We start from the raw sequence: 57,671 nt of genomic DNA on the forward strand, positions 1-57,671 counted from the left end.
TCCTCACAAACGATTACTTTTCAAATTAACCTTACAACATCACATGTGGAAGGAATATTATTTTTTCTCAAAATGAATTTGTTTCCTTAAAACTGCTATTCCCTTTATATTTTTATTTCCCTTATCAGTATATCTTTCTATCTTCCCAAAGAAAGTTATCTCAATCTCTTCTGATTTTTTTTTAGCTTCATTCAATTGATTTAAGAACCTTTCAAACATCGGCTTAAACAGTTTAATTTGTGCAAAAGTCTCTGAAGTTTTGTTTGTTGATATAGCTGTCTTCCTTAATTTAATTTGAACCCATTCATAACCATCCTTATCTGGATATGATTTTCCTATAGAAGCGAAAATACCTCTTAAACAAACTAATTCTTTTGGTGATCTAGATTGAAATTTTTCAAAAACCCGCTCCCAATCCTCAAAATATATATCTGCCCAACGAGCAGTTATACCAAAAAATCTGAATTCCAAAAAGTTTTGAGTGCCATTTTTCTCAAAATACTTTGCAATTTTTGCAAATGCTCTAGCCGAATTTATATAGTCTGACAACTTCTCTGTATCATTTGCATAAAATCCAGGTGATTTTTTAGCATCTTTCTTCTTAGAATCTTCTTTTGTTGGAATTAAATCTTGGGATAATAAATCCATTAAGGTCTTTTTTAAATCTACAGGAATATTAACTCTAATAACTAAATCCTTATCAATTACCACACCAGCAACTTTGCTTTTAGGAAGGTTTTGAGTTTGAATATTAGTTTTATTATAAGGACATTCTCCGCCTTGATAGTCCAAATGACTCTTTTTACCTCTTTTTAATCTTAGAAAGGGGGCAACATATTTTTCATTTTTTATGTACGTACCTACAAAACTGATTTCAACATTACAAAACTCACATTTAAGTGATGTATTCAGATTATCATCTAACTGTATATCATCTACCGATACTCTACCAGCTGTAGGATGTATAGCCCAACTCATCTTTAATTTTGAACTCATAGTATTCGCCCCCTGTCATTCTTATAATTTATATCGGAATCAAATAGCATAATTTATAGTTACTGGACTAACTGATGTATATCATCCATTCACAAATAAAAAGGCTTCAAGCTTAGAGGCTTGAAACATTCTTGAATTATTAGATGATTAGGTAAATGCAGCTCCAGACACTACTCCCTCACCAACAACACACTCCTACATGTGTAGAGACGGTGGAAAGGACATACAAACGTATTAGCTCTCACTTATAAACAAGCCGTCAATTCAACCTTGTTCCATTCCCGGTTATACACAATCCGCTCCAGCAACTTTTTCAACGCCCATTTATTCTTTCTGATATCAATTTTTATTGATTATTATTCTTCTCCCATTTCTCAACAATATAATTTACAAATCCAGAACAAGACACCAACATATATTTTGCATCTTCTGTAGATGCCCCTGCAAAGTCAATGCCTGCATGACGGATACCGTTTTGATCGGAAGTATATCCATAAAGCTGAGTTAGAGCTGATTTTAGCGCACCATGCAATTTTAATCCACGCTCATCCATTTTTTTTAGAGCATCCCCCAAAGTAGCTTTATTATTATCTGTAATGATGCAGCAAAGTGACTCAATTGCGCTGATTGATTCTTTAATAGAATTCTCGTAATCGGGATTTTTACGCCTCGAATACAAAGAAAGAGCTTTTGACATATGAGTGTTTACAGAATCATATTTTGTGTTAGTTGATTGTTCAATAGATCTTAATTCAGATTTGTTTGTTATTGGAACAACCAATCTTTTTACAATGCGATATCCAGACTTTTCTTCTTCTAACACTCGAATAAATTCCCTTGCGAGATTGTTTGCATTGGATTTACTTTTTTCAGATTCCTTTTCTAAATAAACCTCAATAAAATCATAAACGAAGTGCCACTCCTTTTTCGAAAAGAGACTCTCTAATTTTTTCATATTATTTCCACGTGCGTACCAGTCTTTCGGATACTCATACGTCAGCCCAAAAATATCTAAAATTTCCTCGATGATTTCCAAACTCGAGCTTCTTGTAGAAGGGTTCAATAGATATTGATTTTCAAAAAGAAATATATTCCAAATCCTGTTTCTAAGTGCAGAATCAACATTTTCAAATTGAATTTGTTTACTGGTATATCCATTTCGTTCCGAGAAATTTTGCTTTATCATTTATATAGTCCCCTTAGAAAAATAGATATGCGAACATCCGCTTCTTGTGCTACTTATACACGTTTCTGCAATATGGTTTCAGTACAGAAAAACTCTCCCCCAAACCAGTCCCCACAGCTTCGATATTATTTTCTATATCCTATATTACAAATTTCTTCTTTCATAGAATCCTATGTTTCATGGTGATTCTTCGGTAGCCTCAATCAACTTATTTTAAGTAACTAGTTCGACAAATTTCTTTCAGACTCCTGCTTCGTTTGTCGTAATTAACTCTAAAAAAAGAACTGGCTGTTAACCCAGTCCCCATTCTACTTGTCTCTTATTTATAACAAACCGTCAACTCCACCCGATTTCCTTCCCGATTATACACAATCCGCTCCACCAGCTTTTTCAAAGCCCGATTCTTCTCTTCACTCGTCACCGAAGCGCTCCATAACTCCCTAAACTGCCCTACCCGCTCATATATCTGCTTTACGGTCGGATAATTTCTTTCATCTATTACAACTTTTCGCAAATCCTTCAACTCTTCCTCTAACCTCTGTATCTGCCTTGATCGAACGGCCTTTCGTTCCAAGAATACTTGTTTCGTAATCATGTCCTCTTCATACGATTCATGCAGCTTGTCCAATGCCCTCTTCTGCTTTTTCAATTCCTGCACTTTGACCTCGATAATGATCTGTGGATCATTGTACCTACTTCCATGCAGTTCAATCTCCCGTAAAATATTCGGATCAACATGGATAATCCGATCATACAGAGCATTGAAAAAATCAACATCCATTACCTTGCCACGCTGCTCACATTTGCTGCCATCTTTATACTGGTGATAGCACAATGCACTCCAATACTGCCCTTGCTTCTTATTCTCACCTACTCGGAATCTCATCCGTGAACCACACTTTTCACAATACAACAAGCCTGACAACGGAAAAATGCTCCTCCTGGAATTCGGGTTCAGCATTCTGTTCTTAAGCAGCCGTTCCATAATCGCTTCATGTTCTTCCGGCGTTTTCAGCTTTTCATGTGTTCCCATGACTTTAATCCGCTCTTCTTCGGGTACAAGCTCCACCTGACCACGCTTGGAACGGGTTTTGCCATAAGTGATGTAACCCTGCCAGCAACCGTTGAACCGTAATATTTGACCAGCCCTTGTTCTTTCCATCCGGCTTAATGTTGTATGGCGTGGGTATCTTGTTATCCGTCAACCAAATGGCGATATGACCAAGGTTTGTTCCATTCAAATACTTTTCAACAATCGCTCGATAAATTGAACGCTTTGTTTCATCCACCAATACCGACCTTGTGTTCTTATCGTAGTAGTAAGGAAACGGTGGCTTTCCGTTTGTCCACCTGCCTTTCTTGGCTCCTGCCTCTTTCCCCTGCTTCATTCTTCGCTTAATCGTTTTGTACTCTATTCGGGCAAAAACAGAGGTCACTTCTTCATATAACCTATAGGTCCAATTCCGATTCTCCACCAGAGGCCAGAAGGGTATCCCTATGCTTCGAGAGAACGTCTTCAAATTCACCATCGTCCCGTGATTTTCTTAAATAAACGGCTACGTGTTTAATTGTTTTGCTTTCTATAATAGCTTCTACTCCAAACTTGTTAAATTTTTGCCGCCTTCCAAGTAGAATATTGAGCATTTTTGATGACGCATCATCGAATATGACAACCGTAAAATTTTGGAGGCGTAATTCATGAAGAAATGTGAATATGTAATCCAAGAAGTTAATCAGCCATCCGGCAAAGCATTGCGGCAATTTCATGAGCATGTGGCCGAGATATTGAGCCTAACTATCCAAGCCAAGGCCGAGATAGACATACCTCTCCCCAAAGTGCTTTATTCTACGCAAGACAAGCAGAAAACTAACAAAATAAAAACAAGCCGGAGCGCATGACTCATTCACGCTCCGGCTTGTTCTATTACAGATTATTTTGAATGAATTCCCGTTCGGACTTTTTCAAATACCTTAGTGAATTCTCGAAGGAATACAGGTACATGGAGCGTAGCATCCTCAATTTTTCTATTGAGCCATCTGCAATCACTTACTTAATGGCTCGGATCATTTGGCTGTTGGTTACTTCGAATTTCCCCGGCTTTACGATATTTTCAATGGCAACTGGCTTCTCTTCTTTGCCCTCATTCAGTTCTCCTTGTGAATTTGCTTCATTTAATATCGCTTCCGGCTGTGCCACAACTTCTTGCTCTGTTCGCTATCCCCTTGTCCAGGCACGATCTCTTGTTCTTCTTGAATAATCATGATTATAATGACCTAAGCTCTCATCTTTAACGATTTCTGGGACTACTTACAATTTACAAGATATTAAACATCATAATGAACGCTGAAAATAGATTTGCACTTCCGTGCAATATCCAGCTTGGGATTATCGATCCATCTGATAACTTTTCGTTAATGTAACCCATCACCCAGCCGATTATAGCCGTAAATATAGTTATTATCGTTGCATTTAAGATTCCAGTATTTAAATAGAACATTACCCCGTGCAAGCAGCCAAACAATAATGCTTGAATTGTGTTTCCAACAACAAATCCAAATGCAGAAATAGCTCTTTTCCCAATAAACCCTCTAAATAACATTTCTTCAGATAATCCTGTTTGTACAAAAGCATATAACAAAGCTGCTATTATTCCTGAAATACCAACTCCATAAAATTGGGATGCTGCAATGTCTGACTTATTGGTAAAGTATAATAAAATCATAACTCCAAGTGCTGAAAACAAAATAAATCCCAAAATTAAAAAGGTGAAAAAGCACATTCTATTGTTTATTTTAGGGATTTTTAACCCAATCCACTTCAAAAACGACTGCTTTTTTCTCCCAAATTTTAACCAACATAGAATAGGGATTACGTTAACAAGAACTACTTGCATGATCGAAGAAACTAAAATCGAAACAGTCATCTGCCCCTCCATAAACTTGATTTTATAAGTCATACTTACGGGATTTATCCGTTTACATCTTCTTCCTTTTTATATTCTAAAATATCACCGGGCTGACAATCCAGCACTTCGCAGATCGCATCAAGCGTGGAAAAGCGGATGGCACTTACTTTCCCCGTTTTTATGTTGGATAGATTAACATTAGAAATTCCTACTTTTTCTGCAAGTTCATTTAAAGATATTTTTCGATCTGCCATCATACGATCTAATCTTAAAATAATAGCCATCATACACCATCCTTAAAGAGTTTCATCAGATTGCTGTTGTAACACCCCACCGTAATCAAAAATTTGAGCTAGGCAAAAGAAAACAACTGCAACCAAAATGAAAGACAGTTCAAATGATACATAGACCTTAACAGTAGGTGCTAGTATCTGCATCATCAGTATCTCGACAGATGCGGGAATAATAGCTAGTAGCACCATCAACTTGGAGATTGCCTTTAATCGCTTCGTCTGTTTGGCAGCAAACGGTGTATATTCTCTGCTAATATCCTTAAATATTGCACCAGCTAAAAATAGCATCGCAATGACAATGCTTTGCTTTGTTATATTGACACAGAATTGAGCAATTAGTTCGGATTTGGAGTAATCTGCAGTATTTACAATTGGTGAAAAAATATGAATGCTGCCTATTGTTGTTGAGATAACATCCTCTGACACCGCAGCAAGCCAAATGATTGCTGAAATTTCTACTCCAACAGCTATAAACACTACGATGCGAAGGATTTTGAGACAAATCGCCAATAATTTACTGCTTCTTTGAATTTTATTATTGTTCATATTGTCATACTCCTTTATTAGGATGATTAAAGTATGACATCAAAATAAATGTTTTTCAACAATTATTTAATGTTTATCGATAATTATTTTACGATAAATGAATTTTGAAGCATTTATAACCAAAACCATCTGTCGTATCTTAGAAAGCCACTATTCTCTGCAAATTAAGAAATAATCCCTCAAACTACGCTGCAAATCAGTGGTTATAGTTTAGGCTCTCTTATCTTACTTTTTCTAAATATTCAATTGCGATACTTTTTGTATTAGGATAGCAACTCCATATGTGGTCTTTACTACCTTTTTAACGAACAATTCTTTAGACAAAATGTTGTTTAAGGATTGTTTTTTTCGTTTGAGGAAGATTTCCCATAAAACACCCTTCTTGCTTGTAAGCTGAAACCAAATGGTAAAATATAGCAACAATCAAAAGGAGGAATGAATCATGAAGAAAATGGTTTCTGTAGTCACCTCTGTATTTACTCAAACGACTAAGTACCCTGTTAAAGAAAAGGCAAAGGTATGAGCCTCGAAGCTGGTGTCCGTCAGTCAACTAAAACGGTATGGGAACATAGAAATGGAAAAAACTACTACGCTTTGAATGAAAAGATAACTTCAATCATGTATCTGACCAAAGCGCTTTTGGCCAAAAATATATCCGTTGAGGGAATAAGATTCTTATCGAGTTTACACTGGTATAGTCACAGTCTGGTTGCAAAATCAAAACAGCCCGGTCACTAAATGATCGGGCTGTTCTGATATAGATGGATATAAAATTACAATATCTAGTTTTCGTTTCCTCTAAGGCCCTCTAGGATCCATAAGCTGCACTCTGAAGCTTACTGGACTTGACATGGCATGAAATCTAAGTTGCTGGCTGGGAGTAATGTAATCATATTCATCTTGGTATTTCTTCGTTGGCTCCCCCAAGGTATTCATGCTTTGCTCCATGGCCAACTGATCAAATTCGCCTAAAGCGATATAATGTATGGTATCTATTCCGTATTCTGCAACTAGTTCTAAATTGTGTTCGAAATACCAAACTGCGACTTTCGAGTTAACCTCAAAAGATTCATCAGGATTACCCAGCATCTTAATGACCTGATTTATGTTCATACCAAGTGTAATACCGTGAATATAAAAAATATCATCTTCTCTGGTAATATTCAGTTTATCTGTCGATGCATTATATTCCAGTAGTTTGGTGATTTTCTCTTGATTAACATCAGGATTGAAATTCCCATCAATCAAATCATTCGCTGCCTGTATAAGCACTGCTTGTGTATGTTTTTCAGCAGCATTAGTGCTTTCAGCTTCTCGTTTCTTAATGGACGGTATGAAATAACTTCGATAATATTCTGGATACTCTCTGCTAGCTAAAACCAACTCTTCCTTGGTAATATCAAAATCAAATACATCGTCCCAATACGGCATTTGGGCATTACCAAATTCCGGTAAATATATTCTATAACTAATCACAATCTCTTTCACGCCATTGTTATCAATATCCACAATAAGGGGCTCAATAATATCATTGATCTGTTTATTTTTGACGCTACCGTTTTTACGATACTTAATTGTGAAATCTCCACGCCCATTGCTCCCTCCACCCGACACAAATGAAGTGTCGATAATGCCGTTCACAACTATAGACTTTTCTTCACCGCTATTTTGAAGATCTTTTCCAGCCCCATCCTCTAATAAAAAATCATCTTTCACTAAACTCTCATCTTTTATTGTTTCGCCCACTGGATTATCCTTATCCTTTAACAACTGATGATTTGCCATAGAAAACGTAAACTTCGTTAAAAATCCAAATACAGTTACTCCAACGATTAGTATTATAGCAGCAACAATAGAACTATATTTAGTCACTTTCTTTGCCTTTAGTTTTGTGATTTCTAATTGCCGTTCTCTTTCTTCCTCTGCCTTTCTTTGTCTTTCAGCCTTCCTTTCTTCATTGGCTTTCACATCGTTCCTAATCTTTTCCTCATCGCTATACTCAGTTAAAACATCATCTCTTCCTCTTTTACACCTTTTACAAGTGGATTGATCGTCATGATTTAGTCTTCCGCAAACACATACCCATTTATCGTCATACTTTTTAGCAAAGTACTTGGCATCCGTTCCTGCACGACCCTTAACAAATTCTAAAAGCATTTTATTCTCTATCTTGGTTAATTCGACTTTTTCTAATTCTGATGAGCCCTTATTCCAGATCGATTTATCATTAAATAAGACTTTTATTACATCAATTTCTATTTTTCTAATATTTTGAAAATCGGACAGTGATATCTTGTTGTCAGTTTTTCGTTTTCGATTCTGTACTAAACCCTCTTTAAATTCAATTTCACATTCTAAGCTATTATTTCCTTCCCCAATAGAATCGCCAAATTGGTCATAACAATAGATCGTAGCCTTAAGTCCTTTAACAATTTTGTCTGACACGTTATTAAACGTTAATGAACAGTAAACCCTACCAGTGCTTTTGCTTTTATATAATTCATATTCAAGTAATTCTACAGGACATTCTAAATTCACCAACATTTCAACCCCCGAATTAACCATTTAATAATTCCAAATCATCATCATCCTCTGGTTCTGGTTTTTTTCCAATCTTCAAATTTATTCTATGTAATTGTTCTATAATTTCTGATAATCCGATAATACACATTCCTGATATAAATCCTGTAACCCAATATATGATTGTTAATAACCACACTTGTTCATATTTCTCTCTATAGGTACCGACATCCACTCTCCCTAAAACCACACCTAAAATGATACCCGCTACGATAATAGCAACCCCGATCCATGTAAGTACACTGGCAATCTTATTCCGCCTATCTAACAAGTAAAGCACCACCCATATTAATAGTTATATATTGATTGCCCTAAAAAGGTCTATCTCACAAATGATATGACCTTTTTTGGGACTCAATCATATACTAGCATGTAAAATAGTGTTTAAATCTGATCTTTATGAAACAAATCAAAACTAATATTTGCTGAAATACAATGAAGGATTTATTAACTTTTACGTTGTCCTCTTTATATTCCCGGATAAACAACGCCTACGCTGTTGATACAGTTCATTGCGGGATACAGCATTCACCAGAGACCATCGGATACGCGTTGTCTGAAACCACATTTGGAGAAGATAAAAGCCACGTTAGGCGTCCTACCAAAAACAGTCATTGCTGATGCAGGGTATGGCGGAGAAGAAAACTACGCCTATTTAGAATCTAAAGAAGTTTATACTGTCGTCAATTACAACACGTACCACAAAGAGAAATGCAAAGCATGGAAGATGAATAATGGAAAAATCGACAATTGGACATATGACCATGACAGAACCTGAAAGTGTGTTCGGACAAATATAGAACAACGGGGATTCCGGCGTTTTCTGCTTCGGGGCTTGCAAAAAGTTAGCCTTGAGATCGGGTGGCTTTCGCTCGCTCATAATCTATTAAAGCAATCCACAATGGACCAGAAATTAAAAATAGCAGGTCAAAGATAACCCCTTGACCTGCTATTATTAGTGAATCAGTCTCTTTTTCAGAAAATTAAGTGTCTCATCAGAAGATTAAATATGCAAAAGGAATCTGCACGCGGGAGATTCAAGACCGCCTAAATAATCTGAATGGTATTGAGGTCTCTCCAATCTTCATCTCCAACACCACAAACAAGATTGTTCCCCTCATTGTACACTCCTGGCGAAACAACTGGGATGAACTCGCAACCTTTTTTAAATACCCAGCAGAAATCCATAAAGTATCGGCAATAATGAACACGTTGAAATCATCAAAGGAGTAACAACAAGCTGATCGAAACTAAAGGTAAAATAACTATAAATATTACATTTGTTTCCTTTAATATATATGGTCCATTTGCTGATTAATGATCTAATGTATATTTAGCAGTTCCTAATCAAGAACAAAAAATCCTCATGAATGGAGACCTCTTCTATCTTTGCTAAATAAATCATTTTAATATTAATCCAGCAGCCCAAAAGCTTCTAAGTTGAGCCGACTTTCTGAACTGACACCTGCCTCATCACGCAGAGTAGCCAACGCTTGTTGCAAATCCTCTTTTTTCACGTAAACATAGGGACTTTTCCAACTGGACTCCAACTGTAATGAACGAATATGATTCGGTTTGATTTTCGGGAAATTATAGACCCATTGTTGAAGATCAGATTCAGGAATATCAGACTTCACATTTTCACCGATAATGTCCAATACGTTTCCCCATTGGGAAATCCCTTGAAAATCCCCCAATTTCTCAATGATCTGCTTGATCACTTGCTGCTGTCGATCGTTACGTGCAAAGTCGGAGGACTCTCGAGTTCCTTGATTTGATTTACGATACCTGACAAAGTCGAGCACTTGTTGACCATTAAGAGTCTGCAACCCCTTTTTTAAATCGATATGCGTTCCGTCTGCGGAATCGTTATATTTCATATCCATATCGACATCGATTTCCAGTCCGCCAAGCGCGTCCACGGTCTGCCGTAAGGCATCAAAATTCAACACGACCATATGATCAATCGGAAAACCTAGCAAATCAGAGAAAAAACGTTTTGTATTAGGAATAGCCTCTGACTTATCCTTTATATAGTAATAAGCATAATAATAATTGGATTTACGAGAAGGCAATGATTTAGGTTTTAGCAACAAATCACGCGGCAGGGACAACATACTAGCAGAATGGGTTTGTGGATTGAAACTGACAAGCATAAGAACATCTGTATTCATCACCCCATCAGCACCATCCCGACTATCTACACCCGCCAAAAGAAAGGTCATAGGTTGAATCGATTCCTTCTTTACATTACCGATCGGATCATCAGCCAGCTTTGGAGCTGCCACACGTTGAATCGCAGCATCCGCCTTATAATATATATACCCCACATAGATTCCAACTCCAAGTATCAGGGCAATTATGACAAGGTAAATGATCATCATAACTTTACGAATTGCTTTTTTCTTGGGTTTGATAGACATGATTTCCTCCACTTAATTCTAATAATATTCAATTTTTGAGTTTAGAAGCTTTTTTATAACTTTTCCAAATATTTCTCTCGATTTTTTCATAAAGATCGATGCTAGCGTTCAAACATTTCTGAGATACAGACCATCGATGAACCATTTGATAAATCATAAACGCGCTAATTACACCAATGAATGCTCCCGCGATGACATCAGAAGGATAATGAACACCATTCCAGATTCGGGAAAATGAAATCAAACCTGCCAATACAAGCCAAATTACGCCATCTTTCTTACGAAACAACCATATACCTGTTGCGATTACAAAGGCCCCAATCGAATGATTACTCGGAAATGAAGCGTTAGCGGAATGTTCAATTAATTGGTTAACCGTATGATGGACAAAAGGCCTATCCCTATAAAAAAAGTGAGAAAGTATATTACCAACACCAAATCCAACACAAGCTGACAAGAGAGTTGTTACCACCATTTGCCTGTTCTTATGTATGCGAGTAAACCAATAAACAATAATCCCCAGGTAAAAGAAGTACTCTGCTTTTTCTGATAAAAATCGCATAAATGGATTTAATGCAGAGAATGTTACTGCCATTTGATTGATGAATTGAAATACGAGATCATCCGTTTGAGATATGCCCAATTTCATAACCTGCTTTCTATTTCTGTAATAATAAGGTTGATCTTTAGTTCATTCTATATAGATATCGTCTTTATGAAATTTGACACTTAACACCAAGCCAATCGCAATCATATTACTAAGTAGTGAGCTACCTCCATAACTTATGAACGGTAAGGAAATACCCGTCAGAGGTACCAAACCGATATGCATGCCTATATTAACGAAAATTTGAAAGACTAACATTCCTATAAGCCCGGTAACAAGATATGACCCTGCAAGTTCTCTACTATCCTTGACGATATGAACCATACGATACATGAGAAGGAAATATAGCAACAACAGCACCGCAGAACCCAAAAAACCATATTCCTCGCCTATGACCACATAGATCGAATCGGAATACGCATAAGGAATAAATCCTCTACGTAAAAAAGATACGTCACTTCCAGTCAATCCTCCCAAAGCTATCGCATATTTCGCGTTTTTAACATGCCATGATTTATCGGGATCGCTGGCTGGGTCAAGAAAAGTCTGAATTCTTGACATCTGATGAGGCTCTACAATCTTGGATAACAATTCAAAATTGGCATAGTATAGCCATAATATTATGCCTACCGTAATGATCATAATACTGATGAAAGCAGTGCACCCACAAAGACGAGAGAAGTACCTAAATCGGGCTGTTGCATGATTAAGATGATAGGAATCATGAAAATGATACAAATTGGTAATATATCTTGAAAAATACGTAGCTGGGCTCCCTCTCGCTTACCTAATAAATGAGCAATCAGAAGCACTGTAAATAATTTAGCTAATTCAGAAGGTTGAAGCTGAAAGTTTCCAATACTTAGCCAACGAACAGCACCGTTAATGTTCTCTCCGGTAAACTTGACAAGAACCAGCATCCCTATGCCAATTCCATAGAAAAGGTAGGATATCTTACCTAGCAGAATTCTATAATCTAACAATGCGAGAAGGAGCATCGGAATGCAGAATACACCGAATAGATATAAATTACTAATGTGAAGGCCTTCTAATTTCGTATCCACTGTGGCTCCATAAATAGCAATCGTACCAATGGCAACAAGACACAATATAATGAAAAGCATGAATTTATCCAGTTTTGCAATTATGCGTGTGATAATCATAGGAAAACCTCTATTTTGTATGAATTTCTGTAGGAATCCCCCTAAAAATGAACATCACAAATAATCCGATGAGCGCAAATACGTCTTGTTTCTTGACGTAGTGCCACGGACTATTGTGTTTTATGATGACATCTCCCTCATTTTAACTACATTCCTTGGGAAGGATACTCAAGATCAAACTTACCGTGATACTCCTCCTTGGATAACAGCTTCAATTTATCTTCACTCAAGCCATAAATGTCCAGACCATTTCCTGCAGCCCCTAATGACCAGCCAAGCACGAGCTCGGAACGACCGTCCTGATCGATATCTGGAAATCCAGCATACTCCAAGCCGTAACCAAAGCCTTTGACTTCCGAGACCATTTGCCACTCCTCATTATCTTGCTTAAATAGCGCCGCTTTCAACATTTTACCTGTCGCTTTATTCTCTTCATATACAACGACAGCTTCATCGATACCGTCCCCGTCCATATCTCCGAACGAGATGTCATTACCGTCTTTTCCCTGCGTGGGGACTAACAATTGAACCTCTTCAGGCAGTAATTTGATAAGTTCATGGTTGATTTTGTCTCGCTGAATACTTGTTTCTGATAATGGAGGCTTAATCATATCTACTGGTGTTGCGGGAATCCCACATCCTCCGAGCAACAATAACGTAGTCGATATGAAACCTATTCTAATGAGTTTGTTGAGCATTCTGATTACCAACTCCTCGATTGTCAAGGTTATTTACTATTCTATCTTTGAAAGGGAACGAAGTGGTTATGAAATAGTTAAATTTTATTTTTCTTTTATCGGCAAGTAGATCTGGACTTTCGTACCCTTACCTACCTCACTAATTATGCGTAATTCTCCATGATGTAACTTAATGATCTCATCTGATATGGACAGACCCAGACCACTGCCAGGTGCATGTTGATCTACTTTGTAAAATTTTTGCAGCACATTCTCTAGATCCTCCTCTGCGATTCCTGCGCCAGTGTCCTCAACGGTAATAACGACTTGTCCTAGAGCTGTATGAGCGTGTACAAAAATTCGACCAGAGGCATCTGTAAATTTGAGCGAATTATCAATTAGATTAATCAGTACTTGCTTCAATCGATTCTCGTCTACTTGAATGGTAGGGAGATTCTCCTCTGCTTGTATTTCGAGTGAGACTCCTTGCCGAGCAGCTCTTGGAGCAAGTTGTCTACCCACATGATGCAATAATTCTGATAAATGGACAGGTGCTGAGTGTATGACAATTCTTCCGTTATCCAGTTTTGAGAAATCTAACAGTTCTTCCACCATACGAGACAACCTGTCGCTTTCTGATTCAATAATAGCAAATCCTTCTTTAAGGATTTGCTCGTTGTGATTCCCACTCGATTTCAGCGTTATGGCCCAGCCTTTAATTGACGTTAACGGCGTTCGCAGTTCATGGGACACGGATGAAATGAAATCGTTTTTAAGCTGTTCGCTCTTCAAAATTCTACCTGCCATCATATTTAACGTATCAGCCAGAGAACCCAGTTCATCCTGATATCGTTTATGTACTCTTATGCTGAAGTCTCCTTCTGTCATCTGATCGGCTGCCTGTTTAAGATCCTTAATTGATCTCGTGATGGTCCGAGACAACAATAGTCCAAGAATGGTAACAATCGCAATAACAAGCAGACCCACACAGATCAGTACGACTGCAATACGATTAACCGTATGTAGTGTTTCAGTCAAGGAAGTGACAAATCTGACTTCTCCCACGATGATATCATGGGCTCGTAAGGGAAAAGATACCGCTAATATCGCTTCTTGAGTGGAAGGGTCCTTTCCTCTCCAAGTGCCGGGTTGTCCTTGGAGTGCAGTTCGTACATCTAAATACGTAGTCATGTCATTGCCGCCTGGAAGTCCGGTAGAGTCCTGCAAAAGTCGTCCTGAGGAATTAATAATCTGCACTTGCGCATCCGAGTTATGTGCAAACCCCTTCAATAATCGATACGATTGTTTCTCCAGATCTTCTTCGGCAAAATATTGCTGAAAAAAAGAAGCAGACAGCTCTGCTTGATTCATCAGAATCCGCTCTACATTATGAAGATAATAATATCTCACGTAAACCATGAGAAAAATCTCAAGAATGAGAACAGTGATAAAGATGACCACAAGATAACTTCCTACTAATCTTTTCTGAATACCCACTTCTTAACCGTCCTTCCTGAAGCGGTATCCCACTCCCCATACCGTTTCGATCCAATGTGGGTTGGAGCCATCATCTTCAATCTTTTCCCGTAACTTTCGCACATGAACATCTACTGTTTTAGGATCTCCGATATAATCCTCTCCCCATACGAGATTTAATAATTCATTCCGGGACAGTGCTGTATCGGGATGTTCTAGAAAAGTTCTAACTAGTTGAAATTCCTTCGGCGTTAATTCAATAAAGATGTCATGTTTGAACACTTTATTCGAATTCAGATCCATCCGAATTGGACCGGATTGAATCACGGATCTTTGCGGTTTTAGAGCAGTTTCTGTTCGGCGCAATATCGCTTTAATTCGTGCTACAAGCTCTAACGGATTAAATGGTTTGACAATATAATCATCAGCACCGATTTCTAGTCCTTTGATTTTATCCAGATCTTGTCCGCGTGCAGTTAAAAAGACGATAATGACCGCAGGCTCTATCTCTCTTAACTGTTGGCAGATTTCAAATCCATCAGCATCTGGCAGCATAATGTCCAGGACAACAACATCGGGTCTATTCGCAGTGAAGAGTTGTATCGCTTCTCCTCCAAATGCAGCCTCACTCACCACAAATCCGTTATTTATTAAATTAATCGATACAAAACGTCTAATATGTGCATCATCTTCAACAATAAGTACTTGATTACGATTAGCGGTATCTATAGCTTCCACCCCCATAGCTCGATTTCTAACAAGAAAAATGCAAAAAAGCTCTCTCCGTAAAGAGACAGCCTTGAACTCAGATCCATATTCTTACTTGAGTAATTATTACATGTGGATATTACTCCAAATTGATCAACTTGTCAAAAGCTTCTACCGACCAAGGAAACCTGTCAACTGGGTGCAAGACGGACCTTATGCGACCTCCTACTGATCTTCCTTCGGTTCCAATGTCATTTTCTTCGATAAATATACAGCAACGAAAACCGCCGTAATACCGCCCACTAGCTTACCGACAATCATCGGGAAAATCATTTCTCTAGCTACTCCTGCTGTAAAGCCAAGGTGATCGCCAAACACAAATGCAGCTGATACAGCGAAGGCCACATTTATAACTTTGCCCCGGGCATCCATATCCTTCATCATGTTAAACATCGGGATGACGTTGGCGAGCGTTGCTACCATACCCGCTGCCGCAACCTCGTTCATGCCTAACATTTTACCCATTTTCATTAACGACTTATTGAACACTTTTGTAATAACAAATACCATCGTAAAGGCGCCTGCCAGCACAATCGCAATATCACCTACGATCTCGATACCTTCTCCAATAGGAGCAAGGCCAGGAATGATTGTGATCCCTGTCAGCTGCTGAACAATGGCGGCTGCAAGTCCTAATGTCGCTACAATGACGATGAATGTTCCAAAAACTGTGAAACCCTTAATCATACCATCAGGAATTTTCCAAAGACCAAGTACGATTAATACTGCGAATAGGATGATTGGAACCAGGTTGGATAGAATCATGCCGATGGAGAAACCGGCAACAAGCCCCCCTACCAAGCAGCCAAGCGGAATCGTAACGATACCAGCCAGTACACCGGTAGCCAAGAACTTCTGATCTTCCTTTCTGATTATGCCAAGCGCAACCGGAATGATAAACACGATCGTCGGTCCGAGCATTGCACCCAAAATAGCTCCGGCAAACAGGCCCGCCTGTGGGTCCTGCGCCAGTTCAAGAGCGAGTGAGAAACCGCCCATGTCATTTGCTAACAGCGTAGTCGCAAACATCGAGGGATCTGCGCCGAGCGCGGTATATAGCGGTACGACAATCGGGCTTAACAGTTTGGCCAAAACAGGGGACAGTGATATGATCCCTACCATCGCCAGTGTTAAAGCTCCCATTGCCATAATACCTTCTTCAAATTGCTGACCTAACCCAAACTTACTCCCGATACTTTTGTCTAGCGCACCGAGAACCATGAAAAAAACCATTAAGTAAATAATGATTTCATTAATTTCCATGATTGTTGTCCTCCATTCTTATTAGAACTGTTAAAACAAACCGCATTTCATCTATGAGCAAGCTCCAGCGAATCGACGATGCCTACGATGACCGCATCAACTGGCACGTCTGCGGCAGCTAGCGATTTTCTAGCAGCGCCTCCTCTCGTAACTAGCACGGTGTCGCCGATGCCTGCGCCCGCATTATCTGCTGCTACGAAATAATCGTGCTGAACCGGATTACCATAGGAATTTGGCTTGATTACAAGGAAAGTCAGTCCATTCAGCTTCTTATCTTTTCGGGTAGCCCATAAACTGCCCACAACTTCTCCTACAATCATCGTTTCACCTCACCCATTACCTTCTGCGTACACGCATCTGATGCGTATGCAAATAGTCCTGCGCCAGCGGTGTAATTATACTGTGCCGGCCAACTACGATCTCTTTCACGTTTTGAAGACGGTATTTTTTCACATCAGCTTCGGTAATAACTTTGCTTGTTAATATTTCCGATTGGGGATTTATGTCAACACGGGCATCCTCGCTGTGTACTTCTTCTTGATTCTCTGCCAGTCGTTCATCTTCCAGACAAGCACTCAGCAGGTCCGATTCCCGTGCTATCTTAATACCATAGCTTTGGAGTTTATTTGCAGAGCCGTCATACAGCTTGTACAGCATAACAGGAGATGTTTGCTTATATTTCCTGTAAAGCAGCCCTTCCTCCAGAACAACAACCCTTTTCCCTTTTAGCAGCATAGTCAGTACAAAACGTTCACGTGCACTTGCGCTTATGCCATTAGCTAAATAAGACAGCAGCCCAATGCACATCTTCGGAATAATTAGCAGATCGCAATCTCTGACCGATTCGTCGTAATAGCGCACCTCGTAGTATGGATTCAGAATTCTCTCCAGCACAGGAACAGGCTCTGTAGACAGAAGGATCGCTTTTTTACTGATCGCAATCGGCTCGGTCGTCTGTGCCTGCTGCAGCCTCTTTAACACTTCGGCCGCTACCGCTTCAATGAGTGCTGTCCGATCCAGAGCTTGAATGTCCATTTGTTCACACACTCCTGGTCCTAGTTGCCTTTCTTCAAAATCTGACCCTTCGTGCCTTTCGTGAATCCGCATGCATTCGCTTCGTCGTAGTCAATATGCATATATGTTTCGTAGTTGGAACTCACTCGTATCAGCACGTCGTCAAATATGAGAGGACGTTTGCCATACACTTTAACCTGTACGATTTCGCCGTTTTTCACGTTGTATTTCTCGGCTTCTTCCGCTTTCACGTGAATATGACGCTGAGCTGCAATTAAACCTTGGTGGAGTCTAATTATATTGCTGCCTGAAGCGATTATAATGCCCGGGGTGTCTTCTAATTTCCCGCTTTCTCTAACGGGAACAGACAGGCCCAATACGACAGCATCCGTATGCGATACTTCTACCTGTGATTCTTTACGTTCCGGACCGAGCACAACGACATTGTACAAAGCGCCTTTAGGTCCAATTAGCGTAACACGCTCTTTGCAAGCATATTGTCCAGGTTGGGACAGGTCGCGTGCTTTCGTCAATTGATAGCCTTTTCCGAAAAGCTCATCTATCGCTTCCCGGTTCAAATGAACATGCTTGCCTGATGCTTCGATTTCGATAAAGGTTTGTTCCTGTACTCTCTTGATTACTTCTTTCACAATATCTTCTACCAGTTGATTATTCACCATTCACACCTCATCAGTCGTACTGTCCTACGCGAATTCGGAACATCATGATCCAGAATAACGAAGACAGCCGGTTCAATGTCCGGATGATATCTTCGCGCTCAACGGACCCGTGTTCGTTTTTGAAAGCCTGGTAAGCCTGCAGTTCCGTCTCCCTCGTCAATGTGCGCAACGCATTTATGACAACAACCGCTTCGCCCATATCATAGCTGGGTTGGAAATGTTCTAATCCAAAGTATTTCTTGGGAAAATGGGACTGTTCACGCAATTCCTTGGCTGACATCCCAAGTAAATGAAACTCATCTATACTTTCACTAAGTACTTCACATCGCACAATTTGCCGTACAAATAGTAAGATTTTTTCCAAATCATCGACCAGCTTGGTCATGTTAAGCTTGAAGCAGCTAATTTGGGATTCCAGAATTTTCGTTTCCAACGAATCTAACTTGCCACGGAATACGATCCGAGGATGATCTTTAAATACAAGCATATTTCCATACAGATGAGTCATGTGCTCTGGCTTTGTTTCCAAAAAACCGCCATACAGCGTACGAAAACGTTTTTTTCCTTCTGCCGGGTTTTGCAGACTGTCCAGTTTTTTAGTAATTTGCAGCCTGACTTCCTTCTTGGGTGTCGAGGCTTCGGTCTCAGTGGCTCCGACATAACGAAGTTCAATCTGATGATCTGTCAAAAAACTTTTGGCGGAAGGTGTTAAAATCGTTCCAACTTCAGCCTCGTATACGGCAACATCTTGCAAATTCTGATTTCGAAAGTGCTTGCGCAGTTCGCTTTCTGTAATAACAGCCATATTTTCACATCCTTTTACACTCGGGCATCAGGGGCCGCTTGGCGATAGGATTGCGACAGGCGGGTAGACGGACGCGGAGCATCCGCATCCGTCATTGATCGTCAGGCCTGTCCGAAAATCGTTATTATTCCACTGTTTTCGCCTTAGGCAAGATTGCGTCCACTTCAGAATGTGGTCTTGGAATAACATGTACGGACAACAATTCACCTACACGTTCTGCCGCTGCAGCACCCGCGTCTGTTGCTGCTTTAACAGCACCTACGTCGCCACGAACCATAACTGTCACAAGACCTGCGCCGATTTGCTCTTTACCGATCAATGTTACGTTAGCAGCTTTAACCATTGCATCCGCTGCTTCGATTGCTCCAACCAAACCTTTTGTTTCTACCATTCCCAATGCGTTTGTGCTTGCCATAATAAATTTCCTCCTTGATGTATGTTGTTTTAGGGTTTAACTTCGATTACAAGTGAACAATTTGCACTTTAAACTAAAATTTTTCTGCCAATATCCGTTTTACAATCATGTCAATCAATTGCTCTTTATCGGCAAGATTTATTGTAGAGCCTTCAGGGTACGATTGCGGTACTGGCTCCATCAAATCTTCTAACTCCTTCACCCCGTAAGCCAATCTACGAATGTTGAGTAGATTAAGCGGGCTTATGTTATCAGATGTTGAACTACCCCCTACCGCCCCAGATCCTAGCGTAAGTGCCGGAGAAAGTGCGGTCGTTCCACCAATTCCGCCAAGTGCGCCTGGCGTATTAACTAATAGCCTGGACACTGGCTTCTTCAGAGCAAATTCACGAACGATCTCGTCATTTTCTGAGTGAATCATCATTGTATGTCCAGCGCCTTCCAATTTTAATATCTCGATGCAGCGTTCACATGCCGATTCCCAATCCTCTTCTGTATAGAAGGCTAAGATTGGACCCAACTTTTCTCGGGAATAAGGAACATTTTCTCCAACACGAGTTTCTTCAGCGATAAGTACGCGTATTCCAGCCGGAACTTGCAATTTAGCCAACTTTGCGATATGTTCAACGCTTCTGCCGACAATTTGTGGATTCATTGAACCATTGGGACGCAAAATAATTTTTCCCAGTTTTTCAGCTTCCTCAGTCGAGAGAAAATATGCGCCTTGCTTCTTGAGCTCTGCCATAACCGCTTCTTTACTGCACGTTTCCACAATGATTGATTGTTCAGACGCACATATCGTACCATTGTCGAATGTCTTGGAATCCAAGATACGTTTGACCGCGAGAGGAATATTGGCGCTCTTCTCGATAAAAGCCGGACCATTGCCTGGACCGACACCGATAGCTGGCGTTCCGGATGAATACGCTGCTTTAACCATAGCCGTACCGCCAGTAGCGAGTATCAAGTTGACATCTTTATGCTTCATCAATGCGTCTGTTCCCTGTATCGTTGGAACACTAATAACACTAATGGCTCCGTCTGGGCATCCTGCTGCGATAGCTGCTTCGTTGACTACACGCACCGTCTCCATAATGCACTTTAACGCATTTGGATGAGGTGAGAACACAATGCTATTGGCAGCTTTTATGGCAATCAATGCTTTATAAATGACAGTCGATGTCGGATTAGTGGATGGAATCAATCCTGCAACTACGCCGACCGGCACAGCTACTTCCATCACTTTATTTGTTTTGTCTTCCTTTAGTATGCCCACTGTTTTCATTTTTTTAATCGACTCATACACATGCTTGGCTGCAAAATTGTTCTTTATAATCTTGTCCTGCCAGCGACCAAAGCCCGTTTCTTCACTTGCCATTTTCGCCAGTTTCTCACTTTGATTGTAACCAGCATCGGAAATTGCTTTTACGATGGCGTCAATCTGTACCTGTGTCATTACAGCCAGCTTAGCTTGCGCCTCTTTGGCCTTCTTAATCAGGTTGCGAGCTTCTTGAATGGATCTTAGGTCCTTATCCAATGTTTCCATCAACATTCCTTCTCTCCATTGGTATTATTATTACGAACTGGCCTTCTTCGTATTCTTGCCCCGCTTTACTGCAGGTGCTGATTCTAGTCGTGAATCCTTCGCCTTACCCCGGCTTGCCGGCCGAGTCTCTGCTCGTTCAAGAGCCACAACAATATCAGCCTCAGGCCCGGGCTTGTTGCCTTTACGGCCAGAAGGTTTGCTTGTGTCAGGTACTTGCTTAATCGTACCGGCAGTCGCCTTGCCTTCATCGGCTGCCTGCTTGATCGTATCGGTGATCGCCTTACCTGCATCAGCCACCTGCTTGATCGTACCGTTAGTCGCCTTACCTGCATCAGCATCGGGCTTGATTTCACCAGCTTCCGAGGTAGCCGCAACGGCTGCCAGCTTTATATCAGCGGCTAGTGGGTCCGCTGTACCTTCTGCAAGCTGCGCCTTGCTCGCGCTTGCATTAACCGGACTTGCAACCAAAGCGACTGTTTCCTCATGCAACCTAGGAATGACATGCCTTGTAAAGAGCACATCCAGTTGAGCAGCTATCTCTGCTCCCGCTTCCACCGCAGCCTGCACGGCACCGACCTCGCCGCTCAGCTTGACTGTCACCAAACCGCCCTTGATGACTTCCAAACCGATGCAGTTGACACCTGCTGCTTTCAAAGCTGCATCCGCAGCTGCGACTGCTCCCAAATACCCTTTTACTTCTATTAGGCCTAACGCGTTATATCTCATTGGTAGCTATCCTTAATAACTCGTCGGGTTGTCTGCGACGAATTGTACCGATTCTGCAAAAGCGTCACATGCCGCCTTGCAGGCAGATTGGCTGCCCGTCAGCAGAGCACCACCGAAGTTAGTCTCGGAAGGCGGCCCGAAGAAGGCAGCAATCGACACATCGGCTGCCTTAAGCGCCGCATCGAGCGCAAACATCGCTTCCATCGGGGGCGCGATCAAATACGCCAGCGCTTCACCCTCTTTAATGTTGGCGGTCTGGGACAAATATGTTCCTGTACGGGAGACTAGATGGGCAAAATAAGGGATGCTGTTATCATCATTCGCGCTGACAAAGTGTGCTCCGCTCTTGATAAATTCAACGGCGGCGTTCAAGCCGCTGCGTACTTCTTCCGGGCTCGGACCTGCCAGAATGCCGATGACCTCGCCAACCAGCTTCGTGGAAGCATTCGCCGAGCCGGCATACATGCTTTTTGCATATACAACATCCACGTCAGCTGCTTTAGTTGCTTCGTCTAGCGCTGCATAAGTGACATCGTCAATGTCAGCAGTAATGATCCCTAAACTTTTGTGGTTAGATTTCAGTTCCAGTTTGTCAGCCATGTCAGGACTTACGTTGGAAATGAGCTTCACGCCCAACACTTTTGCATGAATAGGTTCGTTTCTCATACGAGCCTCCTTGCATTGCTATATTTTCAAATCAATACCCGAAGCTTGTCTGTCTATCATCGTCTTAATCAATTCGGCAATATGCGCCCCCGCTTCTACCGCCGGAGTACCTCCCGAGTGAATGTTCGAGATTACAGTGCGTCTCGCTTCTGGCATTCCTATTGTCGGTCTATAAGCGATGTATGCACTCATCGATTCTGCCGTTACAAGCCCCGGCCGCTCGCCGACGAGCAGACAAACTACATCCGCTCCGGTGACTTCTCCGACTACGTCCATAGAAGGAACTCGGCAATGCTTGACGAACAGAATGTCGCCGACTTCGATGCCATACATCTTGAGCCCTTGCGCGATGGCAGGTGTAATGTCGCGCAAGTTCGCTTCAATCGCTGCCGAACTCAGACCGTCGCCGACCATTAACTGTACCTTGGCCTTTTGGGCTGTATTCTGCCTAATATAGGCAAGTGTCTCTGTAGAGAACTGACGGCCCAGATCCGGCCTGGTAATATACTCATCCTTGTCCCGGCACAGTGTTTCAACCGCTATAAGGTTCATTTCCTTCACAAAATCCTCGGACACGTAGGAAAACACAGCGTCTTGGGCAGCGGCATGGTCAGCACGGAATCGTAAAGACGTAAGCGTCATATAGCGCGGGCCTGCTCGCCAAACTCCAAGGCGGGCGGGTGTCTTTTCTTTCATTTTGAGGTATCCGTCCCGATCAGCTGGCTCTGGTACCAGAAGCAGCTTCCGAAGGTTGATTTCCGTAATATCGTCCAGACATTCTCCGCTGTCTACTTGCACTTCTACAGCTGTTTTGTTCTCCAATTGTCCAGAAGAGACTGGGCTGACCGTGGCCTGTTGGGCAGGAGCTTTTGTATTGGCAGACTTGGCGGCTCCCTCCGACTTGTCTCCTACCATTTCCATCAGAATTGATTCAATCATCGACTTCAGATCTTTTTCATTCATAAGAGCTTCCTCCTTTCCTACTTAAGAAACACAGATGCGTCTCCGGCTTTTTTAGTCAGCTTACCGTTCTCGATAAAGCCCATCTTCTCCATCCATTGCTCAAACTCACGGATCGGACGCAGCCCAAGCAGTTCACGTAATGTTGCAGTCTCGTGATAACCGGTTGTCTGATAGTTCAGCATGACATCGTCGCCATGCGGGATACCCATGAAGAAATTGCAGCCAGCCGTTGACAGTAGAACAGCCAGATTTTCCAGATCGTTCTGATCCGCCTTCATATGGTTCGTATAACATGCGTCGCAACCCATCGAAATGCCAGTAAGTTTTCCCATGAAGTGATCTTCCAGACCAGCACGGATGACTTGCTTGGCATCATATAAAAATTCGGGACCAATGAAACCGACCACAGTGTTAACGAGAAAAGGGTTATATCTTTTGGCAAAGCCATAGCATCGCGCTTCCATGGTCACTTGATCGACCCCGTGATGGGCTTCGGAAGACAGCTCAGAACCTTGCCCCGTCTCAAAATACATCACATTCGGACCAGTCACCTGTCCATGTTGCAAAACAAGTTGCTGTGCTTCATCAATCGTTGCTGCATTGAAGCCAAATGCTGTATTGCCCTTCTCCGAGCCTGCAATCGATTGGAAGATGAGGCCTGTTGGCGCGCCGCGCCTTACAGCCTCCATCTGAGTCGTTACGTGTGCCAGTACGCATGATTGCGTAGGAATATCCCACTTTTGCCTGAATTCTTCAAAACGCTTCAAGTTGCGCATGACACTCTCCACGGAGTCATCCACCGGGTTAAGTCCAAGTACCGCATCACCGATCCCAAAGGTCAAACCTTCCATTAAGGAAGCCATAATGCCATCGGTATCATCAGTAGGGTGATTCGGCTGCAGACGAGCAGACAATGTACCAGAACGTCCAATCGTCGTATTGGCGTGAGCCGTAATCCGAATTTTTTTGGCCCCGTATATCAGATCGAGGTTGGACATAATTTTGGTAACTGCTGCTATCATCTCGGCTGTAAGTCCACGAGATACACGCTTGATGTTAGCTTCCGTCGTGTTTTCGTTTAAAATCCATTCCCGAAATTCTTCCACGGTCCAGTTTTGAATTTCGCTGTAAATGCGTTCATTGACTTGATCTTGATCAATTCGTGTAACCTCATCCTGTTCATAGGGAACCGCAGGATTGTTGCGGAGGTCCGACAACTTGATTTGGGACAGCACTACCTTCGCTGCAACACGCTCTTCTGCCGATTCAGCTCCTAGCCCGGCAAGCTTATCACCCGATTTTTCCTCATTTGCTTTTGCCATGACATCCATAAGTGTTTTGAATTGATAAATATGACCAAACAGTTTAGTTTTCAAAATCACAATAGATCCTCCTTCCAAATTCAACTCAGGTTAGTTAAACACGAGAGTCTTTACGACGACAGGCAATACTTTGCCGCCTGCGATCGGCTTGCCAATGTCAATATAGTCTCCGTTATCAACTTGAATGCTGTCGATACATACGACATTCTTCTTGTAACCAAGCAGGGCATAAAGAGTCTGACCAAGCACCTTCGCCATATCGTGATGGACAATTACTATAAGCGGGTACTCCCTTTCCAACAGCTCTGCCATTCCTTGATGCAGTCCATGAGCATACTTCTGCACGTCAAGAAAGCTTGGATTGCTCTTCCCTTCCAGCGCAATGGCGACTCGCTGCAGATCATTGTTCAGCTTGAACCAATTCAATTTGTCGGAAATGGCTCGCATCAGTACCTCAGCGTTTCCCGATTCATCAATAGCTGCGAGCTTCAGAATCGGAATATTCTTAATCGGAAAGCTTTCTTCCGTATAAGTAATTGTGCTGCCGCTAATCTCGGTCGTATGTGAACCAGCACCCACGACAGTGGCGCGGATCGTCTCGACTGGTCTGGTTACAGTCATCCGCTGAGTCAGTAGGGAATCGGCGATTGCCCTGCCGAGCAGGATCCCAATGTCCCCATACTGAAACACGTCACCCTCCACTTCCTGATAGATGCAGTCAGCTACCCCGCCCGAGAAGGAGATGCATGGAATATTCCGATCCAGCTTCAACCCTTTGTTCGTAAGGATGGTGTCATAGAAATCGTCTGGCGGCCGCAGGCCGACACTTTCTTCGAGCAGCTTGACCATCTCCCCGATTATCGGCGCCAGAACGGTTGTTGTCGCCTGCTGGCCAAGGGTCAACTGTATTCCCCTTCGCTCCGCAAGCAATTTGATCTTGGGTGCGATATAAGTTATCTCGCGCGTCTCCGAATTGACTTTAATCAAACGCCCGCCAATATCAAGACATCCCGTGTCCAGCAGCTCGCCACCAGAGAACAACGCCAGATTGCTGGTGCCTCCGCCAATATCAATATTGACGATAGAAGTGGAATGCTCCTTGGAGTATGTATGTGCACCCGCACCTTTGGCGGCAATGATGCTTTCCAAATCCGGGCCTGCGGTAGCGACCACGAAATCTCCAGCAAAGCCGCTTAACGACAACAGCACTTCGTTGGCGTTCTCTTTACGGGCAGTCTCACCGGTTATAATGACAGCACCAGTCTGAATCTCTTCTTTGCGAATGCCGGCTTTGCGGTACTGCTCTTGTACGAACTCCTGAATTTGCTGCACATCAATTCGGTTATCCACTAGCACGGGCGTAAAGCAAATATCGCTCCGATAAACAACTTCCTTATCCGTAATAACCAGGCGAGGTACCGAAAAAGAGGATGCCAGGTTCTGAATATGCAGCTTCGACAGCACAAGCTGCGTCGTGGATGTTCCCATATCAATCCCAACGCTCAACAATTGTTCGCTCACTCTCTCACCTCCATCTCTTGGTTTCACATACATACAAACAAAGAGGCCTAATGTTATTCCAATTCGCTAATAGCGGGAATTTATAACCTTAAGCCTCATTGCTTATACGACTACGACTTTGTAGCCTGACTATTTATTTTTTAAAAGCGAACGTAACAGTCGTCCCATCACCACTCGACGTAATGACTAACTTTCCTTTCAGCTTGTCCTGTACATAGCTGTTAACAATGGACAACCCAAAGCTCTTGTATGAACCATCACTAGTGGAAAATCCATTCCCGTTATCTACCACTTTCATGGTGACCAAATCGCCTTCCATTTGTGCATTTACAGTAATCATGCCATCCATACCATCTTCAAATGCATGTTCGCAGCTATTTTGCAAAAGCTCGTTGACAATCAATGCAATCGCTACGGTGCGATCACTGTCCAAGCAGATGCTCTGCTCCACTGTTATGTCGATATGGATATTTTTACAATCTTCAAAGCAGCGTTGAAGATTGGCAGCTATAAGCTGAAGGACGCCAAGCAAATCAACATGCGATTCGATCTCCCTTGATAAAAGCTCATGAGTTGATGCAATGGCGAGCACTCTGCTGATGCTTTCGTTTAAGTATCTTTTCGCTTCCGGGCTTTCGCTCTGTCGTTCTTGAATACGGAGTAATGAAGCGACTGTCTGCAAATTGTTTTTAACCCGGTGGTGAACTTCACGAATTGCAACCGATTTGGAAATGATCTGCGCTTCCTTTTCCTTAATTTCAGTTACATCATGTATGATGACGCCGACACGGTAATCCCGCTGCGCAATAAAAATCTTCTTCACCTGATAATAATAGCTTGCTATCTTCACATCTTTAACTAACCGACTGGAAGGAGAAGAATAAAATTTCTTCATAACACCCGAAAAGGTCGTCTGATCCAGAGACAGATTATCATAATGCAATCCCTGAATGTCCTCCAAATAACCTAGCCGCCGGTAATATGCGTCTGCCTTTATATTCTTGAGCTTTACAAAGCCGTTTTTGTCAAATATAAGAACGGCATCCTCCAGCTGATCAATGATCGAATGCAAGACACCATATTCGTTCTTGCGCAGCGCATTCTTACTTACAATGGAGCGCTCGTACAGTGAGTTACCCGTGTCCGAACGATTAGGATACACTACAATTGCCTCATTCTCCACGCAGGACAACACGTCGATTAATCCATCATCCTGCTCAGCGGACATTTCGAACGACTCGGCCATTTCTGTAATCCGGACGATGTTAGCGTCGCTCAATCCCGTACGACGTTTACATAGATACGCGATTTGATCCTTGAAATCACTCATAGGAAATGACGATCGTTGTTGCAATTTCCATCATCGGACACCGTCGATCCATACTAAGTTTGCGCAAGATTTGATAGGCCTCCTCTTCGGAATAACCGCTTTCCTTCATCAGGATCCCTTTCGCCCTCTCTACCGCTTTCCTCTCTTCCATCTTTTGCGATAGCTTCGACAAATCATGTTCCAGCTTGCGTATTTCCTTGCCTCTCGCAATCGTTACTTTCAGCATCGGAATGAACGATTTTTCATCAAGCGGTTTTACAATATAACCAAGTACACCGATAGCGGATGCTTTTTCAACCGTTTTTTTATCACTGAAGGCAGTCAAGAGAATAACTCCACCTGTCAGTCGATCCGCTATGATTCTTTTACTCGCCTTTACCCCGTCCAGGATTGGCATTTGAACATCCATAATGACCAGATCAGGCTGATGCATTTTGCATAACTCAATGGCCTCAAAACCATCAGAAGCTTCACCTACCACATTGTAGTTCGCCTCTTTCAACATCCCATGAATATCCATTCTTGTAATAGGTTCATCATCGACTATTACAATTTTTCCATTCAATTGGATACACCTCGTAGTCTGTCTAGATTTACTTGTATGCTGCGAATCTTCTTTGGCATGGAATGCCTTGAGGAGCTTCTTACGTTTTCAAATAAGCTTGCAGTTCTTCCATGCCTACATTTTCCATGGACGAAACCTCGAAAATCCGTTCCACTCCTGCCGCTTGTAGATAATCACGCGCTTTCGCGATATCCTCATCTGTCTGAGCTAGCTCCACCTTGCTCACAATTCCGATGACTGGTTTAGCGAACATCGTTGCAAAGCCTGGCGGGAAATAGCTTTCTTCCTTGGTGCAGTCTTGTACAAGTCCGATCACATCGGCATCAACGCTAGAAACAAGAAGCATTTTATATAAATACCTGTTCTCTATACATTCTCCCGGCGTATCGATAGCTTGTTCAAAATTTTCGATGGCTTGCGTTTTCTTATAGGCCATCTCCTGACCATGCAGTCGCTGACACAATGTCGTCTTGCCTGATCCGGTGCTTCCAGCAAAAATAATTTTCCTCATAACACCGTCTCCTATGTTCTCGTTATCTTCGCAGCTGAAAATCCGAGAATGTTCTGCAAGCCAAGCAGCACTTCATTTATGGCAGAATCTACGGAGGATACATCACCTGTTATAACTAGCGAGCCGCTGAATCGATCAACGAAGCCAATCTGCACGCCAGCTGCTTTAGTTGCTATGTCGGCCGAAATGATAGATGCTTCACTCGGCGTAATAGTCATAATGCCGATAGCAGCTTGCACATCGTTTCCCAGTCCCAGCTTCTTGTATATATCCGGGCTAGGATTCGCAATGATATGAGCTAGTGTTACCTGTTTCCCAGGAACATATTCTTGAATTACTCGTTGTTTTTCGTTATGTTGTTGGTTCATACCATCATCCCATCTCTTTGTTTCCTATATTGAATTGAACTTTAGGTCTGAAACATTTTGTTCAATATGCCAACGATATCCTTAGCAGAGGGAACACGTGGATTGGTAACCGTGCAACCATCTTTCAGAGCACTTTCGGCAATCTCTTCTTTCCTTTCTTCCAGTTCGCTCAACTTCACGTTACATTCTTGCAGCGTTTGCGGCATTCCTAATTGTTTCTGCAAATGCTTGATCGCCTGCACAAGACTTCGCACGCCGCTCTTGGTGTTCGAAGCCGACAGACCCAACATCTTGGCGATCTCAGCATATCTGGCTGCCGTTTCATTACTCCCCTCTTTGCTATAACCCGGCTTGTAATCGGCATTGAATTCAATTACATGAGGCAGCAACAACGAGTTCATCCGCCCATGTGCAATCTTGAATTTCGCTCCGGCCACATGCGCGATACCGTGATTTAGTCCAAGCGAAGTAATGTTGAACGCCATTCCCGCCAAGCATGAAGCGTTATGCATTTTCTGGCGCGCCTTTAAATTGTTTCCATCCTTATAGGCTCTTGGCAAATAAGCAAATACCAGCTTTATCGCCTTCTCCGCCAAAGCATCGGAAATATCGTTCGCTTTCGTCGATACATATGCTTCAATCGCGTGGGTCAAAACGTCCATTCCCGTATCAGCGGTAATGAAGTCCGGCACACTTTTCACTAATACTGGATCCAGTATCGCTTCTACCGGCAGCATTTCATCGGACACAATCGGATATTTAACGTTCTTGTTCTTGTCGCTGATAACGGAGAAAGACGTGACTTCTGAGCCCGTTCCGCTCGTTGTCGGTATAGCCACGAACGGAATATCGTGCTGATCCAATATTTTTTTCGCAAAAAACTTCATCGCCTTGGCCGCATCGATTGCCGATCCTCCGCCAATCGCAATTATCAGATCAGCTTGGAACGATCCGAGCGCCTCTACGCCTTCTGTCACAATCTCGAGCGGAGGATCAGGCACGATATTGCTAAAGACGTATTGTTCGTTGCTTTCATGCAGCCGTTCAAACAGCATGTTTATCATCCCGGACTTGATCATGAACGGATCAGTGACGATAAAAATTCGTTTTTTCTGCCAAACCGTCAGGCGATTCATCGCGCCCTCTCCTAGATAAATGTCGGTTTTTATAGAAATTTTCTCCATGAAGGCACCTCCAAGTAATAATTGTCAAAAAGAGACCTTTAAAAGCCTCTTTGCTTATCATATAAAAGGCAAGAATTTTCCCTCACATTGTTTTACTTTCACAAGCATTATTATTGGTGTAATCTCATCAAATATACAAAGTTAATTTGAAGCGTTATATATTAAGTTGCGGAATTTTCACCATACATACGGCAGCGAATGTCCGCAAAACGGCCCTTTTATCATTAAAGATAGAAAGGGCCGCTTCTAGTACTATGCTAATATTTCAATAGTCAGCAATGGTTTTATTATTTTGCCAGCGCTTTGGCTACCGCACTCTCACCGCCAAGTCGTCCGGAAGTGAAGGAGTAACCGATACCCACGCCATTACCAACATACGTATCATTGTACAGCACGCCTTCTGATTCCAAACCTACGGCGAACAAGCCTGGTACTGGAACACGGTCATCATTTAACACTTGGAAGCTGGTATTAACGAGCAGACCGCCTACCGAACCAAGGTTATTGATCTCAGCGATGATAGCGTAGTATGGACCGCCCTCACCCATTGATTGCAAATATTCCTTCGATTTGCCGAATTCGGTATCTACACCTGTCGTGATGGCTTCCTGGTATTTATCGAAAGCATCCTTAAAGACTTTGACGTCCATGCCGGCGTTTTCAGCAAGCTCCTCGATTGTATTGCCTTTAAAGCCATCACCATTCTCAACCATCGTATCAAATACTTGCTGCGCATCCTTCCAAGGGGTATCCAGCTTGAATTGGTCCTGGAAGTCTGCATAGAATTCTGGCGGCATGCCTGGGAGCTTCGGTGCTTTTACGCCGCTCATGCCTTGAGCAGTCAAAGTATCGATTTGCGATTGAGATACGATGACCATATGATAAGCTCCATTAAATGCACTTGTGTTCGCTGCCGCTACCGCTTCCAACGTAGTTGCTTCATCACGGAATCTCGCACCGGACGGACCTACGTTCATGAAGTTCGGCAAATAGCTAAGCATCAGCGGGTAGCTAGCTTCAAAGGAAGAATAATTCTCTTTCAGCTTATCAGTCGCTCTTGCAAGCGTTTGGTGCAGCATTTGACCACCGAAGTTGTCTGGAACCTTAGCTCCGGCTTCCCAAGCCATTTTCAGACCTTCGCCGATATTTTGTCCCAAACCACCGTTGATTCCTTCAAAACCAAAAGCTTCCTTAACCATATCTTTATTGGCCGCATAGCCGCCTGTTGCCATAACTACGCTTTTCGCCGAGATTTCCAGAGTTGTTCCGTCTTTCTTCTCAGCAACAACACCGGTTACGTCACCATTAGATCCTGTAATAAGCTTCTTGGCAGTCGTCTCCGTAATAACTTGACCACCGTTCTTCTCTACCGATTCAGCCAGCATGTTTCTCAGTAATTCCTGACGAGTATCATAAGCTGGAAGCACGTGCAGAGGCTCACCAGCGAAGTTCAGGAACGTTGTTTGGTAGCCTTTTTCTGCCAACCAATCATAAGTGTCGCCTGATTTCGTCACATATTGACGGATCGCAGCTGAGTCAACACGCCAGTGGTTGTTATATATCCAATCAGCTATTTCCTTCTCGACATTAATCTTCAGCCCCTCATTGATAGATGCGGAAGAATTGTAGAATTTACCTGCCCAGGACAGGTTGCTCGCACCACCGATGGTTGCCGTTTTCTCAACGATAATGACCTTTGCGCCCTTGTCTGCTGCCGATACGGCTGCAGATACACCGGACGCCCCTGCGCCTACGACTACTACGTCTGCAGAGAGCTGCTCCGTTTTGCCTTCGCCAGCTTTTTTCACGGCATTCGACTTGAAGGCTTCAACGTCTCCACCTGCTTGTTTAACGGCATCTTCGACAACGGCTAACAATCCTGCACTCGTCTCGGAAGCACCGGATACGGCATCTACTGCCAACGTTTGGCCGTAAATGATTTGTTCCTTCAAGGTATCGATCGCAGTATCGCCAATCCCTGCGGTTTCTCCTTGGCTTACTACTTTAATATCGGTAAGCTCATCTTCAGTAAATGTAACTTCAACCTTAATATTTCCTTCTTTACCCTTGGACTCTGCCGTATAGGTCCCAGGAGTAAAGGACATCTTCGTTGCCGTATCCTTCCCATTTGAAGAAGACTGTTCAGAATTGCTATTAACCGCACCTTCTGATTGCGACTTGTTCGAATTCGAATTCCCGCTACAGCCGCCCAGCATCGTCAAAATCAAGACCAGGCATAAAGAAATCATTGTGAATTTAACTACGGATTTGTTTCGCACTTATTGTCCTCCCTGTGATTGTTTATCGCAGCCCCTCTTCTCTCATTGCTCAAAGCTACACCCCAATCGTAAACATTGGTGTAACACCAAGGTCAATGAAGATTATGTGAAAAAAATCTCAAAGTCAGCCAAAAAAATCCGGCGTACCTTGAGATTAATGATTCGCTAGCTATCATGCAGCATCATTCGCAAGCTGGGTGAAGGGACTTAATATAAAGTATCTAAAAAGGAATATTTATTTCAAGATAGGAACCAGGATCCTCCTGAATATATTCGTTCAGCAATAATTTCCCCGTAATATTTCCTGTAACCTTATGCCCTCTTGCAGCCAACTTATCCAGCATAAACCGAAAAGAATTGACCGAGAAGTTTTCCTGCGCTGGAGTGCGAATCACCGAAGACAGGCAGCGGACCGGAGGAAGGTATTCCACGCCATCACTGATCCCAACATTCAAATTCATCAAATCTTCTTCCGTCAAAGTAACTCCCCAGCTATACTCAATCATATCGTTATCCGGCGTTTCATTCCAGTTCTCGATCCGGAAGCAAAAGAAGGTAAACGGTAGCATCTCCATCCATTCGTTTACGACTCCTTTTAAAAAAGACTCTTTCAATAAACGATTCTGATTCGTTTGCTTAAGCCGGTATCTGCCCGGCAACTGCTTGATCTGGCACTTTTGCAGTCTTTCCTCGATTTGGCCTAGCTCGGCCTGAATCTCGTTCATTTTATTTAAGAGCAGTGTACTCTTACGGATTTGTTCCTCCAGATTGAGCTTGGACTCTTCAATTTTGTCCATGACTTGATGCGAGGTCCCGCCATTGATAAGTTCGGAAACGTCACACAATGGAATTTGCATGCTCCGGTACCATCTGCTCATCAGCAAGCTGCGAACATCCAGATCATTATAATACCTGTAATTGTTGCTATGATCCTTAAGCGGCCTTATAATATCCTGCTTCTCATACAGCCGCAAAGTATCCGTCGAAACACCGGTAATGGTTGCAAACTCTCCGATGGAATATCTCATACCAGCCCCCCCTAATCAAAAAACACCCTAAGTATAGTTATTTATATCTTAGGGGAAACCAAAGAACGATGTCGTGAAACAATTCACATTATTGCATTTAACCTCTTCCATGTACTGTTTATAAAGTCCCGGCTCGAGTACCATTTTTCAAGGCAGCTTCAAGCTGCATATACTGCTGCTAGGCATATTTTAGAGCAGCAATATGTTGATCCGTATCTGACAAAAACTGCCTCGCTCGTTATCATGCCACTCGTAATCTCCGCCGGTACCCCGGGAAACAAAGCCTGGCCCTGCGGGTCGACAAACGTAGTTACCCGCATCCCTTTCTCAAGCATATACCCGTCACTGTCCCTAATGGGCAAACCATTCTTGTCATACATGACGCCGGTTTGTCCATTTGTTTAAAGCTTTTAACTCCGGGTCATAATTGATTGGAATATCCACTCATCTCTGGACATCTTGCAGGGATACTCGTCATCAATGACAGGTACGTGTGTTTACCAAAGTTAGCTATACCCAACAGATAATAAGATGGGCTTGTTCTCGCGCTTGGCTATCTCAAAAGACTCACCATACCAAGAATAACTATTTAACCTGATTGTATGCATGTTGCAGCAAGGGGGAACGAACAAAAGACTGCCAGTAGGCAGTCTTTTGTTCGTTCAATAAGGTGTTATAAATAGATATCACAAACCCAGTTTCTGTCCCTTTTCTAAACGTTGGATTTGCTGCTCACCATTGTCCGCTAATTCCCGGAACTGGTCGATCGTTTCTCGCATCTTAGGAAGTGCTTCCTGTTTGTAGGTGCTGATTGAATCTAGTGCGGATAATACATCGGTAAACGCTTGTTTTAAGGTCTCTACGGAGATGTTGGCTTGGAGAGATTGCTTATGAATTTGAATTCCTTGATCTTTCAACATCCTGGAAGTTCCAGAGATGAACTCATTCGTCGTTTGGTTTAAAAGTTCAATTTTTTTCAATACGATCTTTTGATTGTACAGGGCACTAGCTACCGTTACAGAAATTTTCAAGGCTGAGATTGTCACGTTTTTAGCTCTGTCCACGCCTCGAATCAATTCTTTGTTGTTGCGAGAGACCACTTCAATCGCCATAATTCCCTGTTGGTTGACGACCATCATTTGCTGCATATCCATCACCCGTTGACGAAGTGGGAATAGGACCTCTTCGGTAATGAAGCGAATTTTGTCTGGATCTTCATTGCGAGCCTTGGCAGCTTCGATCTGCGATTCAATGGATGTGTCCATCAATGTACCAAGCTCGATTTCCTTTTGTAGCTTTTTGGTCAAATCGCGTAGCGCTTGTTGTTCAATCTCGAGCGTCGTATTGTCATTCTTCAGGGTTGTTTTCCCTTTATCTAGGGAGACAACGATATCCGCAATCATCGCGTCAGCTTTCTGATATTTCAAGAAATAAGCGCGCAATGGATTGAATAATTTACCTAAGAATCCTGTTTTCGTAAAATCGATGACGCTTGGGTCCAGATCCTTTAATTGTATATGCAATTCAGTTAAGCCCTTCGCTACTTGACCGCCCTCATCTCCGGTTTTGGAAAGGTTACCTACTGAAACCTGCAGTAAATTGTTTTTACCTGAGGAAGTTCTCATGGTATTCATGCCGAAACTGTCAATCGATTGCAGGATTTCTTTCCGCTTCTCCAGCGAATCTAGATCTAGATTCATGATTGAGGCGACATTGGATTCAGCTAACGCTTGAAGTTTAGCCACCTCTTCGGGAACGGGTTTAACCTCTTGCTCAATAGCTGCTTGAATTTCTTCCGGACTCACAACTTCCATCGAAAATGACATAGGGATCCTCCTTTAGATTAGAGTTACATTTGAACGTTAAACAGGTTCGCAATTTTATAGACAACATCATCTGTATCTGCATTAATACTTGCTGCTTCATTAATACTCGAGATGTTCTGCAACGCTTGAATATCTGCATTATAGCCGATGGTGTATATCGGAACTTTGTAGGTTGCAACGAGATCCTTGATATCTTTGAGGGAGTGTCCTCGATTGGTCTCGCCATCACTTAGCACGAATATCATCGGCTTCATTGATGGATTGACGGCTTTCTCATCTTCAAGCATTTTTAATGCAACAATAATTCCATCAAATGTAGCCGTACCTCCGTCCGCTTGTAGGCTATTCACCGCACCAACGAACATGGATTGCTGCGTCGTGTCGTACTTTTGAATCGGCAAATTAATGGTTACATCATTGGAGTAAGAAACAAGACCGATGCTATTGTCTTTCCCCAAATATTTTTGTCCTTTTAGAAGCGATTCCTTTAATCGATTAATGGGTTCACCGGCCATACTGCCTGATACATCTGTTACAAAAACAGCTGCAATCGGTTTACTTCCATTTTTCTTTTCTTTCCATATTTTTTGTGCGGATGAAATGAGGCCACCTTCTATGACAGCGAGTTCTGATTTATAATCGTTTAGCTCATTAAATCCTTTTTCTTGAGCCATTTTTTGATATTTATCTTGCGTCACAAATTCAGCAAATTTCTTAATCACATCTAATTTGTCCTTCGAGAGATCACCAAGCGCGTACAATGGACTGTCGTGTCTTATACCAAAGGGTGTAAATACGTACCCGCTTTTTAAATCATCTGTGTTGAGATAGGTTTGATATTCCAGCACAAAGCCATCCAGCATACCCGATTTCGCAGCGTCGCGCATTTGAATGGTTGTCGAAGCAAGAAAAGGAACATTTTCTTGGAATTTCTCAAATCCTTGGACGGCTTTATCACTAAGGATATTCGAACTGTCATACGTATTGAGCGCTGTTACAAGAAAGTTTAAGCCTGTTGAGCTTGCAAAAGGATCTGTATAGCCCATGCTGAACTCATTATTTGCGATCGCTTCCGTAACTGTTTTGACATTCACAGATCCATAAGATGCTAGAAGAGCATCATGTTTCGCTTTTGAAATAACAATACCAGGAACGTTTCCTACGAGCCGCTCGGATATAAGTTGTGTTTTAACCCCGCTAGCCTTAACCATTTCGCCCCATAACTCATTCGAAGGGGTATACGCATCAGGTATATATTTGCCGGATTTAATATAGTCAACAGCCGTACCGGAGGCAATATTACGAATCTTGACAGATGCAGGCTTCCCGTTCACTTGGATCTTCGCGTTATTAAACTCTGTTGCAACATCCGCTAGCCATCCATCCATTCCAGTTCCGGACTTCTCGGGTGAAGAGAATATCTCCACAAAATTTTTGGTCGTGTTATTCACTGTGATAGGGAACTTCGAAATATCCGGCAGTGTCTCTCCAACATCAGCTGGATTAATATCGATTTGACCTTTCACAGGTGTTTCGGTCGTCACGGAAATATTGGAGTAAAGCTTGTTAAGCTGCTTCCCTGCGTCTTCAGAAGTAACCTGCGATTTCGTTTTCCCCAGGTTCGAGGTAAAGTTCACTCCAAGATAGACAAGGATAAATACGACAACTACCATTAAGACTGATACTAGAAATTTTTTCTTTCCAGTCATTCGCTGCACCTCACACTATTTATAGTATTTTGTTTGCTTGATTAATGCGTCTAACTCCTGCATGCAAGACAGTTGTTCAATGTCTCCGGGTTCAATATTGTCCAAGCTGGATATCTCTAATAGAAGTCGATCGAGCTTTAATAGAATTTCCTCATTATTGGAAAGTGAGCTTTTCATGGATGAGAGGTAATCATGATATACGTTTGCTTTTTTCTGGAGAAGTTCTGTGGAAAAACCGGATGACTTGCGATTAATAATTTTATTGAATTCGGATTCGTCAAAGACAAGAAGAATGTTCAATATATTCCTAATGTTCAGGTAGAATAGATTCTCAACTTCTTGGGATACGGACGCAAACTTCTTAAAACTCATCTCTGTTTCTTCAAATCGCTGCTTCAGAACATGGATCAGGGTACTTTTCCTCTTCTGCATTCGCTCCATTTGTTCTAAGGCCAAACTTATATCACTTTCGATTCCTTTTACATGTCGATATTGAGATAGATTTTCGACATATTCTTCGTACGTTTTGATTTCTTTTACAGGAATCATGACGGGTTTCTTGAACAGTAAATGATAGATTCCGTATACGAGTACCCATGCGCTGGCAAATAGTAATGTAACACCCGTTGCTGTTGAGAGGGCGCTTGTTCCGATCCGTACGCCTATGAACCCAGGTGAGAGTACGAGGATATTAACTACAGCTACGATAAGCATTAGACCTATTAGTTTGATCATATTTGTACTAGACAACATTAATCCTCCTCTGCAAATATTACAGGACAAGTTAGCAATGAACGAGGGTATATTTAGATTTCAGATGCCTTGCGATGGCGTCGTGCAATGGTCGATAATGAGTTGTTATGTGATCTATGAAGGTTCTCAGGTTCTTCTAGGATTGCTTCTTCTTGAACGAAATAAGTATGTATCTCCATCCACTGGTTTTTCATCACTGCATTATATCTACGTTGCATTCCAGAAAAAGTAACAAGCAATATCCCATCCGATTTACGAATCTCACTTGGACTAAACTCACCGCGCTCTAGAGCTTTACGAATGGTCGCTCCCCCGCCTTCGATTCCCCACAGTCGAGCCGCTTCGGATAAACCGAATACTTCATTAACGCTGATGCCATACGGAGGAAAAGATGGAATGGGACCTTGAATCATAGAGAGCTCATCTTTCGCAAATACCTGTCTATGGTCTTGCAACCTTTCCCCTTGAACATCGTAAGAAATAACAGAAATGATTACTTTTCCATCTCGTTCCAGGAGTTCACGAACCATTTGTAAATCCTCTAACGGCATGATCTCGTCCCGGTCAGGAAAAATAGATGCAGGCCACAGTCTTTCCCCATTCGATAAAATGACCTGAAAACACAATAGATGCTCCATAAATTCCTCCATCTATGTTCCAAGTAATGGTATTCCATTATGGAGATAATACCATTGTCACGAAATCGTGACAATTAAAATATTTAATACCATGTCCCATGGGTATGAACAAAATAAGGAATAGACGGTGGATTCCACACAATTTCACAAATTCAATTATGACAAAAACAGCGTCCCCCTATGTTGCCAAACAAAAAAACTTCTGCATCCAATCGCAGAAGTTTCTAAATAGTTTCCATGAATATCCCATCAATGGAAGTACGTGCAGGTCATTAGAGCGCCGAAATCCGCTGCTGGATACGCGGAAACAGCCCAAAGGCATTCTCGTAAAATACTTTATCGTGGTGTTGCTCAGGCACCAGTCGGCGGACGAATTCCGCATACAGGTCGATTGGCGCGAGCGGCCAATCGGTTCCGAACAGCATTTTCTCGTAATGATCAGAATATACCAGCGCCCGGCGAAAATGGTCCATGAACAGAGGTTCGTTCATGAACCGTTCAAAATGGGGCCGATCGCCGACAACGAGGCCGGACAAATCGGCATAAACGTTCGGATTCTTGGCCACCACTTCGGCAGCGTCCATCACCCAGGGATCGCCCAGATGGCAGATCATAAAGTTCACGCCACGCTGCTGGTAAGCTAATTCATCCACGGTAAGAGGATGCGAATACTTGAGTAATCCATTCATCGAGTACGTATCGCCGGTATGAATGACCACGGGCACGCGGTACTTGGCAGCCAGCTCATATATCGGTGAATAGATTTTGTCATGGACGTAATGATGATAGTACCCGGCATATAGCTTAATTCCCGCTACCTCGGGAGCTTGCAGCCGCGATTCGATTCGATCCAGCTCCTCTTGGGCGTGCTTCCCTGTGAGCATGTTCGGATTGATGCCCACGCATTCCATTAAGTACGGTGGAACACTGTCTTCCAAGTCAAGGCCCATTGGATTGGGTGAAGTAGAGTCGGGAAAGGCTCCCTTCGTTTGTTCCGTAACCCCCATTCCAATGCCGAGAACGACGTCGTTCTTGTCAAACTCCGCCTTGAGGCCAGCGGCTGTGTAATCGACTTTGGAAAGATCTCTCGCTGTTTGATGAAAGCTGTCGATGTCGGACAGATGAATGTGAATATCAATAATTGGCATTAGTGTTCTCCTTTTCGTCAGTAGGACTAGCAAAGGTCAGCTTCAGAAGGCCACGTACATCTTCTAGATTCAGCGTGTTCTCCCCCAAGATCAAGAAGGTCGGCTGTGTCCAAGCGGTTTCTCCATTCAGAAGTGGAAGATGGTGATTCACACCGTAAGTGAACACCTTATTGTTCACATAAGAGGAAGCCCTCTGATTGGGATAACTATTCACAATATGCAGCATGTCCTTACGTGAATCCGCACAGATTCGTAAGAGCCCCTTGGACTCCAGATGAGCCTCCACCTTACCAAGAAGGAACTTGCCTTCCTCGGGAAGTTCCATCCATCCTTCAGAAAAGATAGGCGAAGGCTTGAAGTAACTATCCTCCGATAGAGCATACTGCGGCAGGATCAAGCCACTTCCGTTGCTCACCGAATGCAGTACACAAAGCACAGGAACACCAGGCAGCATTAGATAATGCTGATTGATCGTGATCCCCCGGTTCGCTTCCTGCTTCTCGATGGAAGTGGTTATCCGTAGTCCCTTCCATACGTTGCCGTGAACATCAATCCGCTCCGCCCAAGCCATAGTTCTCGGCTCCTGCTGCCGACTGAATCCACCCAGACCGGGAATTCCCACGCCGAGCCCACCGTGCCAAGGATTCCACCAGGAACGCGGGACCGCTTCCGGATAGGAGCTGTCGAGCCATTCTTCTCCTTTGTGCTTCAGGGAATGCACGATGCTCCCGAACTCAGGGGTAGCCGCTATTGAGAGAACTCCGTTGCTTACCGTGTAGATGGAACCAGCCAGGCCTTCTTCCATCGCGCAAACGACGGTTGTTTCCGTCTGAGGGAACCAGACACCCGACCGCTCCTGAACGCGATCCTCTCCGCGATAGACGACCCGGATCTTCCTACCGAATTCGCTATATCCCGTCAATTCCATTTCCTCAGGAGAGAGCTCAAAGCCCGCGGAGCGTAAATCCTGCTCCCTTTGCAACTCGATATCAGCCGCTATCCGCTCCGCTCCGCCATCGTTTTGCACATACAGTTCTAGGCTCCCAGCAAGCGGAATCATCTTTCTTTCGATTAGTTCTGCATGAAGCGCCCCCGCCGCAAACGGATTTCCGCCGCCGAGCGTTAATTCAAAATGATCGTCCAGCACCGGTACGACCGGATTCCGCTGTTTCTGGGCGAAGGAACGGAAATCCGACCAATTGGCGAAGGTATTCAGAGCAAACACAGTCACCTTCGTCCGCACGACATCTCCGGCCGGAATTCGGCCAAGATTATGCTCCAGCCCAAGCGGATATTCCGGGCGAAGCAGCTTCAGAGAAGGGTCCCAGCAAATTCCGCATGTGACGTTCTCTTCCTTGCAGAACAGCCAGTTCTCCGTGATCTGGGAGCTGTCCCAATGACTCGGATCGCCAGCGTAAGCGTCGCCCATGTCCACGTAATGGCCCTGGTATGGCAGGATGAGCCGTTTGCCGAAGAAACCGAAATTCGTCAACACATACATGGTCTCTTCCAGCGCTTTGTTGGTGGTATTGCAGATCTCATGATGAAACTCAGCAATTCCGTTTGCGAACAGCTTGGTTACCGATTTTATCTCTACGCCCGGGAATTCTTCCGACTCGTAGAGGGCTTCGAGAATCTGGCTCTCCCCTTCCGAATAGATCTTTATTTCTTTGGCACGCTTCTTTGAGAATTCTTCCGCGAAGGGCTTGCCTAGCTTCGGAAAGGTCCACCAGAAGTTGTGGCTGGAGCCGGGATATTCGATCCACATTCCATTGTCGATCTTGTTGAAATGGAGAGAGAATGCGCCATTCACAGCTACCCACTGATCCCCATCCTCTCCACCAAAACGGCCATATCTTCCCTTCATTAGAACAGATAGTTTACTTGTGAAGGAGACGGCGTTCTCTCCCGCTGGAATAGCCGTCACCTCAACATCTCGTGAGTAGAGCCCGTAGGACCGCAGGGTAAAGGATACCGGTACAGAGGCTTTGCTCTTAGCCGGAACCGTAAAGCGTACCGCACGATCTGCCCATTCCAGGAATTCATCCTCCGGCAAGTCAAAAGCGAACTCCGCTTCCGAGGCAAAATTATTCTCCACATTCAAATATAGTTCGGCCGGAAAGCCCGGATACAGCTCCCGGGTTGGTAGCGCTATCTTCATCTTGACCGGAAATTTAGGAGCGACGCCAATACGGAACTCAGCCCGCTTGCCTCCGATGATCCATTTGCTCATAACAACGGGATGGGTCTTCTTATCGTTCTGTTCCTCCCGAACAGGATCAAGCTCAAACTCACCCTCCACGGTGATCGTTTCTCCCGGAGCAAGCGTTGGCACAGCGGCCAAGGCAAAACGAATATTCTTGTCGTTCTGGCCCTTGATCTCAATCGCCAGCTCGGTAGCAGATCGATTCTTGATGTGATAGCAAATCTTATAGGCCGAGCCAAACACAAGATCGTGGTCTTCGATCTCAGTCGAGATTTCATAGTCGGGTGTGTCAAGAGCGGTCAGCCCGCGACCGGTCTTCTCGAATTCTGCCCGCAAGGAGAGTTCTCCTTTTTGCCAAGTGTAATCAAAGAAATCAAAGCCACGCTCCCGACGTCCATCCGGCTGGATGGGGAGTTCGCGGGTGCTATCCGCGTACCAATCCAGCTCCTCGAAATAAGGAGCAAGCGCTTCCGTTTGTAGAACGGTTGGAATGAAGTTCATCAGATGGACGTAATCTTCATTTTTTTCCCAGAAGAACCCGCATTTCTTATACATCGGCACAGCCTTGGTGTTGCCTGCCCAGGTAAACAGATCAAGACGCGGCCAACCCGCTTCGACTGTCTTTCGGACGGCGTTCAAAATCAGATTGCGGCCGACCTTGTTACCGTGATAATCGGGTCGCACATTCAATAGCGGCACATACAAGGCCCCTTCGTCTTGGCGGTAGTGAGCGAAACTACATAAGCCGACAACCTCCTTGCCATCGACGGCGAGAAACACATTAAGATTGGACGAAATCTCCATCTCTCTGCGCACACTATCCTCTGTTCTTTGATTGGTGCCTCCTCCCCAGCTTTCGTTGCTGCGGTTCCACATCTCAGCGACCGCTCTAGCGTAGGAAGGATCGTATTCGATAATGCGGATTTGTGCCGCAGTGGTATTTTCTGTCATGAAATCATCTCCCTACTTTTTAAAATATGAGTATGTATTCGTAAGTTATTCTGGATGGCATCTCTACGCTTAAATCGAAGCGATCGGCTTCACATCAAACAACTAATCTTTAATTCAGTGCTTTCGCTTACGTAACTTTCACAACGATTCTTGAAATGATAGAATACGATTGAACACGAATACACTTTTATTGATAACTGTCCTATGAGTCCTAATTATACTATTAATGGAAGAATATGAAGAGAACTAAAACACTTTCTCCTCAACAAAAAACTCCCGCGAGTACAAAGCCGCAGAAGCTTCTAAAAAATGATTCCCGTGAACATCCTATCAATGACAAGTATGTGTGTATCATTCAACTATACCCAACAGATAGAAAATAGACTTATTTTCTCGTCTCGCTGTATCAAACGCTTCCTCACTCCACGCGTACCAGTTGACTGGATTGTAAACGTACTGAAGCAAATACGGCGATTAATCTATTGGGTATATGATTCGTTTTTCACAACCCGAAAAGGCTTTTTATTCTGGTAAAAAACATCAAAAGTGAGTGGTTCGTGTAGTTTATAATCTTGTTGTTATTATTAACTATATAGGAGATGAAAATATGGTAGAAGTAAGAATTGAAAAAAAAACTGCTTTCAAGATTGTCGGTCGTAAAACCTGGGTAGGACAAGATAATGAGTCTTTTGGACAATTTTGGGAAAAGTGCAAAAATGAAGGTTTGCTTGAAGTGTTTGAGAGTATTCGCAAAAACAGTCCGGATACCGTTACAAAAAGTAATGCAATTGGAGTTTCATGCGTAGAAAATGATCCAAGCAAAAGGGACTTCCATTTTTATGTCGCGACTGAGTGTGACTGTTGTCCGGAGGGATTTGATTTGGAGGAATATACTGTGCCCGCTTCAGAGTGGGCGATATTTCAAAACTACGGAGAAATCCCCAACGCCTTAATTGAGGCTGAGTTGTATGCATTTAATGAATGGCTGCCGAATTCACCATACATTCATGCTAATGTACCGGAAATTGAGGCTTATCCTCCCAGTAAAAAATCAGAGAAAGGCTTTTCGTGTGAATTTTGGCTTCCTATTAAAGAAAAAAAGTAGTATGAGTATAGGTAAGGCACAATCCTAAGGATGATTTCATGAATTATTACGATAAAATACAAAAATCAATCGATTACATTGAACAGCATTTGAAGGATAATCTAAGTACCTGTTCCATTGCAGAGCAGGCTTTTTTTTCTGTTACGCATTTCTATCGAATCTTTCAAGCCATGGTGGGAGATCCGGTGAAAGAATATATTCGTAAAAGAAGGTTGAGCCAAACAGCTATTGAACTGCTCACATCCGATATACGAATCATTGAGCTTGCCATTGATTATGGCTTTGAATCGCAAGAAGTATTCACCCGCGCTTTTTCCAAACAATTCGGCATTACGCCCGGGAGATATCGAAGACAAAAAGAGAAAATCGTACTATATGAAAAGGTGAATGTGGAAAAAAAAGCTCAAATGAAATTGAACTCAGTATCTTTTTTTGTGCCTCGCATTATTCTTAATAAAACATTTCATGTCGTTGGACTAAAGCAAATCGTTAATCCTGGGTCTGATTCGATAGGGACCTTGTGGGCTGCATTTCATGTAAGAAGGTCAGAAATCGAGTGTCCTTCATCAACAGATGCATGGATAGGGCTATGCGAATATATGCCCGATATTACCGATGAAAGTGATTTTACTTACACCGCTTGCATCGAAGTATATGATTTTAACAATATCCCTAACGGTATGACCATCAAAACAGTACAGTGCTCAAAGTATGCTGTCTTTACTCATAGAGGTTCTTTGAATGATTTAAAAAAAACATATAACTATATTTATGGAGTATGGCTGCCTGAATCGGGACATGAATTAGCTGAGCTTGATACGATGGAATATTACGATTACAGGGCAAGCGGATCCGATTCTGAATTCGATATATATATTCCAGTTAAGTAATGATTCACGCGAACATCCCATCAATGGCAGGTCGAACTGAAATCGGCCTATTTTCTTTCTTACTCTAACGCTTACTCCACGCGTACCAACTCATCTCACAATTTAAAATTTCGGAGCGGTTTTCCATACCTCACCAAGACATGCCATAAGAGTTTTAATTCCTGAAGTACTTCTTTATCGGTTCCTCGGTCACTCCAAGCATACGGGTCGTGCTTCAAGTTCATTGCGGCAGACCCAATCATGCTTACATCTATATAACCGTTGTGTGAAATGCGTTTCGCCAAGGAAGGCATCGATGGACCTCGAAAATCTACTGGAACTTCGTCGACCTGCATCGCGAACCCCATATGCCAATAGAGTTGGATGGAATACTGTAAACATATTTGCTCCAAGATTCGCCCTATAGAAGTACCCTTGAATGAAGGATCGGCTACTAGGATTTCCACATCTTCCTTCAGACGAATGTCCCCATGAACTTGGGCTTCAATATAGTGATTGAGATTACGATTGGCCTCACTGCTTGAAAGATCAGCGAATGGCTTTGTGAGATGAACCCGAAGATGGTCAATTAATTTTCGTGGTGTCAGATTTTTTTCACCGATAGCGAAATCCCTATTGAAAACCTCCTTCAATAGTGCTGCCAAGATGTCATCAAACGCTGTGTAAGTACCTTTCTCTTTTGGGTTCTGATGTGAATCCAAATAGGTGTATGTACTGCGATAAGAAACCTTCGGAGATAAAAGGAAATAGCATGATCCAAAACGCGGAGCTGGCCCATCTGGATGCAGCATCAAATCAAGCGCTCCATATTTGGGACGTTGGCTGTTCGTTGTGCCTTCTTTTTGATATGCCCCTCCAAAAAGATCCTTCTCCCACAAATCTCGTTCACCACCAGGGTAAGCTGATACGCTGCCATTCGATAGTAATGTTTCAAATTGGCTCTTATACACTCCCTGCTCTAACAATGCTTCTGCAACGCTTTTCTTTGCCGGGTCTAGTCTGTCTGGATGGAAATGTAGTGCAATCCTCGCATGCGACTTTATTTTGGCAACCGCATCTTCATATGCTTCCCGTTCTATATTAGACATTTGAAGAATTTCATGGATGGCTCGAGTCGCTTCATTTTTTCGGCCTCGTGCGTAATTCGAAACATATTCTAGAGCCGATAATTGTGACCCTGCCAGTTCCTCAATGAGCTGAGACTCTCTTTTATTAGAGACATTTTCATCGCGTTTCCTCTCCATTACTTATTCGCTTCTTTCTATGTCTTATTTTCTCGTCTCTCTGTATCAAACACTTCTTCACTTAACGCGTACCCGTTCATTGTATTACACGCATACGCTATTTATCGGTATTTTTTGGCATAACTTTTTATTTCATTCAAATACACAAAGACACTACCTCATATTACGGTAGTGTCTAATGTCTCTTGCTTAGTTCCGATCATATAGCGATTCTTACTCATTAAAGCGTGCGAAACTTCATATCCTTACAATCGATGTGGAAGGTAAATGTTCTTTTTTTACTTTTTCCATGTAGCGAAAGTTGAAAAGTTAAGTTATCAATATTTTTCTCCACCAAACCTTTAGCACTTACCCAACCATGTATTTCTTTCTTGGGTTTAATTGTAACGTTGCCAAAATCAGGATTTACAGGAGATATTCCCACGGTTTCAGACTGTTTACCTGCGACATTATCGTTCGCCTCTACGAGCGTTCTGGGCAAATCAAGTGTGATGTTCTCATTGTCTGTATTGTTTTTTATCGTGACTTCAAAGTCAGTCGTACTTTCTGTAATCCTAATGGCATGTACAGTAACTTCAACATCTTTCATTTTTTTGGTAATAGGAATTTTCTGCAATTTCACATTCCTGTCGCTAGAAGTTGAACCCTCTTTCTTTTGATCATTCCTGTTTGAGTTCAATTTGATGTTTCCATTTTCGAAAGCAACCTCGTATCCAACAGCTTCTGCAACTTCACGAACTGGAAGATAGACTTTACCATTTATTGAAACCGGCTTTTCACTCAAGACTTGCTCTTTGTTATTAATAAATAGTTTATAGTTTTTGTTATCCGCTGTTAAGTTCGATGCAAATGCGGAAATCCCTGTGAAGAAAATAGCACCGCAAATAAATCCTATACCTAATTTTTTCATGCTTCATTCCTCATCCAATGTTCGAAGTTAATTTCAATCGTGGTGTCCTCTAAAGCTGTATATTTATGTTGAACGGGTTCGCCGCTTGAATCCACCTCAACGATTCCATCCTGTCTACTGATTTGGTAGATAAATTCAGCATGTAAAGGCACTTGCAGTTGATTGTAGTACGTACCCTTGCTCGGATCATGAATCAGAGGAAACCAAGCATACAGTTTCATATCGACGGGTGTATTTGGCGGAACATGAACAACCATGTCCAAGGTCACACACTCTTTTTTCTCATCAACAACACGAATCTCTGTAGTAGCTTCCAAGTCCTTGTATTTAACGGTTACCGAGGTGACCCCTGTTTTCTTAGGCACGATGGTTCCGTTCGCTAATACTTCCGCGATTTCTTGATCTTGCACATGATAAGCCGCTCGTAATAAGGACATTTTAAAGTCATCCCCAAATTCTAGAATCGCGTTCAGTCGGCTTGTAGGACCTACAATACCAACCTCTTCACAACCGATTAACGTTAATGAGCGTGCTTCGCCTTTCCTTCCAAAAAAATGAATGAGTGGAGATGATAATCTTGATGCCCAATCTTTCTCCACATGAGCAGCTCCAGGATCATTGAAATAGATCAATTGGGTGTCGGCTTCGTACCCTAAATCTACGAGTTCCTCAGTCACTGCACGGGTATGCTTCTCCATGACTAAAGTACCTTCCGTGCTCCCTAAATCAATCCATATTTGGGATAGGGGTTGCTTCGATATAAAAGTATGATAAAGCCTGATTTCTTCGAATGGAATAGGATCTACACAATAAAAATAAGGGGAAACGATAGCTAGTTTACCGAATATATCTGGATTACGAAAACCGATATGATAGGTAACTTGCCCGCCTCTGGATGAACCCATCAACGCTGTGTGTTCAGGATCTGATTTCGTTCGAAAAACCGAATCCACGTAAGACTTCACTTCTTCAATGATAAACTTTTCATATAGATGACCTTTGGGGTGAATCGAAACTTTATCGAGTGGATACAGCACCCCTTCTAAGTCATGAGTATATTCGTTGGCTCTCTCTAATCCCATGTTAGGAATACCTACAACGATAATTTCTTCCATTTTATGCTCATGAATCAATCGATCGACAGTTTGATCTACATGCCATGAATACCCATTAAAGGCGGGATGGAATATATTTTGCCCGTCATGCATGTATAATACGGGGTATCGCTTCGTCTTGTCGTACGCATAACTAGGAGGAAGATAGACAAAAATATCTCGCTCATTATCCAAATGTGTCGAGTAAAAGCTCTCAACCCTCAAAATACTAGACTTGTATGTCATTTTCATCACCTTTTACAATTCTCGGGTATTAGATCTACCCATTGATCTACTTCGTAATTCAGTATTAATCCATCATCCGTTGTAAACTTTCGATATGGAATTTCCCTGCCTTGAATGTCTGTTTCATGCATGCCTAATCCACGAGAAATACGGAATTCAAATGAAATGCCTCTTGGCACCTCAAACGTGCCGCCATATAGTCCTTCTTGGATCTTCGGTAACTCAATACCGGCATATAACATATCTGTATCTGGCGTAAATGCCGGCACTTTAACGGAAAGATTCACGGTGACCGTATCGGAAATATGAGGCACAACTGCGATTTCTAAATGGGCTGTCAGGTTATTATTTCTATAAGTGACGAGGGTGTTCCCAGCTTTTTTGGGGATTAATCTTCCGTCCTTTGTTACTTCCAAAATATCGGGATCACCAACATCATAGGTTGCATCTAAATCCGTCATCATAAATCCGCTATTAAAGTGTACCACCGCATTTAATGTTTGTTTGAGTCCATCTATGCCAACAGCTTCAGGACCATGCAAATCAACACGGACCGGCGTACCTATTTCGCCAAAAAAATAGATTAAGGGCGCATGAACCCGAGCCGCCCAATCCTTTTGAGAGTGGCCGGAATTGACAGCAAGATAATACATCAGGTCATATCCGGGCCGGTAGCCGCTTTTAATAAGCACATCTGCCACATATCTCACATGTTTCTCCATCACGGTAAAGCCCTCTGCATCTCCTACATCCATCCATATTTTAAGATCCTTTTTTTCTGTGTAGACACGGCTTAACCATCGATCTTCCATCGTCCTCGGGTCTACACTGACAAAGAATGGGCATAGCGCACCTACCATACCAAAGGTAGCTGATTGGCGGAATCCTATATTGTAAGACACGAGCCCACCCGCGGAGGATCCCATTAACGCCGTGTTATATTTATCAGGTAACGTCCGATATTCTTTATCGATGTAAGGTTTAACTTCCTGGGTGAGGAATTCCTCATAAAGTTCGCCTTGATTGGTCGTATTAAAAATATTGTGTCCCTCTGGATTGGCATGCATATATTCTGATATTCTTGTGTCTTCCACATGAGAGATGGCAACAACGATAATTTCTTTCATTTTCCCCTGAGAAACCAGTGCATCCACTGTGGTATGAATATCCCAAGACTCGCCTTTTTGATCTTCAAAAAACATATGTTGACCGTCATGCATATAGAGAACAGGATATCGTTTTTCTTCATTCTTCTCATAACTATCAGGTAAGTAAATAAACATATCTCTCTTATTATTAAGAATACTGGAATAAAAGTTCTTGATGGCGATTAACCGCGATAAATTCACAAGGCATTCTCCCTCAACGAATATAATTAGGAGTGGGTCGACAAGAAGAAGAATTTCTCATTGTTTACGTAGTCCACATCCTGAATGTAGCGATCCATCATGCGTACAATTTCTTTAAAATCATTCAAATCGAACATGATTTTATTCATGCCGTCTCTCAGGATTTCCGAACAATTGCATGTGCATATGGCGGTGATATTTTTATGCGTATTGTATACTTCATTAGCTAAAAATTCGTTCATGACTATTCCAGGGCTGTCTGGAAATTGAGACAAGAACGTATTCATGCTGCTAGCCGTGTTATCTGAGACATAAATCTGGTCTTCTGATAAATTTGATTTTTGTTGAATAAATTCCACGAATTCCACATTATTATAAGAATCCATAACCAGAAATTGGGGGGATTCACCAAGTAAACGCTGGGATAAATGAAAGCTTTTCTCAAAATCTGGGAGGACTTTATGAAACAATGAGTTATCAATATAACTATCCATTACAAATACGGGAACCCCAAATCCAAAGTAATTGGATATCGTCGAGAATCTGTCTTGATCCACATTTATTAAGAACGCACCATCTAGATTTCTTTCCATAATAATCTTGTTGGATGGCGTCATGCTGTCGATTTGCATAAAGAGGACATGGTAACCTAACTCGCTGCATAACTGCTCAAGCTTGAAAATGGTTTTCGCATATTTCAAATCAGACCATAGATGCTGTTTTTCCTCTTTGAACAAGATTATGCCAATTAATCCGGTTTTCTTGATTTTTAAAGACTGGGCTGTTCGGTTTGTCACGTATTTCAGCTGTTGGGCAATTTTAAGAACTTTAACACGCGTTTCATCCGAAATGGATTGCGTCTTCACATTGTTTAAAATATAAGAAACCGTCGCGATCGATACATTTGCTTCTTTTGCAATATCTTTTATAGTTGTTTTTTTCATGGATAAGCCGCCTCTACTTAAACGTTTAAGTTTTTAAGTCGATTTAACCATATCCCCATTCTTTTGTCAAACCAATCCATTAGAAGTCTTTAATACGATCCATCCGAATGCAGGTAAACTTACGGTAATCATATCACCTTCCATTTCGTATGATCCGTTGCCTATCAATTGTTCCAATGAAAAGGCCTGAAGAATTTTGAAATCAACTTGTTCCCATTGGTTGCTGTTATTGAAACAAATGTAGATTCGTTCATTGTCCATCTTTCGTTGCACGACAAGCTGATTATTTTTGGCATACATAAAGTGGAATGAGCCTTCTTGTAATACACGATGTTTCTTTCGAATGGCAATCATATCCCGATAGAAATCAAAAAGCTCGTGGTTTTGTTTGTCCTTTTCCCAAATCATTGGTTTCCTGCAATCCGGATCTGCCCCCCCTGTCATCCCTACTTCATCTCCATAGTAAATGCAAGGCGTTCCAAGGAACATGAATTGAAACAGTACAGCCAGCTTTAATTTATTCTCGTCCTGTGCGACTGTGAGCAGTCTCGGCGTATCGTGGCTTCCCAGAACGTTAAAGGTTGCTTCGTTTACTTGCTGCGGATAATTAGCCAAGAGCCAATTGATTTGATAGGAGAACTGTTCCGCATCCAGGGTATCCTTCGCAAAAAACTCGATAATGGCATCCGTTGCAGGATAGTTCATGACCGCGTCAAATTGGTCTCCTTCCAGCCACGGAATGGCATCATGCCAAATCTCTCCCAGAATATAAAAATCAGGCTTCAGTGCTTTTAATGTTTTTCGGAACTCTCTCCAAAAGTCGTGGTCAACCTCATTAGCCACATCCAGTCTCCAACCATCAATATCGCATGCGGTAACCCAATACTGGGCAACGTCTAGCAAGTATTTTCGCACTTCTTGGTTAGCTGTATTCAGCTTGGGCATATGTGATTCAAAGGCAAAACAATGATAAGAAGGTCTTGGCTCACGCGTAATCGGAAATTGCTTGATATGGAACCAATCTCGATATTTAGATGCCTCTCCGTTCTCGATCACATCCTGAAAGGGTGCAAAGTCATAACCGCTGTGATTAAACACCGCATCAAGGATGACACGAATGCCGCGTTCATGGCATGCATGTACCAGTTCTTTCAATAACTTAACATCTCCAAAATGGGGATCAACCTTGAAGTAATCTGTCGTATCGTACTTATGATTTGTTTTGGCTTCGAATATAGGGGTGAAGTAGATGGCGTTGACACCTAAAGAATGGATGTAATCTAGCCGATCTAACACACCTTGCAAATCACCTCCATAATAATCTTGCGGACCCGGATGTGTGTCATCCCAAGAGCGCACGTCTGCCGGGTCATTGCTCGAATCACCATTAGCGAACCTCTCCGGAAAAATCTGATAAAATACGGCCTCCTTTACCCATGCTGGTGGCTTTAACACCTCATGCGACCAAATAAACGGAAAATCGAAAAAGGTTAGAGGATTCTTCGGTTTTTCTTTACAAAAACCTTTCTCCGTGTACCAATACGTTTGATCCCCTGATACCAAGAGAAATGCGTATCTAAGTCGTAAATGTAGAGGTTCGATTTCTACTTGCCAATAATCGAATAATTCGTCGCTGGCTATTTTATGAAGAGCCTTTTCACATACGGTGTTATCCCAATCATACTTATCGCCGTAGATGGCTTGAACTCCTTCGAGGTCATCTTTTTGGGTCCGAATTCTGATATGAATGAGATTATCATCGTAGGCATAGCAATAGGAATTCCTAGGTCTGTGATAGATTGCTTCTAATAACATGGTACACTCCTTTGACATATGTGGTTTGTAATCCCTTACCCTTTATCCGCACCTGCTGCGATCCCGTTAATTAAATATTTCTGGAAGTACATATACAGGATCGTAATCGGTAATGCAACGAGCACAGCACCCGCAGCAAATAAGGTAAAGCTGGAATTCGTCTCATTCGCGACCATATTATATAACCCTTGCGCTAACGTCATTTTTTCCGATGATCTTAGAACAATTTGCGGCAAAATAAAATCCATGAAGGGCGTAATAAAACTATTCAGTGCAACAAATGTAATGGCCGGTAACGATAAGGGTAAAATAATTTTTAAAAAGGAATCCTTATTACTGGCGCCATCTATAAAAGCAGCTTCTTCGAGACTTTTGGGAATCGTGTCAAAATGACCTTTCATCACCCATGTCCCCATTGAAATGGAACCGCCAGCATAAATCAGAATTAACCCTAGATGTGTATCTAGCAATCTCGTTTGCAACAGTAGAACAAATAATGCCATAACCGATAAGAAGCCGGGAAACATTTGTAAGATTAATAACGTCATTAACCCTTGTTGTCTACCTTTAAATCGAAATCTAGAAAAGGCATAAGCGGTCGCCGCTACTAGTGTAGTGGATATCAACGCGTTCGAAATGGCGATCTTTATCGTATTCTTGTACCACAATCCAAAATCCGTGTTCTTCATCAGATCAACATAATGAGCAATCGTGGGATGATCAGGGAACATCTGACTTACCAATAAGGTATTACCAGGATGAAGTGACGTTCCAATTACCCAAATAATTGGATAAACAGTTGTAATAGTTAGCACGATAAAAATCAAATAGATGCCAATGACCAGCAAGTTGCTTTTTATTTTCGACATTTAGACCAAATCCTCTTCTTGATTTGACTTCATCCGCCTGTAATTCCATAAGGAAAAGATCGCAATGAAAATGAACATAATGACAGACACAGCAGAAGCCATATTAAATTGACTTTGGTTCAGTGTCATTTTAAAAATCCATGAGATCAGAATATCGGTGCTTCCTGCGTAGTAAAAGTCAGGATTATTCGGTTTCCCATCCGTTAGTAAATAAATCAGATTGAAATTATTAAAGTTAAAAGCGAATTGCATAATAAAAATAGGTGCAGTAGCCAATAAGACAAGAGGAAGCGTGATCTTAAAAAAGTTTTGTAGTTTTGAGGCACCGTCTACCTCTGCAGCTTCGTAAATGTCTCGCGGCATTGTTGTTAAGATCCCCGACATCAACGCCATGAGAAACGGAGTTGAGAACCATAAATTAACAATAAGGATGGATACTTTCGCCATCGTCGGATCTGAGAGCCAAGGCACTGGTGAGAAACCAAGCTTCATTACTAAATCGTTAATAGGACCAAATGAGCCGTTCAATAATACCCTAAAAACCAAGATCGATATAAATTGTGGAACCGCCCAAGGCAGAATAAAGATGGTCCTCCAAAATTTTTTGAGTCTAATCTTAGGATGATTCACCATCATCGCTAATAAAAGTCCGCTCAGAAAAACGGTGCTGGTCGAAACTGTAGCCCATATCAAGTTCCAGACGGATATACCGAAAAAGGTAGATCTCCATGATTCTTGTGCAAATAAATCATAGAACACGCTAAATCCGATCCAATCAACTAATGCGCGATCCGGAATATGTCCAGGAGCCGAATAGTTGGTAAATGCAATCAACACATTAAATAGTAGCGGTATAACGGTAACAAACAGAACAAAAAAAGCTGCGGGCAATAACAAAAGGTAAGGCAATTTACGGAATTTCATGGTTTGAATTGAATCTGTAAATTTCGGAGCACATTTTCCTTCATCTCTAAGCGCTCCATTTTTTCTGGCATCGTTAATATTCATGAAATATAAACCCAAGTACAGAAGAATGACTACGAGTGTGATTAGACCATTTATTAATAGAAAAATAGAATGGTCACCCTGCACGACTTTCCCATTGATAACCTTTGTAGGCACATCTCCTAACGTTATAAATCCCACGATGCCTTTATAGGCAATAGGATAATAGTTCCAAAAGAACAATTGAGCTAAAATAATATAAATCAGGCCCTTCAGATATTGCTTGTTATACAGCTGGCCTAATCCTATAAAAACCGCAGAGAAAATCGTGGCTTTTGTCTGATGCTGACGAGAACTCTTTTTCATATGCATACTGCTGAGACCGCCTTATTGAGATTTGGAGAATCATCCTACTTTGTAGTTTTTATTGCTGTTTTGATTTGACTTACAGCTTTATTCAAGACTGTACCCGGATCTTGATTGTCATTCCAAATGGATGAGAGTGCAGCACTTGCAGGAACCCAAACATTACCCATTTCCGGAATAGACGGCATTGGAGTTGAATATTTGGCTTGCTCTAAGAAAGCCATTGTATTCGGGTCTTTCGTAAGAATCGGATCGTCCATCAGGTCTTTCCTCGGAGGCAATTGAGTTGTCATTTCAAAACGTTTCGTTAAATTTTGTTTACTTGTCGCATAACTCGCAAACAATTTTGCAGCAACCGGATACTTCGTGTACGAGTTCACATACAAACCTCTAATGCCTGAAAAACTTACGGGGTGTTCCCCATTAGGCAATAGAGGTAATGGAGCCACGCCATAATCTATTTTCGTATTCGCCAAACTTGAAGCGAACCACGGTCCATTAATAATGGCAGCTGTTTTACCTTCTTGGAAAAAACCAGTGATAATATTATCATTGAGGTCGTTTATATTTAAGGGCAGCACTTTTTTAAAGGATTGTAGAAATTCTGCTCCTTCTATCGACTTCTCATTGTTAAGGCCGATATCATTTACATCCGTTCCATGATTGCCAAATACATATCCACCGTAACCACCAAGGAATGAATAAGATAAGTACAACTGACCTACATCCCACATAAAACCATACTTTTTGCTTTCCGGATCGTTATAAGTTTCGGCAAACTTAATGATCTCCTCGTAAGTCTTCGGTGCTTTTCCCATCAACTTCTTATTGTAAAAAAGCGCATAGGTGTCAATGGCTGTTGGAAACCCATAAAGGACTCCATCATAGCTAACGCCATCTATTGCTGAAGACATAAAATCATTTTTTTCAGAATCGGTATACACATCATTTTGCAATACGAGTCCTGCCATAACCGCATTCCCCAATTGATCATGAGGCGAAGAGAAGACATCAGCCCCAAGTCCAGCGGGTCCATCCGTGGTAAGTTTCTTGACGGCATCTATCGCAGGAACAGGCTCTACCTTTACTTTTATGCCATATTCCTTTTCAAAGTCTTGTGCGACCGCTTTCATATAATCGAAATCAGGACCTTTTGATTCCCATACAAGTAATTCAGCCCCGACCTCTGGCTTCATCCCCTCTTGTTGTTCGTTTCCTGCTGCTTCATTCCCTTGCGATGGCTGGCTTGATGATTGATTATCCGTTCCACATGCAGTTAGCAATGAAAAGCTGAATAACGTTAAAATGATTGTAGAAATCAACAAACGTTTTGACATGGATGTTCCCCCTTTTTGATTACTTAAACGTTTAAGTGTTATTTCACTGCTATAGTAACTTCTAATTACCAGCAAAGTCAATGTTAAATTCTTACATAATATTATGTGGTTCCAAGGAAACTTTCCTGCCAGCAGCTGTTTCAAGCCAAAAAAAAGATAGACGTTACTTAACGTCCATCCTTTTTCCATTGTGACTCCTTTATAGAACCTTAGTGTCCAAATGATGGATAACTAGAGAGATGAAATCATGTACAAACATCTCCTGATGCTCCTTACTTCTCGTGCCCAGCATAATAGAATTCGATGAAGAAATTCCCGGCACATCCACTCTAGCAAGTACGCCTTGCATCAATAAAGGTTCAGCTACCAAGGAAGAAACAAAGCTTACTCCATAACCAGCCATTACAGCAAGAATCGTCTCATGCAGCCCATTGAATTGCAATTCAATTTGGGGAGGATTGATCTGTTGTTCCCTGCATAGCTGAAGTAATCTTTCTCTCGCTGCACTTCCCACTTCTCTCATTATAAACGGTTCTGATGCAATTTCTTTAAACGTAACCTGCTGCAATGCATACTTATGTCCGGGTGCTACGACGAACAAATACTCATCCCTGTATAGCTCTGTACTTTCAAACACATCTGGATCTGCGAAGGGCACACCCATGTCGCTGTAGATTGCCACATCTACCTCAAAGTTGAGTAATTTCTCAATCGCTTCGTGCGAGTTGACCGTCGTAATCTGAACTTCAACGGCAGAGTATTTTTGTTTATATAGAGAAGCCCACTTCGGAATGAGTACACTCGTAGCTAGATAGTTTCCGGCAATCCGTAACTTTCCTTCAGGATAGTGATGATAATCTTCGATCAAATTGTGTACCTGCTCCTCGATTGCAAATATCTTTTCCAGCGGCTTAATCAGCTTCTTCCCTAATGGCGTTAGAATCAGCCCTCTACCTTGGATGTTGAACAATTTTATGTTGTTCTCTTTTTCAAATTTGCGAATTTGTGCCGAAATAGCTGGTTGGCTAATATGTAATTTTTCTGAAGCTTTCGTTACACTGCCAGTTAACGCCACATAATAAAACAATCTCAGTGCATGAAGGTTCAACGGCATCTCCACCTATATATAAAAGTTATACATATTCGATATTATATATTATTCGTTTATATGTCTACATATTATACTAGACTAGACTTACATTTCAATGAGGAGGACTACAGGATGGAAACTACGTTATATTTGACCCGTCACGGACAAACCGAATGGAACCTGGTAAGAAAGATGCAGGGACATATGGATTCCCCTCTTACACAACTTGGGGTTCAACAAGCCCAATGGTTGGGTGGGCGCTTGTCCACCATTCCGTTCGATGCAATTTATTGCAGTTCCAGTCCCCGAGCAATAACTACGGCAGGTATTATATCAGGTCATCGGTTCTCGGAGATCGTGAAACTTGATTCACTAAAAGAAATTAATATGGGACCTTGGGAGGGCCAGTATATCGAACAAATTACACAA

General features: G+C 42.3%; 55 protein-coding genes and 5 pseudogenes (1 of these 60 only partly in view). 6 read left to right on the top strand and 54 right to left on the bottom strand.

Annotated elements, in window-relative coordinates; all coding sequences use genetic code 11:
- Window positions 1-57 precede the first annotated feature (57 nt).
- From B9N86_RS16685 to B9N86_RS30400, 4 genes are all read right to left on the bottom strand, one after another.
- Entirely contained in the window at window positions 58-996 is a 939-nt protein-coding gene (locus tag B9N86_RS16685) for a hypothetical protein (RefSeq protein WP_208914292.1), read from the bottom strand.
- Window positions 997-1,342: 346 nt separating this feature from the next.
- A complete protein-coding gene (locus tag B9N86_RS16690) occupies window positions 1,343-2,182 on the bottom strand; it encodes an AbiJ-NTD4 domain-containing protein (protein ID WP_208914293.1) in 840 nt (279 codons plus the stop codon).
- Window positions 2,183-2,501: 319 nt separating this feature from the next.
- Complete coding sequence (locus B9N86_RS16695) at window positions 2,502-3,215, bottom strand: recombinase zinc ribbon domain-containing protein (RefSeq protein WP_342193878.1); 714 nt, start codon at window positions 3,213-3,215, stop codon at window positions 2,502-2,504.
- A 4-nt stretch (window positions 3,216-3,219) separates the two neighbouring features.
- The gene (locus B9N86_RS30400; RefSeq protein WP_425298549.1) at window positions 3,220-3,711 is read right to left on the bottom strand and encodes a recombinase family protein; all 492 of its coding nucleotides are present in this window, start codon (window positions 3,709-3,711) and stop codon (window positions 3,220-3,222) included.
- Window positions 3,712-3,880: 169 nt separating this feature from the next.
- Here B9N86_RS30400 and B9N86_RS16700 point away from each other — a divergent pair, with 169 nt between their 5' ends.
- On the top strand, window positions 3,881-4,081 hold the full coding sequence (locus tag B9N86_RS16700) for a hypothetical protein (RefSeq protein WP_208914295.1): 201 nt from the start codon (window positions 3,881-3,883) through the stop codon (window positions 4,079-4,081).
- Between the two features lie 148 nt (window positions 4,082-4,229).
- On the opposite strand, the gene B9N86_RS16705 is transcribed toward B9N86_RS16700, so the two are convergent.
- The 6 genes from B9N86_RS16705 to B9N86_RS16730 all read right to left on the bottom strand — a co-directional run bounded on the left by B9N86_RS16705 (window position 4,230) and on the right by B9N86_RS16730 (window position 8,778).
- A complete protein-coding gene (locus tag B9N86_RS16705) occupies window positions 4,230-4,379 on the bottom strand; it encodes a hypothetical protein (RefSeq protein WP_208914296.1) in 150 nt (49 codons plus the stop codon).
- Between the two features lie 118 nt (window positions 4,380-4,497).
- Window positions 4,498-5,139, bottom strand: a complete 642-nt coding sequence (locus tag B9N86_RS16710) for a CPBP family intramembrane glutamic endopeptidase (protein ID WP_208914297.1) — start codon at window positions 5,137-5,139, stop codon at window positions 4,498-4,500.
- 11 nt (window positions 5,140-5,150) lie between these two features.
- Window positions 5,151-5,372, bottom strand: a complete 222-nt coding sequence (locus B9N86_RS16715; protein WP_208920451.1) for a helix-turn-helix domain-containing protein — start codon at window positions 5,370-5,372, stop codon at window positions 5,151-5,153.
- Window positions 5,373-5,384: 12 nt separating this feature from the next.
- Window positions 5,385-5,927 carry a hypothetical protein gene (locus B9N86_RS16720; RefSeq protein WP_208914298.1) on the bottom strand — a complete coding sequence of 181 codons (543 nt, stop codon included), beginning with the start codon at window positions 5,925-5,927 and terminating at the stop codon, window positions 5,385-5,387.
- Window positions 5,928-6,725: 798 nt separating this feature from the next.
- Window positions 6,726-8,492, bottom strand: coding sequence for a hypothetical protein (locus B9N86_RS16725; RefSeq protein ID WP_208914299.1), 1,767 nt, complete (start codon window positions 8,490-8,492; stop codon window positions 6,726-6,728).
- The gene (locus tag B9N86_RS16730; protein ID WP_208914300.1) at window positions 8,485-8,778 is read right to left on the bottom strand and encodes a hypothetical protein; all 294 of its coding nucleotides are present in this window, start codon (window positions 8,776-8,778) and stop codon (window positions 8,485-8,487) included. The genes B9N86_RS16725 and B9N86_RS16730 overlap by 8 nt, the downstream gene beginning before the upstream one ends.
- 234 nt (window positions 8,779-9,012) lie before the next feature.
- Here B9N86_RS16730 and B9N86_RS31010 point away from each other — a divergent pair.
- Both B9N86_RS31010 and B9N86_RS30410 read left to right on the top strand, forming a co-directional pair.
- Window positions 9,013-9,444, top strand: a pseudogene (locus B9N86_RS31010) (transposase); the annotation flags it as partial.
- A 71-nt stretch (window positions 9,445-9,515) separates the two neighbouring features.
- Window positions 9,516-9,647: pseudogene (locus tag B9N86_RS30410) on the top strand (transposase); the annotation flags it as partial.
- A 272-nt stretch (window positions 9,648-9,919) separates the two neighbouring features.
- Here B9N86_RS30410 and B9N86_RS16740 read toward each other — a convergent pair.
- The 34 genes and pseudogenes from B9N86_RS16740 to B9N86_RS30820 form a co-directional block, all read right to left on the bottom strand.
- Window positions 9,920-10,930: an LCP family protein gene (locus tag B9N86_RS16740; protein WP_208914301.1), complete on the bottom strand. Its 1,011-nt coding sequence runs from the start codon at window positions 10,928-10,930 to the stop codon at window positions 9,920-9,922.
- A 28-nt stretch (window positions 10,931-10,958) separates the two neighbouring features.
- Window positions 10,959-11,525 carry an undecaprenyl-diphosphatase gene (locus B9N86_RS16745; RefSeq protein ID WP_244562733.1) on the bottom strand — a complete coding sequence of 189 codons (567 nt, stop codon included), beginning with the start codon at window positions 11,523-11,525 and terminating at the stop codon, window positions 10,959-10,961.
- 96 nt (window positions 11,526-11,621) lie between these two features.
- Window positions 11,622-12,700 (bottom strand): annotated as a pseudogene (locus B9N86_RS16750) (FtsW/RodA/SpoVE family cell cycle protein).
- A 146-nt stretch (window positions 12,701-12,846) separates the two neighbouring features.
- Window positions 12,847-13,398 (bottom strand): hypothetical protein, encoded by a 552-nt coding sequence (locus B9N86_RS16755; RefSeq protein ID WP_208914303.1) that lies wholly within the window; start codon window positions 13,396-13,398, stop codon window positions 12,847-12,849.
- An 84-nt stretch (window positions 13,399-13,482) separates the two neighbouring features.
- A complete protein-coding gene (locus tag B9N86_RS16760) occupies window positions 13,483-14,874 on the bottom strand; it encodes a sensor histidine kinase (protein WP_208914304.1) in 1,392 nt (463 codons plus the stop codon).
- Window positions 14,875-14,877: 3 nt separating this feature from the next.
- The gene (locus tag B9N86_RS16765) at window positions 14,878-15,597 is read right to left on the bottom strand and encodes a response regulator transcription factor (protein WP_208914305.1); all 720 of its coding nucleotides are present in this window, start codon (window positions 15,595-15,597) and stop codon (window positions 14,878-14,880) included.
- Between the two features lie 189 nt (window positions 15,598-15,786).
- Window positions 15,787-16,884 (bottom strand): ethanolamine utilization protein EutH, encoded by a 1,098-nt coding sequence (gene eutH / locus B9N86_RS16770; RefSeq protein WP_208914306.1) that lies wholly within the window; start codon window positions 16,882-16,884, stop codon window positions 15,787-15,789.
- 47 nt (window positions 16,885-16,931) lie between these two features.
- The gene (locus tag B9N86_RS16775) at window positions 16,932-17,204 is read right to left on the bottom strand and encodes a EutN/CcmL family microcompartment protein (protein WP_208914307.1); all 273 of its coding nucleotides are present in this window, start codon (window positions 17,202-17,204) and stop codon (window positions 16,932-16,934) included.
- Window positions 17,205-17,220: 16 nt separating this feature from the next.
- The gene (locus tag B9N86_RS16780; protein WP_208914308.1) at window positions 17,221-17,919 is read right to left on the bottom strand and encodes an ethanolamine utilization protein; all 699 of its coding nucleotides are present in this window, start codon (window positions 17,917-17,919) and stop codon (window positions 17,221-17,223) included.
- A gap of 20 nt (window positions 17,920-17,939) precedes the next feature.
- Window positions 17,940-18,575, bottom strand: a complete 636-nt coding sequence (gene eutD, locus B9N86_RS16785; RefSeq protein WP_208920453.1) for an ethanolamine utilization phosphate acetyltransferase EutD — start codon at window positions 18,573-18,575, stop codon at window positions 17,940-17,942.
- Window positions 18,576-18,588: 13 nt separating this feature from the next.
- The gene (locus tag B9N86_RS16790; RefSeq protein ID WP_208914309.1) at window positions 18,589-19,383 is read right to left on the bottom strand and encodes a cobalamin adenosyltransferase; all 795 of its coding nucleotides are present in this window, start codon (window positions 19,381-19,383) and stop codon (window positions 18,589-18,591) included.
- A gap of 124 nt (window positions 19,384-19,507) precedes the next feature.
- The gene (locus B9N86_RS16795) at window positions 19,508-19,798 is read right to left on the bottom strand and encodes a BMC domain-containing protein (RefSeq protein WP_208914310.1); all 291 of its coding nucleotides are present in this window, start codon (window positions 19,796-19,798) and stop codon (window positions 19,508-19,510) included.
- 73 nt (window positions 19,799-19,871) lie between these two features.
- Window positions 19,872-21,344 carry an acetaldehyde dehydrogenase (acetylating) gene (locus tag B9N86_RS16800; RefSeq protein ID WP_208914311.1) on the bottom strand — a complete coding sequence of 491 codons (1,473 nt, stop codon included), beginning with the start codon at window positions 21,342-21,344 and terminating at the stop codon, window positions 19,872-19,874.
- A gap of 465 nt (window positions 21,345-21,809) precedes the next feature.
- Window positions 21,810-22,070 (bottom strand): annotated as a pseudogene (locus tag B9N86_RS31090) (BMC domain-containing protein); the annotation flags it as partial.
- Window positions 22,071-22,082: 12 nt separating this feature from the next.
- On the bottom strand, window positions 22,083-22,736 hold the full coding sequence (gene eutL / locus B9N86_RS16810; RefSeq protein WP_208914313.1) for an ethanolamine utilization microcompartment protein EutL: 654 nt from the start codon (window positions 22,734-22,736) through the stop codon (window positions 22,083-22,085).
- Window positions 22,737-22,754: 18 nt separating this feature from the next.
- Window positions 22,755-23,699 (bottom strand): ethanolamine ammonia-lyase subunit EutC, encoded by a 945-nt coding sequence (gene eutC / locus B9N86_RS16815; RefSeq protein ID WP_208914314.1) that lies wholly within the window; start codon window positions 23,697-23,699, stop codon window positions 22,755-22,757.
- 17 nt (window positions 23,700-23,716) lie between these two features.
- Window positions 23,717-25,081: an ethanolamine ammonia-lyase subunit EutB gene (locus tag B9N86_RS16820; protein WP_208914315.1), complete on the bottom strand. Its 1,365-nt coding sequence runs from the start codon at window positions 25,079-25,081 to the stop codon at window positions 23,717-23,719.
- A 30-nt stretch (window positions 25,082-25,111) separates the two neighbouring features.
- Window positions 25,112-26,542, bottom strand: a complete 1,431-nt coding sequence (gene eutA, locus B9N86_RS16825; RefSeq protein WP_208914316.1) for an ethanolamine ammonia-lyase reactivating factor EutA — start codon at window positions 26,540-26,542, stop codon at window positions 25,112-25,114.
- Between the two features lie 133 nt (window positions 26,543-26,675).
- A complete protein-coding gene (locus B9N86_RS16830; RefSeq protein WP_208914317.1) occupies window positions 26,676-27,872 on the bottom strand; it encodes a histidine kinase N-terminal domain-containing protein in 1,197 nt (398 codons plus the stop codon).
- A complete protein-coding gene (locus B9N86_RS16835) occupies window positions 27,865-28,437 on the bottom strand; it encodes an ANTAR domain-containing response regulator (RefSeq protein ID WP_208914318.1) in 573 nt (190 codons plus the stop codon). The genes B9N86_RS16830 and B9N86_RS16835 overlap by 8 nt, the downstream gene beginning before the upstream one ends.
- Window positions 28,438-28,516: 79 nt before the next feature.
- Entirely contained in the window at window positions 28,517-28,948 is a 432-nt protein-coding gene (locus B9N86_RS16840; protein ID WP_208914319.1) for a EutP/PduV family microcompartment system protein, read from the bottom strand.
- Between the two features lie 11 nt (window positions 28,949-28,959).
- Entirely contained in the window at window positions 28,960-29,316 is a 357-nt protein-coding gene (locus B9N86_RS16845) for a BMC domain-containing protein (protein ID WP_208914320.1), read from the bottom strand.
- Window positions 29,317-29,357: 41 nt separating this feature from the next.
- Complete coding sequence (locus B9N86_RS16850; protein ID WP_208914321.1) at window positions 29,358-30,500, bottom strand: 1-propanol dehydrogenase PduQ; 1,143 nt, start codon at window positions 30,498-30,500, stop codon at window positions 29,358-29,360.
- 287 nt (window positions 30,501-30,787) lie between these two features.
- On the bottom strand, window positions 30,788-32,779 hold the full coding sequence (locus B9N86_RS16855; protein WP_210190587.1) for an FAD-dependent oxidoreductase: 1,992 nt from the start codon (window positions 32,777-32,779) through the stop codon (window positions 30,788-30,790).
- A 221-nt stretch (window positions 32,780-33,000) separates the two neighbouring features.
- Complete coding sequence (locus B9N86_RS16860; protein ID WP_208914322.1) at window positions 33,001-33,807, bottom strand: MerR family transcriptional regulator; 807 nt, start codon at window positions 33,805-33,807, stop codon at window positions 33,001-33,003.
- 158 nt (window positions 33,808-33,965) lie between these two features.
- Window positions 33,966-34,187 carry a hypothetical protein gene (locus B9N86_RS30030; RefSeq protein ID WP_210190588.1) on the bottom strand — a complete coding sequence of 74 codons (222 nt, stop codon included), beginning with the start codon at window positions 34,185-34,187 and terminating at the stop codon, window positions 33,966-33,968.
- 129 nt (window positions 34,188-34,316) lie between these two features.
- Window positions 34,317-34,473, bottom strand: a pseudogene (locus B9N86_RS31015) (DUF255 domain-containing protein); the annotation flags it as partial.
- Window positions 34,474-34,493: 20 nt separating this feature from the next.
- Window positions 34,494-35,633 carry a toxic anion resistance protein gene (locus B9N86_RS16870; RefSeq protein WP_208914323.1) on the bottom strand — a complete coding sequence of 380 codons (1,140 nt, stop codon included), beginning with the start codon at window positions 35,631-35,633 and terminating at the stop codon, window positions 34,494-34,496.
- Between the two features lie 23 nt (window positions 35,634-35,656).
- On the bottom strand, window positions 35,657-37,342 hold the full coding sequence (locus tag B9N86_RS16875) for a vWA domain-containing protein (protein ID WP_208914324.1): 1,686 nt from the start codon (window positions 37,340-37,342) through the stop codon (window positions 35,657-35,659).
- 15 nt (window positions 37,343-37,357) lie between these two features.
- Window positions 37,358-38,077, bottom strand: a complete 720-nt coding sequence (locus B9N86_RS16880) for a hypothetical protein (RefSeq protein WP_244562734.1) — start codon at window positions 38,075-38,077, stop codon at window positions 37,358-37,360.
- A gap of 71 nt (window positions 38,078-38,148) precedes the next feature.
- A complete protein-coding gene (locus B9N86_RS16885) occupies window positions 38,149-38,733 on the bottom strand; it encodes a helix-turn-helix domain-containing protein (RefSeq protein WP_208914325.1) in 585 nt (194 codons plus the stop codon).
- A 272-nt stretch (window positions 38,734-39,005) separates the two neighbouring features.
- The gene (locus B9N86_RS16890; RefSeq protein ID WP_208914326.1) at window positions 39,006-39,881 is read right to left on the bottom strand and encodes an amidohydrolase family protein; all 876 of its coding nucleotides are present in this window, start codon (window positions 39,879-39,881) and stop codon (window positions 39,006-39,008) included.
- Window positions 39,868-43,038, bottom strand: coding sequence for a GNAT family N-acetyltransferase (locus B9N86_RS16895; RefSeq protein ID WP_208914327.1), 3,171 nt, complete (start codon window positions 43,036-43,038; stop codon window positions 39,868-39,870). Before B9N86_RS16895 ends, B9N86_RS16890 begins: the two co-directional genes overlap by 14 nt.
- A gap of 351 nt (window positions 43,039-43,389) precedes the next feature.
- A complete protein-coding gene (locus B9N86_RS30820; protein ID WP_342192699.1) occupies window positions 43,390-43,503 on the bottom strand; it encodes a DUF255 domain-containing protein in 114 nt (37 codons plus the stop codon).
- Window positions 43,504-43,645: 142 nt separating this feature from the next.
- On the opposite strand from B9N86_RS30820, the gene B9N86_RS16905 reads away from it, so the two are divergent.
- A complete protein-coding gene (locus B9N86_RS16905) occupies window positions 43,646-44,143 on the top strand; it encodes a GyrI-like domain-containing protein (protein WP_208914328.1) in 498 nt (165 codons plus the stop codon).
- Window positions 44,144-44,181: 38 nt separating this feature from the next.
- Entirely contained in the window at window positions 44,182-45,033 is an 852-nt protein-coding gene (locus B9N86_RS16910; protein WP_208914329.1) for an AraC family transcriptional regulator, read from the top strand.
- 95 nt (window positions 45,034-45,128) lie between these two features.
- Here B9N86_RS16910 and B9N86_RS16915 read toward each other — a convergent pair whose 3' ends face one another.
- The 10 genes from B9N86_RS16915 to B9N86_RS16960 all read right to left on the bottom strand — a co-directional run bounded on the left by B9N86_RS16915 (window position 45,129) and on the right by B9N86_RS16960 (window position 57,260).
- Window positions 45,129-46,277, bottom strand: a complete 1,149-nt coding sequence (locus B9N86_RS16915; RefSeq protein ID WP_208914330.1) for a DUF3626 domain-containing protein — start codon at window positions 46,275-46,277, stop codon at window positions 45,129-45,131.
- A 220-nt stretch (window positions 46,278-46,497) separates the two neighbouring features.
- On the bottom strand, window positions 46,498-47,187 hold the full coding sequence (locus B9N86_RS16920; RefSeq protein ID WP_208914331.1) for a stalk domain-containing protein: 690 nt from the start codon (window positions 47,185-47,187) through the stop codon (window positions 46,498-46,500).
- Complete coding sequence (locus B9N86_RS16925) at window positions 47,184-48,533, bottom strand: alpha/beta hydrolase (RefSeq protein ID WP_342193879.1); 1,350 nt, start codon at window positions 48,531-48,533, stop codon at window positions 47,184-47,186. The genes B9N86_RS16920 and B9N86_RS16925 overlap by 4 nt, the downstream gene beginning before the upstream one ends.
- The gene (locus B9N86_RS16930; protein ID WP_208914333.1) at window positions 48,533-49,876 is read right to left on the bottom strand and encodes an alpha/beta hydrolase; all 1,344 of its coding nucleotides are present in this window, start codon (window positions 49,874-49,876) and stop codon (window positions 48,533-48,535) included. Before B9N86_RS16930 ends, B9N86_RS16925 begins: the two co-directional genes overlap by 1 nt.
- 26 nt (window positions 49,877-49,902) lie before the next feature.
- Window positions 49,903-50,820, bottom strand: a complete 918-nt coding sequence (locus tag B9N86_RS16935; RefSeq protein WP_208914334.1) for a LacI family DNA-binding transcriptional regulator — start codon at window positions 50,818-50,820, stop codon at window positions 49,903-49,905.
- 66 nt (window positions 50,821-50,886) lie between these two features.
- Window positions 50,887-52,635, bottom strand: coding sequence for an alpha-glycosidase (locus tag B9N86_RS16940; RefSeq protein ID WP_208914335.1), 1,749 nt, complete (start codon window positions 52,633-52,635; stop codon window positions 50,887-50,889).
- A gap of 35 nt (window positions 52,636-52,670) precedes the next feature.
- Window positions 52,671-53,504 carry a sugar ABC transporter permease gene (locus tag B9N86_RS16945; RefSeq protein WP_208914336.1) on the bottom strand — a complete coding sequence of 278 codons (834 nt, stop codon included), beginning with the start codon at window positions 53,502-53,504 and terminating at the stop codon, window positions 52,671-52,673.
- Complete coding sequence (locus tag B9N86_RS16950) at window positions 53,505-54,815, bottom strand: sugar ABC transporter permease (protein WP_425298550.1); 1,311 nt, start codon at window positions 54,813-54,815, stop codon at window positions 53,505-53,507. It lies immediately after the preceding gene.
- 44 nt (window positions 54,816-54,859) lie between these two features.
- Complete coding sequence (locus tag B9N86_RS16955) at window positions 54,860-56,341, bottom strand: sugar ABC transporter substrate-binding protein (protein ID WP_342192703.1); 1,482 nt, start codon at window positions 56,339-56,341, stop codon at window positions 54,860-54,862.
- Window positions 56,342-56,351: 10 nt separating this feature from the next.
- Window positions 56,352-57,260, bottom strand: a complete 909-nt coding sequence (locus B9N86_RS16960; protein WP_208914338.1) for a LysR family transcriptional regulator — start codon at window positions 57,258-57,260, stop codon at window positions 56,352-56,354.
- A 114-nt stretch (window positions 57,261-57,374) separates the two neighbouring features.
- Between B9N86_RS16960 and B9N86_RS16965 the strand changes: the two genes are divergently transcribed.
- Window positions 57,375-57,671 carry the beginning of a histidine phosphatase family protein gene (locus B9N86_RS16965; RefSeq protein WP_208914339.1) on the top strand. The gene runs 321 nt beyond the window's last position, so 297 of the gene's 618 nt are visible here — the first part of the coding sequence; it begins with the start codon at window positions 57,375-57,377; its stop codon lies off the right edge, out of view.

Source organism: Paenibacillus uliginis N3/975, from assembly GCF_900177425.1.
In the GTDB taxonomy this organism is placed as follows: domain Bacteria; phylum Bacillota; class Bacilli; order Paenibacillales; family Paenibacillaceae; genus Paenibacillus_AQ; species Paenibacillus_AQ uliginis.

Bases quoted from the DNA above. Each gene is read 5' to 3' on its own strand.
- B9N86_RS30400 (WP_425298549.1), bottom strand. From the start codon at position 3,711: ATGGTGAATTTGAAGACGTTCTCTCGAAGCATAGGGATACCCTTCTGG.
- B9N86_RS30030 (WP_210190588.1), bottom strand. From the start codon at position 34,187: ATGTATGACAAGAATGGTTTGCCCATTAGGGACAGTGACGGGTATATG.
- B9N86_RS16875 (WP_208914324.1), bottom strand. From the start codon at position 37,342: ATGACTGGAAAGAAAAAATTTCTAGTATCAGTCTTAATGGTAGTTGTC.
- B9N86_RS16700 (WP_208914295.1), top strand. From the start codon at position 3,881: ATGAAGAAATGTGAATATGTAATCCAAGAAGTTAATCAGCCATCCGGC.
- B9N86_RS16955 (WP_342192703.1), bottom strand. From the start codon at position 56,341: ATGGAAAAAGGATGGACGTTAAGTAACGTCTATCTTTTTTTTGGCTTG.
- B9N86_RS16935 (WP_208914334.1), bottom strand. From the start codon at position 50,820: ATGAAAAAAACAACTATAAAAGATATTGCAAAAGAAGCAAATGTATCG.
- eutL (WP_208914313.1), bottom strand. From the start codon at position 22,736: ATGAGAAACGAACCTATTCATGCAAAAGTGTTGGGCGTGAAGCTCATT.
- B9N86_RS16740 (WP_208914301.1), bottom strand. From the start codon at position 10,930: ATGTCTATCAAACCCAAGAAAAAAGCAATTCGTAAAGTTATGATGATC.
- B9N86_RS16850 (WP_208914321.1), bottom strand. From the start codon at position 30,500: ATGGAGAAAATTTCTATAAAAACCGACATTTATCTAGGAGAGGGCGCG.
- B9N86_RS16915 (WP_208914330.1), bottom strand. From the start codon at position 46,277: ATGGAGAGGAAACGCGATGAAAATGTCTCTAATAAAAGAGAGTCTCAG.
- B9N86_RS16860 (WP_208914322.1), bottom strand. From the start codon at position 33,807: ATGAGATATTCCATCGGAGAGTTTGCAACCATTACCGGTGTTTCGACG.
- B9N86_RS16830 (WP_208914317.1), bottom strand. From the start codon at position 27,872: ATGAGTGATTTCAAGGATCAAATCGCGTATCTATGTAAACGTCGTACG.
- B9N86_RS16790 (WP_208914309.1), bottom strand. From the start codon at position 19,383: ATGGCTGTTATTACAGAAAGCGAACTGCGCAAGCACTTTCGAAATCAG.
- eutH (WP_208914306.1), bottom strand. From the start codon at position 16,884: ATGGAAATTAATGAAATCATTATTTACTTAATGGTTTTTTTCATGGTT.
- B9N86_RS16725 (WP_208914299.1), bottom strand. From the start codon at position 8,492: ATGGTTAATTCGGGGGTTGAAATGTTGGTGAATTTAGAATGTCCTGTA.
- B9N86_RS16710 (WP_208914297.1), bottom strand. From the start codon at position 5,139: ATGACTTATAAAATCAAGTTTATGGAGGGGCAGATGACTGTTTCGATT.
- B9N86_RS16870 (WP_208914323.1), bottom strand. From the start codon at position 35,633: ATGTCATTTTCGATGGAAGTTGTGAGTCCGGAAGAAATTCAAGCAGCT.
- eutC (WP_208914314.1), bottom strand. From the start codon at position 23,699: ATGAATGAAAAAGATCTGAAGTCGATGATTGAATCAATTCTGATGGAA.
- B9N86_RS16715 (WP_208920451.1), bottom strand. From the start codon at position 5,372: ATGGCTATTATTTTAAGATTAGATCGTATGATGGCAGATCGAAAAATA.
- B9N86_RS16925 (WP_342193879.1), bottom strand. From the start codon at position 48,533: ATGAAAATGACATACAAGTCTAGTATTTTGAGGGTTGAGAGCTTTTAC.
- B9N86_RS16780 (WP_208914308.1), bottom strand. From the start codon at position 17,919: ATGGACATTCAAGCTCTGGATCGGACAGCACTCATTGAAGCGGTAGCG.
- B9N86_RS16755 (WP_208914303.1), bottom strand. From the start codon at position 13,398: ATGCTCAACAAACTCATTAGAATAGGTTTCATATCGACTACGTTATTG.
- B9N86_RS16885 (WP_208914325.1), bottom strand. From the start codon at position 38,733: ATGGAGCATCTATTGTGTTTTCAGGTCATTTTATCGAATGGGGAAAGA.
- B9N86_RS16940 (WP_208914335.1), bottom strand. From the start codon at position 52,635: ATGTTATTAGAAGCAATCTATCACAGACCTAGGAATTCCTATTGCTAT.
- B9N86_RS16720 (WP_208914298.1), bottom strand. From the start codon at position 5,927: ATGAACAATAATAAAATTCAAAGAAGCAGTAAATTATTGGCGATTTGT.
- B9N86_RS16945 (WP_208914336.1), bottom strand. From the start codon at position 53,504: ATGTCGAAAATAAAAAGCAACTTGCTGGTCATTGGCATCTATTTGATT.
- B9N86_RS16775 (WP_208914307.1), bottom strand. From the start codon at position 17,204: ATGATTGTAGGAGAAGTTGTGGGCAGTTTATGGGCTACCCGAAAAGAT.
- B9N86_RS16795 (WP_208914310.1), bottom strand. From the start codon at position 19,798: ATGGCAAGCACAAACGCATTGGGAATGGTAGAAACAAAAGGTTTGGTT.
- B9N86_RS16910 (WP_208914329.1), top strand. From the start codon at position 44,182: ATGAATTATTACGATAAAATACAAAAATCAATCGATTACATTGAACAG.
- B9N86_RS16845 (WP_208914320.1), bottom strand. From the start codon at position 29,316: ATGAACCAACAACATAACGAAAAACAACGAGTAATTCAAGAATATGTT.
- B9N86_RS16765 (WP_208914305.1), bottom strand. From the start codon at position 15,597: ATGGGGGTGGAAGCTATAGATACCGCTAATCGTAATCAAGTACTTATT.
- B9N86_RS16880 (WP_244562734.1), bottom strand. From the start codon at position 38,077: ATGATCAAACTAATAGGTCTAATGCTTATCGTAGCTGTAGTTAATATC.
- B9N86_RS16920 (WP_208914331.1), bottom strand. From the start codon at position 47,187: ATGAAAAAATTAGGTATAGGATTTATTTGCGGTGCTATTTTCTTCACA.
- B9N86_RS16690 (WP_208914293.1), bottom strand. From the start codon at position 2,182: ATGATAAAGCAAAATTTCTCGGAACGAAATGGATATACCAGTAAACAA.
- B9N86_RS16800 (WP_208914311.1), bottom strand. From the start codon at position 21,344: ATGGAAACATTGGATAAGGACCTAAGATCCATTCAAGAAGCTCGCAAC.
- B9N86_RS16895 (WP_208914327.1), bottom strand. From the start codon at position 43,038: ATGACAGAAAATACCACTGCGGCACAAATCCGCATTATCGAATACGAT.
- B9N86_RS16745 (WP_244562733.1), bottom strand. From the start codon at position 11,525: ATGGCAGTAACATTCTCTGCATTAAATCCATTTATGCGATTTTTATCA.
- B9N86_RS16840 (WP_208914319.1), bottom strand. From the start codon at position 28,948: ATGAGGAAAATTATTTTTGCTGGAAGCACCGGATCAGGCAAGACGACA.
- B9N86_RS16695 (WP_342193878.1), bottom strand. From the start codon at position 3,215: ATGGGAACACATGAAAAGCTGAAAACGCCGGAAGAACATGAAGCGATT.
- B9N86_RS16905 (WP_208914328.1), top strand. From the start codon at position 43,646: ATGGTAGAAGTAAGAATTGAAAAAAAAACTGCTTTCAAGATTGTCGGT.
- B9N86_RS16685 (WP_208914292.1), bottom strand. From the start codon at position 996: ATGAGTTCAAAATTAAAGATGAGTTGGGCTATACATCCTACAGCTGGT.
- B9N86_RS16890 (WP_208914326.1), bottom strand. From the start codon at position 39,881: ATGCCAATTATTGATATTCACATTCATCTGTCCGACATCGACAGCTTT.
- B9N86_RS16950 (WP_425298550.1), bottom strand. From the start codon at position 54,815: ATGAAAAAGAGTTCTCGTCAGCATCAGACAAAAGCCACGATTTTCTCT.